Genomic DNA, 57,671 nt, shown 5'->3' with positions numbered 1-57,671 from the left:
GCGCACGTGCGGTGTAGTTTTGATATTGCGGAATTGCGATAGAAGCCAACACGCCAATAATGGCCACCACAATCATTAATTCAATTAAAGTAAAACCGCGTTGAGTTCCTTTCATACCATTTCCCTCCCAAAGATAGGGGCTTTCAAAACAGCCCCTTTTACAATTTCTTTATTCGTCAGTATTAGTCTTTACAGCCGGCTGGTAGATGATTTTCTTCTATTGGATTATTGTCACCAACCGCACATACCCAACCTGACTGCGGATTACTAGTTGAAATTTTCATGGTATTCCCATTACCAAGAGCGCTATCATCGTTGAAAGTAACAGTAATTACTCCTTCATTACTCCCACCTCCACTATATGCAACATTTCCTACATAACGACCGGTAATGCCGAGATCAGCAGCATTGGCAAAATCACTTGCTTGAGGCATTGCGCCAGTTAAGGAATACTGCTCTGCGACGTCCGCGCGAACGCCCGCCGTCACCGAAAGCCCTTCGCTCGCTTGGGCACGAGCAGTGTAGTTCTGATACTGCGGCACGGCGATAGATGCCAATACGCCGATGATCGCGACGACGATCATCAGCTCAATCAGCGTGAAACCGCCCTGCTTGAGATTGCGAAACACATTTTTTGCAGTTGTTTGCATCTAAAAATCTCCAAGGAGATTTTGCTTGGCAAGTATTGCCAAGCAAAATTAATGTACATTAGTTACACTAGCTTACGCACAGTGTTTTTTCAACTACATTTGGCCCACTACTTCGTTCATTTGTACGAACGCGTGAGCTTAGAAAAGCGTGGTGCCGCCAGTAGCCTTAGTATGGTACAAGTATGCGCATTCTGACCACTTTGCTACCACAGGTCGTGCATGTCTAATCCCTCTTTTGAATCGACACTTAGCCACGCGGCAGCTCACGGCGGCCTGCGCGGCATTGCCCAGCGGTTGGTTAAACACGGTGTGTTAAGCGATGCACAAGCGGCCACCGCACAGTCGACGGCCTCTGATCTCGAAATTTCGCTGCTTCAACACGTTATTGAAAGCGGGCTGGCCGACCCTGTTGCAGCTACCGTAGCAGCGGGATGGGAGTATGGTCTTCCGGTTATCGACCTTGAGGCGCTGCGCCTTACTACGTTGCCACCCGCCGCCGACTACCCCGTTAAAGTATTGCAAAACCTTAATGTGCTGCCCCTGGCCCGTCATGGCCACCGCCTAACCGTCGCGGTGCCTTATCCAGCAACGCTTACCCAGCTAGATGAGCTCCAGTTTGCCACAGGATTAAGCATAGAAGGTGTGCTTGCTCCGGTGGATCAAATCACCGTTGCACTTAATAACTATCTCGCTCAGAACGAACGCGGCATGCTGGATGAGCTGGATGGCATTGACGACGCGGTGAGTTCGTTAAACATTGTACAAAACAGTGACGGCAACGAAGTTCCTCTTGAGGAAGCGTCGCAGAGTAGCGAAGATGCGCCCATCGTCAAGTTTGTTAATAAGATTTTATTAGACGCCATTCGCCAAAGGGCCTCTGATATTCATTTCGAGCCTTATGAAACGCTCTACCGCGTCCGTTTTCGCGTTGATGGCATGCTGATTGAAGTTGCTAGACCGCCCTTTGCCATGCGCCACCGTATTGCAGCTCGCCTTAAAATTATGGCTCGGCTGGATATTTCGGAGCGCCGTCTACCCCAGGATGGCGCGATAAAACTCAAGCTCTCGCGAACGCGCTCTCTCGATTTTCGGGTTAACTCGCTACCTACGGTATACGGTGAAAAGCTGGTGCTGCGGATTTTAGACCCTACGGCGGCTCAGCTAGGCATTGAGCAGTTAGGTTTCACCGATGAGCAGCGCGCTCTGTATGAACATACGCTTAAACAGCCCCAGGGCATGATTTTGGTGACGGGGCCGACCGGCAGCGGTAAAACCGTTTCGCTTTATACGGGGATTAATATCCTTAATAAAGTAGAGCGCAATATTTGTACGGCCGAAGACCCCGTAGAAATCAAAGTAGATGGCATTAACCAGGTAAACATTCTACCCAAGATCGGCCTCGACTTTGCCAGCGCCCTGCGCGCCTTCCTTCGCCAGGACCCGGACGTTGTGATGGTGGGAGAAATACGCGACCTGGAAACAGCGGACATTGCGGTAAAAGCTGCCCAAACCGGCCACTTGGTGCTCTCTACGGTGCATACTAACTCGGCAGCCGAAACACTCACACGATTAGCCAATATGGGCGTTTCGTCCTTCAACATTGCAAGCGCCGTTAGTTTAATTATTGCACAGCGCTTAGCGCGTAAACTTTGCCACCATTGCAAAGAGCCCATTGAAATACCGCGTAAGGCGCTTCAAAAAGAGGGGCTAAACAATGAGGAGATTAACCAAGCCACCCTATATAAAGCCGTGGGTTGTAAACACTGCACCCAAGGTTACAAAGGGCGGATTGGTATCTATGAAGTTGTTCCCATTACAGAATCGATGCGTCAGCTCATCATGCGCGATGCTAATTCGCTAGAAATTGACCAGCAGGCCCGCAGGGAGGGCTATCCCAGTCTCCATCGCAGCGGCCTATTAAAAGTCATGCAAGGTATCACCAGCCTTGAAGAGATTAACCGCGTAAGTAAGGAGTAAGGCATGGCTAAACGTGCTCGTAGGCGCCAAACTCCCGCCATCAAGTTATCGCGCTGGAAGTGGATAGGCAAAGGCCCCCAAAACAGAACGTTAAGCGGCGAAATGATCGGCCGCAGCAAAGCGGAAGTCACCGCCGAACTCGCCAAACAAAATATTGATATTCGGCGTATCAGCAAAAAAGGCAGCATTGGCGGCAACGGCCGCATCAACCCTAACGACATCATGGTGTTTGCGCGTCAAATGGCCACCATGATTCGAGCAGGCATCCCACTTTTACAAGCGCTTCAAGTAGTCGCTGAAAGCCTAAAAAAACCCGCCATGGTGGCCCTGATACAGCAAATGATGAGCGATGTGTCTTCTGGCGCTAGCTTCTCGGATGCGCTTCGCCAACACCCAAAACATTTTGACCGCCTGTTTGTTAACTTGGTAGATGCTGGTGAACAAGCAGGCGCCCTAGATCAAATGCTGGATCGCGTTGCAACCTATAAAGAGAAAGTAGAATCCCTGAAAGCACGTGTTAAAAAGGCACTGTGGTATCCCACTGCGGTCATGGCGATTGGTATTGCGGTTACCATGCTGCTTCTGGTGAAAGTGGTACCTGAATTTGAAAGTATGTTTCAAAGCTTCGGGGCGGAACTACCTGCGCTTACGCAAATGACGGTAAATCTATCGAAGCTTGCCCAACAGTACTGGCTAACAGCATTTGGCGCGCTGGTAGCGGCCATATTCTTGCTTAAGCAAGGCATCCAGCGTTCACCAAATATCGCTTACCGCATGCATGCATTACTACTTCGATTACCGATTATCGGCGACATCATGCATAAATCTGCGGTTGCGCGTTTTTCTCGCACATTGGCCACCACATTTTCTTCCGGTGTCCCACTGGTAGAAGGGTTAGACACAGCCGCCGGAGCAACCGGCAATAAGGTTTACGAACACGCCGTGGTGCAAACTCGCCAAGACGTGGCGACGGGGCAGCAATTACATTTTGCGATGCGCATGACAAATCGTTTCCCAGCCCTGGCGGTTCAAATGGTCAGTATCGGTGAGGAGGCAGGCTCTTTAGATGCCATGCTGAATCGAGTGGCAGATTATTACGAAGAGGAAGTTGATAACAAAGTGGATGCACTCACATCGTTAATGGAACCCGTTATTATCGTTGTGTTGGGCTTATTAGTCGGCGGTGTTGTCGTGTCCATGTACTTGCCAATTTTCAATTTAGGCTCTGCGTTATAGCCGTTTTCTACATGCGCTGCCCACGGTGGCCTCTCCTATTTTCAGGCAGTTAAAAAGGACATTTATGTATCTCCCTTCACCGCTCGAGTGGGCGCCTGCTCTTCTACTCGGGCTTTGTTTTGGCAGCTTTTTAAATGTGGTGATTACTCGCCTACCGGTCATGCTGATGAGGCGCTGGCGCAATGAAGCCCTAGCTTCGCTGGAGTTTCCGGCAGAAACAGCGCCCCGCTTTAATCTCGCAACCCCTGGCTCGATGTGCCCGCGCTGCGAGCATCCGATTGCGTGGCATGATAACTTACCGCTGCTTGGCTGGTTAAAACGGCGCGGTAAGTGCGCAAACTGCCAATCTCCCATTAGTGCACAGTACCCACTGGTTGAACTGATGGGCGGGCTATTAGCAGTGGCCGTTGTGGCGCTTTATGGCACAACAGCAAGCGCCCTGTTTATTTATGCGGCCTGCTTAACACTTTTGGCGCTGGCGGTTATCGATTTTCGTACGTATTTGCTGCCGGATATGTTAACCCTGCCCTTGCTCTGGGCGGGCTTGCTCTATCAGCTGATCTTTCAGCCCATTATGTTGCCCAGCGCGGTAATCGGCGCCATGGCTGGCTACTTAATCCTCTGGAGCTTTTACTGGCTGTTTAAGCTATTAACGGGCAAAGAGGGTATGGGGTTTGGCGATTTTAAGCTGCTAGCGGCGTTAGGCGCCTGGGTCGGTTGGCCCATGCTGCCATTACTGTTGATCGTATCGGCAGGCATTGGTGCCCTTGTGGGCTTGGCGGCGCAAGCCAGCTCCCCTCATTTGCGCGGCCAGCCGCTGCCTTTTGGCCCTTTTCTAGCCCTGGCGGGTTGGGTTTGCTTATTAGCGGGCGATGAGCTGATGGCGCTCTATACGTCACTGCTATATTAGCATTGGTCATTTCGTCCATCTTACTGTGGCCAGCTATTATCTATGCCCATGACGATAGCAGCGCCACTATTTAGGGAACAGCCATGATTGTTGGGTTAACAGGCGGTATCGGTTCCGGTAAGTCTACCGTTGCTCGGGCGTTTGGTTCGCTGGGAATCGGCTGGGTAGACGCCGACGATGTGGCCAGGGAAGTCGTCATGCCTGGCGAACCAGCGCTAGCGGCTATCAGAGAACACTTCGGAAATGATGTACTACACGCTGACGGCACGTTAAACCGTGCAGCTTTGCGCAGCATTGTGTTTGACAACCCTACCGAGCGCAAATGGCTGGAGTCGGTGACCCATCCTCGCGTGCGCGAACGCATTCTCGTACATCTAGAGCGCTTACAGCGCCAATCACCTTATGTGCTGCTGGTATCGCCGTTGTTATTTGAGTCAGGCCAAGACAAGCTGGTGGATCGCACCGTTGTAGTCGATGTGCCCGTTGAGCTGCAGCTTTCGCGGACACGTGCGCGAGACGACGTGAGCGAGGCTCAAGTGCATGCTATTCTCGCCGCCCAGCTTCCCCGTGAAGAGCGCCTTACTAAGGCCAATGATGTTATTGATAACAGCGGAGACCATGCTTCGATGATGCAACAGGTAACGCAGCTTGATCAGCACTACCGAAATAAATACCTCTAGCTCAAGGAGAGTTCTATGCCAACACCCGCTAACGATGCACCGCTAGAGGTCGCTTGCCCTCAATGCAGCAAGCCAGTCGTCTGGAGCCCAGAGAGCGCCTACCGCCCTTTTTGCAGCAAACGATGCCAGCTGCTTGACCTAGGCGCTTGGGCGGAAGAGTCTCACCGCATTTCGGGCGAATCCGCGATGGATGAAGCCGATTTGGACGCGCTGCTTGCCCAAGCGGATAGAGACGCCCCGCTCTCTTAGCCCATGAGTGTTCTGCCATGAACGATAATGCCCTGCCCGTTTACCACTTGCTGCATGAGCTGGATGCCCGTTTCGATGACTTGATGGCAGCTATAGATCATGCAGCCACTTATTATGAGCAGCAGCAATCAGCCACATGGCACTTTCAGCCCTACCCTGGGGGTAGGTCTTGGCTACGCCAAGCCCTGCTCGATATGTGGCATCAGCAGGGCCAAGATGGGCGCGAGACGCGTAACTACATTGCGCTTATCGCAGCAGATGATGAATTACTTGAAAAATTTACGGCGGTTAACCGCGCTAAAGCACACATTAGCGACCTGCTTCAGCATATTAAACAGGCACAGCCAAATACACTCAGCCAAGCCAAACACCGCTTGCCTCAACGCCACCCAGACGTGGATAACGTGCTGCGTCAGGGTGGCTTGGCGCGCTTGCACCTTAAGCAGTGTTGGCGGCACCTTCCTATTGCCCCGGCACCGGTATCGCGCGTTCGCTTTGCTTGGTATAGCAGTGGCCGCTCAATAAAAAAAATTACCGTACAAGAAGCAGAGCAAAAACTCTTGCAGTTAGATACCGACTCGCCACATATCCGCATTCAGCTACGTAGACTAGCGGGAATACCAAGCAGCGAACCGCTAGCACAGGTACAAAACCAAGCCCCGCTCATGCGCGGCAACCTGTTTTTTACAGAACCACTAGAAGACGGCCATACCCGGCGCGCATTAAATATTGCCATGCCGCTTATTGTTCCCGCCCCTGAAAATCGCTTGCCACATATTAAAATGCCGCCCCTAGAGCCGCCCGCGCAGCGTACGCGGGCAAAGCGTCGGGATGAAAAGCTGGAGAGTGACGTATTTCTACCTAGCTTGCGGGTATATCGCTACCGTTAGTGCCCACTGCCACTTTGGGCGGGCATGCGATCCACCTCCCATAGTCCGTAGGCCAATAGCGTCTGTATCAGTTCGCTTACTCCACCCTCTGATAAATCATACTCCTTCAGCAAGGCCTTGAAGCGCTGGCTGAACAGCAGATCCTGTTCCTTCTGCCGCTCAGCCTGATCATCAGCCTCAAGCGCCGCTAAAGAGCGTACAGGGGGCCCTGTTGGAATATCAAAGTCACTATCAGGATCTTCCAACTGACGCAATGCTTGCGCAAAGGCGTCATCCAGCTCACGAAACTTACGCAGCTTTTCACGCTCATCCAGTTGTTTTTGAACCTTTTGATATTTCATCGATGTTTCATTTACACCTTACTTGGGATGGTCGATATGTCTGCAAAACAGACTTTATTTACAAAAAAACTATGCACAAACGCGTAAACTCCCATAGCAAACTTTCCTTTGCTTCAGCTTAGCAGCATAAAGACACCATCGTGATGAAGCCACTAATCGGTAATAATGATTATCCGGCTATCTATCGAACGTCAAACGCATCACGTTCCATCACGAGCCATGGATGGCCGCTCTGTAGATAACACTCAAACACTGGTGGCAACGATAAAAGTCATGGACCACCAGGTTACCAGCAACAACAAGCACCGGGAGGGTGCATTACAGGCAAGCTATCAACTGACCTGTATGACTCACGCATGGGAGGCCAGATAATGTTCAATGCAATGTCGCGAGCTGAGATCTGGCTACAGGACACGCTTGACCAATCGCTAAGTATAGAAGACCTTGCTAATCACTTGGGATATTCAGCGTCACAGATACGGCGGCAATTTCGTCACTGCTTCAACACCTCTCCTAGCGCTTATCGTGAGCAGAGGCGCTTAGAGCGAGCAGCGGTCTTGCTATCGCTTACCCCACAAAATATAGCGCATATTGCCATTCGCTGCGGGTATGCAAACCATTCATCGTTTTCGCGCGCATTTCAGCGGCGCTATCAGCTGACGCCTAGGCATTATCGCCAGTCTTTTAGCAGCGTGCGACACCTACAGTAGCGCTACCTGACCTGCTCGCAGACAAAGTTGACGCCCTTGAGTCAGGCGCCAAGGTACGCAAGTCAAGAACTGACATTGGCCTCTATTTAGCCCACACAGCAAATACAGAAAATTTAGCCCTACCAGTTGCTTACCGGCGCATTGAAATTCCTGCACAACACTATGCAAAAACCTGCTTTGATGATTTTGATGAGCTATCAGATGCATTGACATCAACGCTACTGCCGCTGCTCAATCAACAACATCGCTTTCACATTAGTGGAGAATCTCCACGGATTTTATGGCATCCCGATCACTTAGAGCTGCGGGTGCCACTACTGAGAGAAGCAACGCACATTTATTGAACTGGTTAATGCTGAACTAGTGGTTGGCTAGTCCGTAGTGCCAAACCCTGCTGACTTCCCAGCCAGTCTTCTAGGTCGCTGCTTGAAACTAACCCTCTAAAAACAAAACCGGCATTTCTATTAGAAATGCCGGTTAAACTACTTAGTCTTCCATGCGCACGAACCAGGACTCGACAGCTTCATCACCATGCTCATCTTTCCAGCTACGCAGACCTTTATGGTTCCCACCACGGGTTTCGATCACTTCACCAGTATGCGGGTTCTTATAGATTTTTAAACGACGCTTACGGCGAGCAGAGGCGGCCGGCGCTGCTTTGGCACTGCGCTGATCAGTAGTCGGATCCAAAAGCGCAATTACATCTGCAGGACGCTTACCAAACTCGTTCATCAGTGCTTCAAGTTTAGCTTTAAACTCAAGCTCGCTTTTCAGGCGCTGGTCGCCTTCAAGACGCTGCAGCTCTTCTTGAAGCTGTTTAAGCTGCTGCTCTTTTTGAATGTAGTCGTTTAACAGTGACATAGGAAATCCTTTTAGCTTGGTTTTAACTGCGATGGCATTCAGCTGGGCAACTCAATACCGATTAGTTCAGGATGCGGACACATTATTGCCTTAAACTCTGTAATTGACAACAGTCTAGTTCATTTTGGTCCATTTACTAAACAATTTTACAATTCACAATAGCGCTTTAAAGCCTTTGCTTATTAACCCAATCATCCACTTACTTCTGACTAAGCCAACAAAGAAAAGTGTGTAAAATTTTTGCAAAAAAACGCCGCCCTTTTGGGCGGCGTTTTAGTAGGAAAAACTAATAATTTAGTCTTGACCCATCTGCTGCTTGATCAGATCACCGATAGTGGTCGGGCCACCTGCTGCTTCCGGCTCTTGGTCACGCAGTTTCTTCAGGTTCTGACGAGTGTCGTCTTGCTCTTTCGCTTTCACCGACAGATTGATCTGACGGCTCTTACGATCGACGCTGACAATACGCGCTTCAACGCTGTCGCCTTCGTTCAGCACATTGCGTGCATCTTCAACGCGGTCTGCGCTAATTTCAGACGCTTTAAGAATGGCAATAACGTCAGTTGCCAGCTCAACGTGTGCTTCTTTAGCGTCAACTTCTACAACGCGACCGGTAACAATGCTGCCCTTGTCATTCACTGACAGGTACTCAGCAACCGGATCGGAATCCATTTGCTTGATACCCAGGGAGATGCGCTCACGCTCCGGGTCGATAGACAGAATAACGGCTTCTGCTTCGTCGCCTTTCTTGAAGTTGCGAACGGCTTCTTCGCCAGTCTCTGTCCAAGAGATGTCGGACAGGTGAACCAAACCGTCGATACCGCCTTCAAGGCCGATAAAGATACCGAAGTCAGTGATTGACTTGATGGTACCGGAAACACGGTCGCCCTTGTTGTATTCAGCGTTGAACGTTTCCCACGGATTAGCAGTGCACTGCTTGATACCCAGAGAAATGCGACGACGCTCTTCATCGATATCAAGAACCATCACGTCAACATCATCGCCCACTTGAACGACTTTAGACGGATGAATGTTCTTGTTGGTCCAGTCCATTTCAGACACGTGAACCAGACCTTCAACGCCTTCTTCCAGCTCAGCAAAGCAGCCGTAGTCCGTCAGATTAGTGACGACCGCGTGCACTTTGGTGCCTTCCGGGTAACGCTCTTTGATGTTGACCCACGGATCTTCGCCCAGCTGCTTCAGACCCAGTGAAACGCGGTTGCGCTCACGGTCGAACTTCAGCACTTTGACGTTGATTTCGTCGCCAACGGCAACGATTTCAGACGGATGCTTGATACGCTTCCAAGCCATGTCGGTGATGTGCAGCAGGCCATCAACGCCGCCCAGATCTACGAAAGCACCGTAGTCGGTCAGGTTCTTAACGATACCCTTGATTTGCTGACCTTCTTGCAGAGTGGCCAGCAGCGCTTCACGCTCGGCACTGTTTTCTGCTTCCAGCACGGCACGACGCGATACAACGACGTTGTTGCGCTTCGGATCAAGCTTGATGACTTTAAAGTCCAGCTCTTTGTTTTCCAGATGTGCCGTGTCGCGAACCGGACGAACGTCAACCAGAGAGCCCGGCAAGAAGGCACGGATAGAGTCGACATCGACAGTGAAGCCGCCTTTGACTTTACCGTTGATCACGCCCTTGACGATTTCGTCTTTCTCGAAGGCTGCTTCCAGAATTTTCCAAGCTTCTGCGCGCTTGGCTTTTTCACGGGACAGACGCGTTTCACCGAAGCCATCTTCAACGGCTTCCAGTGCAACGTGAACGTCGTCACCGATAGCGATGGTCAGTTCACCATTCTCATCGCGGAATTGTGCCGCAGGGATCTGACCTTCGGATTTCAGACCAGCGTTAACGGTAACCCAGTCACCGTCAATGTCGACAACCTGAGCCGCGACGATAGCGCCTGGCTCCATGTTGATGTCGTTAAGAGACTGTTCAAACAGTTCAGCAAAGCTTTCGCTCATGGTTTTCCTACGTGATCAACGTTGTTGAGGCATAACTGCCTTCTCCGTACCACCAGCGAGTACGGGCCTAATGTCACTCTGCTTTTGGAGGCGTTAGCGCTGGTTAGACCTGACCGGGCTCACTGATATGGAGTTATCGCCCTGCCACGTCGTGACACCTTTCCAAAAACGCCGCAAGGGAGAATCAAATGCCGTTAGACATGCCGCGTTGGGCAAGCAGTTCGGTCAGCCGATCAACCACTTCCGGTATGCTCAGGCGCGTGGTATCAAGCGTAATGGCATCATCTGCCGGCTTGAGAGGAGCCACACTGCGTTGCGTATCGCGTGCATCGCGTGCCTGAATCTCCTTTAAAAGACTCGACAGACTAGCATCCACCCCTGCTTCCTGCAACTGTAGATGCCTTCTGCGAGCCCGTTCTTCGGCGCTGGCGGTGAGAAAAACCTTCAACGGCGCCTCGGGAAATACGACAGTTCCCATATCGCGGCCGTCTGCCACCAGTCCAGGTAATTGGCAAAAATCTCGCTGGCGCTGAAGTAGTGCTGCGCGCACACTAGGCAGTGCTGCGACCTGAGAAGCAAGTTCACCTGCTTGCTCGGTACGAATCACCTGCCCAACGTCTTCGCCCTCTAACAAGGTGCAAGGCTGACCATCTACCACAGGAAAGGCAACATCTAGCTTAGTGGCAATCGCTGCCAGTGCCGCCTCATCATCTAGGGCGACATGATGCTTGACGGCCGCCCGGGCCGTTAGACGATAAAGTGCCCCACTGTCTAATAGGTGCCAACCTAAACGCTCGGCCACAAGGCTGCTAATCGTGCCTTTGCCAGCACCGCCGGGGCCATCGATTGTCAGCACAGGTACCTTAGCGGTCATTAGCACCCTCCACGCTAACACTCATACCAATGCGCTGCGCCAGCGCAACAAAATCCGGGAACGAGGTAGCGACATTCGCACAGTCGTCAATAATGATTTCATCACCTGCGCGTAGCGACGCAATGGCAAACGCCATAGCAATACGGTGGTCGCCCAAGCTATCGATACGGCCGCCGCCATAGCTCGGCACGCTGTCGTTGCCGTTACCAATAATATCGATACCGTCTTCCACCACCGTATGCTCAACGCCAAGCACAGCAAGGCCATCGGCCATGGCCTGGATACGGTCGGACTCTTTCACCCGCAGCTCTTCCGCGCCGCGCAGGCGCGTCGTGCCATGAGCATTGGCCGCCGCGATGAATAGCGCCGGGAACTCATCTATAGCCAGCGGCACTTGATCGACGGGAATATCAATACTTTTTAGGGGCGCGTAACGAATACGAATATCCGCCACTGGCTCGCCACCCACTTCACGTTCGTTTTCAAGCGTTAAGTCGGCGCCCATCAATTTCAAAATATTGATCACACCAATGCGGGTTGGATTGATACCTACATGCTCTAACGTGATATCCGAGCCCGGCGTAATGGCAGCTGCGACAAGGAAGAACGTCGCTGACGAAATATCGGAGGGCACATCAATCGACCCAGCCGTTAATTGTCCGCCACCTTGTAGCCAACAGGTATCCCCTTCGCGTGAAACGGCGTATCCAAAGCCGTTAAGCATACGCTCGGTATGGTCACGGGTAGGAGCTGGCTCGCGCACGCGGGTTTCACCTTCGGCATAGAGCCCAGCAAGCAGCAGGCATGACTTTACCTGCGCGCTGGCCATCGGCATGTCGTAGTAAATACCTTTCAGCGGCGCACCGCCGTGGATCTTTAACGGCGGACGGCCGCCTTCGGCGGTATCGATGGTAGCACCCATCAGACGCAGCGGATCTGCCACACGCCCCATCGGCCGCTTAGAGAGCGACTCATCGCCGGTCAGCTCGCTATCGAAAGATTGGCCCGCCAGCAAACCGGCAAAGAGCCGCATAGCCGTACCGGAGTTGCCTACATAGAGTGGCCCTGCGGGCGCTTTCAAACCCTGCATGCCCACACCGTGGATAGTGACTCGCCCCTGGTGAGGCCCCTCAATGGCCACGCCCATCTCGCGAAAAGCTTGTAGAGTCGCTAGGCTATCCTCACCTTCCAGGAAGCCTTTTACTTCCGTCACACCTTCCGCCAGAGCACCCAGCATAATAGAGCGATGGGAGATGGATTTATCGCCTGGCACGCGAAGACGACCCTGCGCCTCTCCGCCTGGCTGCACGCGATAAGTCACTTTACCGTGTGGTTGCATATGATATTCCGCCTGATAGCTGGTTTTATTCAATAACGTATCAAAATAGTGTCGCGCGTGGCTGGCACGATCAAACGTTGCAATTAGCGCATCGCTATCACCGCTTTCAACGGCGCAACGAAGACGCTTTAACCCTGCTTCAAAGTCGTCTAGTGACGACAGCACTGCTTCTCGGTTGGCGATAAAAATATCCCGCCACATGACCGGGTCGCTACCTGCAATACGGGTAAAATCACGAAATCCGCCCGCAGCGTAACGAAAAATATCCAGCCGCTCATCCTGACGCGCCAGCGTATCCACTAGAGAGAACGCCAAAAGGTGCGGCAGGTGACTCGTGCGTGCCAGCACCTGATCGTGGCGCTCGACGCTCATTTGCAAGACTTCTGCACCACACGTCTGCCAGAGCTTTTCCACGCGTGCTAGTGCATCAGCATCGACGTTAGGTTCGGGCGTCAGAATCACTTTGTGATTAACATAAAGCGTCGGGTTGGCCGCTGCCACACCACTCTTTTCTGAGCCCGCGATAGGATGCCCTAAGACGATATTAGGTAATACGTAACCAAACACGCGTTCGGCACATTCACGAATGGTGGCTTTGGTACTACCCACATCGGTGATCACTACATCATCAGCCGCGTTAGGAAGCGCCTGGGCCAGTGCGGTCATCACGCTTTCCATTGCCAGTACGGGCACTGCCAGGACCACCATGGAAACATCATCCAGCAGCTCAGCTAGCTGCGTGCCGCCAGCGTTAACAAGCCCCAGCTCAATACCTAGAGCAATCTCGTCTTTATTAGGGTCGCAGGCAATAATTTCCCCGGAAAAACCAGAAGCGCGCAGCGCCGCTGCTAGCGAACCACCAATTAAGCCCAGCCCGACGATTAAAATTCGCGGTTCATGACACACTTCACGCCCAGCACCTTGTGCTAACACCGTCACAGCACGCCCTGAGGGTAAGAACCCAATACGCGCAACTCAGCAGCGCGCAGACGCACCTCTTCCAGCACAGCCGCTACACTCGGCTCATCACGGTGGCCTTTGAAATCAATGAAGAACACGTAATTCCATACGCCTGTGCGCGAAGGGCGCGTCTCGATGCGGGTTAAATCGATCTTGTGGCGATGGAATGGCTCCAACAGGTCGTGAAGCGCGCCTGGCTGGTTACGCATGGCTACCACAATGGAAGTTTTGTCTTCACCTGACATAGGCACATCTTGATTACCAATAATCAAAAAGCGCGTCGAGTTATCCGGACGGTCTTCGATTTTATCGGCAATGCGCTCTAAGCCGTAGAGCTTGGCAGCCATGTCGCCGGCAATCGCCGCGCTGTGCCATTCGGTTTTCACCAATTTAGCCGCTTCAGCGTTGGAGGAAACCGGCACACGCTCAGCATGTGGGTAATGCGCATCCAGCCATTTACGACACTGGCCAAACGACTGGGGGTGCGAGTAGATACGCGAGACTTTGTCTTTGCGCGTTGTTTCGCTAATTAAGAGATGGTGGTGAATGCGTAGTACTACCTCGCCACAAATCTTGATGGAAGAGTCCATAAAGGTATCGAGCGTGTGGTTCACCACCCCTTCAGTGGAGTTTTCCACCGGCACCACGCCATAGTTCACCGCGCCTGCTTCCACTTCGCGGAACACTTCATCGATAGCGGCCATAGGCAGGCTTACCGCACTTTCGCCAAAATGCTTGAGCGCCGCTTGCTGGGTGAAAGTGCCTTCCGGCCCTAGGTAGGCCACTTTTACCGGCTGCTCCAGCGCGAGGCAGGCCGACATAATCTCGCGGAACAGGCGGGCCATCTCTTCAGCGTCCAGCGGGCCTTTATTCAGCGCCATAATGCGCCGTAACACCTGCGCTTCGCGCTCTGGGCGGTAAAACACGGCATCTTGATCTTGGGCGAGCTTAACGTGCGCCACCTGCTGGGCGCAGCTGGCACGCTCACTGATCAAGCGCAGAATATCGCCATCCAACTGGTCGATACGTTGACGTAAGTCATCTAAATTGATCGGCGTATCGGACATGATGGTTAGCCTCTTCGTAGTTCAAAATCCGCCATAAAGGCGATTAAGGAATCGACCGCCTCTTCTGGTACGGCGTTATATAAACTAGCGCGCATACCACCTACGCTGCGGTGGCCTTTAAGGTTTAGCAGGCCTGCCTCATCGGCTTCTTGTAAAAACGCTTTATCCAAACGCGCATCCGCCAACACGAACGGTACGTTCATACGCGAACGGTTAGGTACGGCGATAGGGTTACTGTAGAAGGCGCTGGCATCAATGGCAGCGTAAAGCTTTTGCGCTTTGCGCTGATTCAGCGCATCCATTGCATCTAAGCCGCCGATGTCATTTTTAAGCCATTGGAAAACCAAGCCCGATAGATACCAGGCATAAGTCGGCGGGGTGTTCACCATAGAGCCCGCTTCTGCCAGCATTTGATAATCAAAAAGTGATGGAATCGTGCTAGGGGCTTTACCTAGCAGATCGTCACGTACGACCACGATGGTTAACCCCGCCGGGCCGATATTTTTCTGCGCGCCAGCGTACACCACGCCAAAATCGCTGATATCAATCGGGCCAGAGAGAATATTCGACGACATATCGCACACCAGCGGCACGGCTGCACCGTCAGCGCGGGTTATCTGGGGCGTGTAATCAAACTCTAAACCGCCAATGGTTTCATTCGAGGTGTAGTGCAGATAGGCCGCGTCATTGGTGATTGATAATGACGCCTCATCAGGCACGGCAGTGTGACCATTAGCCTCGCTGCTGGCAGCCACATGGCAGCTGAAGCCAAGCCGCTTGGCTTCACTTAACGCTTTCTTTCCCCAAATGCCTGTTTGGATAAAGTTAGCGCTACCGCCCTGGCCCAGTAAATTCATCGGCAGCATCGAGAACTGCATGCTTGCGCCGCCCTGCAAGAAGAGCACTTGGTAATTGCTGGGAATTGCTAGCAGTTCACGAAGATCTGCCTCGGCACGTTCTGCAATGGCAATAAACTCATCACTACGATGGCTCATCTCCATCACAGACAAACCACGCCCCTGATAGTCAAGCAATTCGTTACGCGCTCGCTCTAAAACGGCGGTTGGCAGGGCCGCAGGCCCTGCACAAAAGTTATAATGACGTGTCATCGCTTCCCGGTTCCTGTGCGCCATTGTCTACGTCTGCTGGCTCGCCTGCCTCTAAAACATCGGACTCTTCGGGCTCATCAACGCGTACGGTTTTCACCAGCTTCTCTTCTTTACCCAAGCGAATCAGCATCACACCCTGAGTATTACGCGAAGTCGTTGACACCTCTTCCACGCGAGTACGCACCAGCGTGCCGCGATCGGTAATCAGCATCATTTCGTCGCTGTCATACACCTGCATAGCGGCAACCAATGAGCCGTTACGCTCGCTGGTCTGCATCGCAATGACGCCCTGGCCGCCACGGCCGCGCAGCGGAAACTCCTCCAGTCGGGTGCGCTTGCCGTAGCCATTCTCACTGGCCGTCAGAATATAAATCTGGCCTTCGCCCTGGGCTTGCTCCACCGCCTCTGCCTGCGCAGCTACCTCGGCATCGGCTTCGGCATCAATCTGCTGGCTCTTCGGAATAATCAGACTGATAACTTCCGCATCGCCTGCCAAGCGCATACCACGTACGCCGCGAGCGGTACGGCCCATAGCGCGCACATTGCCCTCTTCAAAGCGAATCGCTTTGCCATTCGAGGAGAGCAGCATGACGTGGTCGCTGCCCGATGTAATCGCAGCACCGACCAAGCGGTCACCCTCTTCCAGGTCAATCGCAATCAGGCCAACGCTACGCGGGCGAGAGAACTGCTCAAGGCTGGTACGTTTGACCGTACCATTTGCGGTGGCGAAGAAAATGTAGTGCTCGGGGTCATAATCCCGGACCGGGAGAATGGCATTCACCGATTCGCCCTCTTCCAGCGGCAGCATGTTCACCAAAGGCTTGCCACGAGAGCCGCGGCTTGCATTGGGCATTTCGTACACTTTCAGCCAATACACCTTGCCACGGTTAGAGAAGAGCAGCACGGTGTCGTGGGTCGAGGCAACCAGCAGATGCTCGATGACGTCCTCGTCCTTCATGGCCGTGGCGGACTTGCCGCGACCACCCCGACGCTGAGCCTGATAATCAGACAGCGGCTGAGTCTTCGCGTAACCAGAGCGGGACACGGTAACCACCATATCCTCTTCCGCGATTAGGTCTTCAATGGAAAGATCCAGGTGGCTGGCTTGGATTTCCGTGCGGCGGTCATCGCCGAACTGGTCGCGCACCGCGTGCAGCTCTTCACGGATGACTTCCATCAGGCGGTCAGCGGAAGCCAAAATTTCGGTAAACTCGGCGATCTTCTCAAGAATCGAGAGGTACTCATCCAGCAGCTTCTCGGTTTCAAGCCCAGTAAGGCGGTGCAGGCGCAATTCAAGAATGGCCTGAGCCTGAGCGGGGGAAAGCCGATATTCGGTGGCAGAGGGGTTCAGTCCAAATCCTTCATCCAGATCCTCCGGCTTGCAAGAGGTCGCCCCAGCACGTTCCAACATCGCGGTTACCTGACCAGGCTTCCACACTTTCGCCAGCAGCTTTTCACGCGCTTCAGCGGCGTTAGGCGAGGCTTTAATCAGTTCAATGACTTCATCTATGTTCGAAATCGCGACGGCCAAACCTTCAAGCAGATGGCCACGCTCACGCGCTTTCTTGAGTTCATATAGCGTGCGCCGCGTCACCACTTCACGGCGGTGACGAATAAACGCTTCGAGCATCTCTTTGAGGTTCAACGTGCGGGGCTGGCCGTTCTCCAGCGCCACCATGTTGATGCCGAACACGTTCTGCAGCTGCGTCTGGGCGAACAGGTTATTGACAACCACTTCGCCGGACTCACCGCGCTTGATCTCAATCACCACGCGCAGGCCATCTTTATCCGACTCATCGCGCAGCTCAGCAATGCCTTCGATTTTCTTCTCTTTAACCAGCTCGGCAATCTTCTCGATCAACCGCGCCTTGTTCACCTGATAAGGCAGCTCAGTGATGATAATGTGATCGCGGCCGGTTTTATCGTCGTGCTCGATGGTGTGGCACGCGCGCACGTAAATACGTCCACGGCCAGTGCGGTAAGCATCGAGAATGCCCGCACGCCCGTTGATGATCCCCCCGGTGGGAAAATCAGGACCGGGGATGTATTGCATCAGATCATCCACCGAGAGCGTGTAGTCGTCGATGAGCGCCAAGCAACCGTCGATCACTTCCCGCATGTTGTGCGGCGGGATGTTCGTCGCCATGCCCACCGCGATGCCCGACGACCCGTTGACCAACAGGTTGGGAACTTTCGTAGGCAGCACGTCTGGGATTCGTTCGGTGCCGTCGTAGTTATCGACCCAATCGACCGTGTCTTTTTCGAGATCCGCCAGCAGCTCGTGGGCCAAGCGCGCCATGCGCACCTCGGTGTAACGCATGGCCGCCGCGTTGTCACCGTCGATGGAGCCAAAGTTACCTTGACCATCGACCAGCACATGACGCATAGAGAAGTGCTGCGCCATGCGTACGATGGTGTCATACACCGCACTATCTCCGTGCGGGTGGTATTTACCGATGACATCGCCGACGACACGCGCCGACTTCTTGTACGGTTTATTCCAGTCATTACCCAGTTCATGCATGGCAAACAGCACACGCCGGTGAACGGGCTTCAGGCCGTCGCGCACATCAGGTAGCGCGCGGCCGATAATGACACTCATCGCATAGTCGAGGTACGACTGTTTGAGCTCGTCTTCAATATTGACGGGCAAGATTTCTCTGGCGATGTCACCCATGAAAGTCAGATCCTTTGCACTGCATTGGCACTGCGAGAGTTGAAAGCGCTTGAAAATGCCGCCTTTCATCGTACGAGACTGAGTACATGAAGGCGGCGCGCAGATACCGTGACATCATACCACTGCATGCGCATCAAGGGCAGTCGGTGACACCGCCATTGCCATTTAGGCCGTAAACGCCTCTTTGGGCACGATCAGTCCCCGCAGCACGTCGCGCACCTCACCTTCGATGGCGGCGGCTTTATTGGCCTTCACATCCAGCAGCACGAAGGTGAGGTCGGCCTGGGCGATCAAAGTGCCGTCAGATCGAATGATGCGGTGATGGCAGAGCGCACTTCGCTCACCAACGTCGACGATGCCCGTTAATACCTGCAAATCGTCCCCCTGGACGGCCGCCGCGCGATAGTCGATGTTTAAATTAACCACCACGAATGCCCGCCCAGCGCTGTGAAGCTGCTGGATAAGCCGAGGGTGCTCATCGAAGAATGCCCAACGCCCCTCCTCCATAAACTCCAGATAACGCGCGTTGTTGACATGACCATAGCCATCTAGGTGGTAACCACGGACCCGCATACTGACGTGGGAAATTGACTCAGACATAGCATCCTCTTGTTCACTGCTTATGGAAATGGGGCAAGGAATCATTAATACCCTGCAAATCAAACACAAGTTTTAAACTCGTGCAACAGCAGGTCGCTGCACCAAGGTGCTGGTAGGAAAGGCCGCGTTTCGACATAATGTGCCACCTTTTTCATAGGATCGGTGACATGTGGTTTAAGCACCTGCATTTATATCGCCTACACGGCGCTCCCGAGCTAGATAGCCAAACTCTGGCCAACGCATTGGATGAGCATGCGGCCAAGCCGCTAGGCAATGCGGATGCTCGCCGCTTAGGCTGGACAGCGCCTGCGGGGCGGCTAGGTGGCGACCAGCGTCTGCATGAAATTCAGGGGCACCGCTTACTCTCTGCCCTACGCCAAGAGCGCCTGCTTCCCGCGTCGGTTGTCAAAGAAGAAGTCGACGAAAAAGTCGCCGATATCGAGGCCAGTGAGGGACGCAAAGTCACGCGCAAGGAAAAGAGCGCGCTGAAAGAGCAGGTCACCGAAGAACTCATGCCCCGCGCCTTTGTCCGCAGCCAGAAAATTGACTTATGGTGGGACACTAAGCGCCAGCTCATTGGCGTTAATGCTAGTTCGCGCACCCGAGCAGAAGATGTATTGGACCTGCTGCGTGAGACACTCGGCAGCTTAAAAGCTACGCCATTGAGCAGCCAAACACTGCCGATACGCGCCATGACTACTTGGTTAGGCGACCCATCTAGCCGCCCAAGCGACCTACAGCTCGGCGACCAAGTGGAACTCAAGGCAAAAGGCGACGATGGCGTGCTACGCGCACGGCAAGTTGACCTAGACAGCGATGAAATTCAGCAGCTACTTGAGAGCGGACGCCAGGCCAGCAAACTGGCGATCAGCTTGGAAGGCCGCCTAAGCTTTGTGCTGCATGACGATTTAGCGCTGAAGTCGCTGCGCTTTGGCGACGCACTGATTGAAGAAGCCGACCATGCCGACGACGGCGATGATGCGCTAGCCCGCCTGGAAACCGACTTTATTCTGATGGCCCAAGCGCTTTCTGACGATGTTACCCGCCTGCTGGAATGGCTTGGTGGCGAAACTCAGCGGGAACCGACGGCTCAGCAAGATACCTAACGCTCTATATTTTAAGCCGCAGCCACCCGATTATTTTTGCTTATATCCAACGGATCGCATGACTCATCACAATAACGCACCCAACACTGACACCACCAACGACCCATGGGCAGACATTCGCCCCTATATGGATCATGAGGTGGCCGATGTTCTTGAACGGCTCTCTCACGATAGTGAACTGCTTGACGCGCTTACCCGCTTTAGGCTGCCGCGCATGGCCAAATGGGCGCGGCCCGTAGCGCGCGCGCTGGCAGGCCACGCCATTCGCCGTGAAGTAAAGGGTGTTACCAGCGTTCGCGAATTTCAAATGCGCATTGCCAGCTATATGGAGCGCATGATCCGCACCACCACGGATGCCTTTGAGGTCTCGGGATTAGACAAACTCGACGACAACAGCGCTTATCTATTTATCGGCAATCATCGCGACATCTCGCTGGACCCCGCCTTTGTTAATTACGCGCTTTACCAGGCAGGCCGAGATACGGTACGTATTGCGATTGGCGACAACTTGCTGAAAAAGCCCTATGTAACCGACCTGATGCGGCTAAACAAAAGCTTTATTGTGCCGCGGAGCGCACGCGGAAAGCGGGCCATGTTGGCCGCTTATCAGCAGCTGTCGTCTTACATTCGCCACTCGATTACCGAAGACAATCACTCTATCTGGATGGCCCAGCGCGAAGGTCGTGCTAAAAACGGCATTGACCGTACCGACCCCGCTATTATCAAAATGCTCACGATGGCAAAACGCCATGCAGAGCGAGATATGGTCTTCGGCGATGCCATTGCCGAGCTGAAGCTCGTTCCTGTATCGATTAGCTACGAGTACGATCCCTGCGACTTGCAAAAAGCCCAGGAACTGCATGATATCGCCACCCAGGGTAGCTACGCCAAGAGTGAGTTTGAAGACATCCGCTCAATTGTTTCTGGCATTACCGGCTCTAAAGGCCGCGTTCAGCTAAAATTTGGTACGCCAGTGGGTGCCGACATGGCGACACCTGATGAAGTAGCTGCTGAAATTGACCGCCAGGTGATTGGTGGTTATCGCCTATTTCCCAGCCACTATCTGGCGCTGGAAGCATTGGGCGAATCGCCGGAGCTAGTCGCGCGTAAATCCATTACCCGTCAAGATCGGGAGCGGTTTAAAGCACGGCTAGCAAGCGTTCCAGAAGCACTGCAACCCTATTGGTTAGGGCAGTATGCCAACCCGGTGAAACATAAGGCGGGACGACTCAGCATATAAATGCTTACATGCAGCGGCTTACTTAGTTAAGCGTAATGATCAACGCATGCTCGCAGCTCGAAAAAGTGCTATGGTCAAGGCATTCATTGGTCTCGCTTGGTAGCTTCATCAGGCGCGGTCTTAAGGAGATTCTCTATGTCCGCATCAGAAATTCAAAAAACACGTATTATCAACGAGCTACGCGGCTTTATTCGCAAGCTTCTACAAGACCCTAAAATTCTAGAGCAGTCGCTGGCTATTGCACGCCAGCAACTGATTGAAGGCAGTAGCCCCGCCGTGATGGCACGTATTGCCAATGAGATTTCAGACACCACCAGCGTGCATATTCCTGAAGACCCGGCAGAGCACTCGGAAGCAGACAAGCTATTTTTAGAACTGCTGCGTGAAGTAGTTCAAGAAGAGCAAGCGCTCTACTAGTCTGTCAGGCTGAGCCTCTGGCTATTTGTACGCATTACCATGACATTACCGGCGAAGCACCTCCCCTTCGCCGTCTTTATTTGTACTGCCTAACCGGAATTATCACTCACCATGTCCAATACTGCCCCGCGCAACATTCTGGTGACGAGCGCCCTTCCCTATGCCAATGGCGCTATTCACTTAGGCCACCTGCTTGAGTACATCCAAACGGATATCTGGGTACGCTTCCAAAAGAGCCGTGGCCAGCAGTGTTACTACGTTTGTGCTGACGATGCTCACGGCACCGCGATTATGCTGCGTGCCGAGCAGGAAGGCATTTCTCCTGAAGCACTGATTGAACGCGTTTCCCAAGACCACCAGGAAGATTTCGCCCGCTTTGGCGTGGGGTTCGATAACTACCACTCCACCCACTCGGATGAGAACCGCTACCTCAGCGAGCTGATCTACACCCGCCTACGCGATAAAGGCCATATTGCCACTCGCGATATCGAGCAGATGTTCGACCCGCAGAAAGGTCTGTTTCTAGCCGATCGCTTCATCAAAGGCACCTGCCCGAAGTGCCACGCGGTCGATCAGTACGGCGATAACTGCGAAAAGTGCGGCGCAACCTACACACCTGCGGACCTGATCAATCCAGTTTCCGCCATCTCCGGTGCCACGCCCGAAGTACGCAGCTCCACGCACTACTTCTTCAAACTGCCAGACTTCGCCGACTTCCTGCAGCAGTGGATCAATGATGGCCACGTACAGCCACAAATCCGCAATAAGCTAATGGAGTGGTTTGAGTCTGGCTTTAACGAGTGGGATATTTCCCGCGATGCGCCCTACTTTGGTTTTGAGATTCCCGATGCGCCCGGCAAATACTTCTATGTATGGCTAGACGCCCCCATCGGCTATCTGGCCAGCTTTAAAAACCTCTGCGAGCGCAAAGGTATTGATTTCGATCGCTTCTGGGAAAAAGACTCAGACGCGGAGGTCTACCACTTCATTGGTAAAGACATCGTCTATTTCCACGCGCTGTTCTGGCCTGCCATGCTCCACGGTGCTGATTTGCGCACCCCCACGGCGGTAAACTGCCACGGCTTTTTGACCGTCGATGGTGCGAAGATGTCAAAATCGCGCGGCACCTTCATCAAGGCTGCCACTTACGCTGAACATCTCAACCCCGAGTACCTGCGTTACTACTTTGCCGCCAAGCTCACCTCCAAGGTGGATGATCTTGACCTAAACCTTGAAGACTTCGCTGCCCGAGTGAATTCAGATCTCGTCGGTAAGGTCGTGAACATTGCCAGCCGCTGTGCCGGCTTTGTCAAAAAACTTGGGGGCGGCACCCTCTCTGAGCACTGTGCCGAACCGCAGATGGTTGCCCGCTTTATCGCTGCCGGTGACGATATTGCCGCCGACTTTGAAGCGCGTGAGTTTAGCCGCGCCATTCGCAAGATTATGGAATTGGCCGATGAAGCCAATGCCTATATCGCTGAAAAAGAGCCCTGGGCACTCGCCAAGCAGGGTGGTCGCGATCAAGAAGTACTGGAAATCTGCTCGGTGGGTATCAACCTATTCCGCCAGCTCATGGTGTATCTGGCACCGGTGGTGCCCACCATGGCAGAGCAAGCCCGTGAGTTTATAAATATTGACACTCTTGATTGGGAAAGCCGTGGTAATGTGCTGGTCAACCACCCGATCAATAAATTCAAACCGCTGATGACCCGAGTTGAGCGGGACAAAATTGATGCCATGATCGACGCATCAAAAGAGGATCTGGTAGAAGAGCAGAAGCTAAAAAACACCCCGAAAGGCCCGCTAGCAGACGAGCCCATCGCGGATGAAATTAGCTTTGATGAATTTGCCAAGGTTGACCTGCGCATTGCTCGGATTGCCAAAGCACAATATGTCGAAGGTGCTGACAAACTATTACAGCTTACCCTGGATTTGGGTGGCGAAACCCGCAACGTCTTCTCTGGCATTCGTTCTGCGTACTCTCCAGAGGCCCTGGAAGGCCGCCTGACGGTGATGGTCGCCAACTTGGCGCCCCGCAAGATGCGCTTTGGTGTATCCGAAGGCATGGTGCTTGCTTCAGCGAATAAAGAGGGTATTTATCTGCTCTCGCCGGATGCTGGCGCCGAGCCGGGTCAGCGTGTAACGTAACGCCGCCATTCACGGATGAAAGGGGCAAGGCAAACAGCCTGCCCCTTTTGTTTTTAGGCTACTTCCATTTAGACCCATGACTCACTGACGGAGCTTCCCAACCGGCGGTTATTCGATCAGCGCTTAACCTTAGCGGTGAGCCAAGCCAGTGCAGACAGTAAACTACTGGCCGTCATGATGCTGGATATCGATCACTTCAAACTCTACAACGACTATTATGACCATCAGAAAGGAGACGAGTGCTTACAGCAAGTGGCGACGGCGTTGCATGTCTCTCTACAAGTCCCCTCTAGCCAGCCACCCTATTTCTAAGCAAAATACGCCGTCATGAATGAACTCTTCGTTATTTTGGTCAGCACCGCGCTGGTCAACAATTTTGTATTGGTCCAATTTCTTGGGCTATGCCCGTTTATGGGTGTCTCGAACAAGCTTGAATCAGCGATGGGCATGTCGCTGGCTACCACGTTCGTGTTGACGCTAGCCTCTGCCGCTAGCTACGTGGTTTATCACGGCTTACTGGTGCCCTTTGATATTACCTATCTGCGTACCATTAGCTTTATCGTCGTGATTGCTGCCGTTGTGCAGTTCACTGAAATCATGGTGCGCCAGCTCAGTCCGTTACTGCATCAGGTGCTGGGTATTTTTCTGCCACTAATCACTACCAACTGTGCCGTCCTCGGCGTGGCGCTGCTGTCGCTAAACCGAGAGCTGAGCTTTTTCCATACCACGCTGTATGGCCTGGGCGCTGCGTTAGGCTTTTCGCTGGTGCTCGTACTGTTTGCCGCCATGCGCGAGCGCTTGGCCAGCGCAGATGTACCCAAGCCCTTTCGTGGGGCCGCTATCGCCATGATTACCGCCAGCCTCATGTCGTTGGCATTTCTTGGATTTTCCGGACTGGTACAGGGGTAACGGCCATGAGCGATTCCTTTTCATGGTGGGGCGTGCTTAGCGCCGTCGGCGTACTCACCGGCCTGGGCATCACCTTTGGCGCGCTACTCGGCATGGCGAGCGCGCGCTTTAAAGGTGAAGAGAACCCGCTGGTTGAGAAAATTGATGCGCTGCTGCCACAAACCCAATGTGGCCAGTGCGGCTATCCCGGCTGTCGTCCCTACGCTGAAGCGATCAATCAGGGCGACGCCATCAATAAGTGCCCTCCCGGCGGTGAGGCAACTATTCTCGCCCTAGCGGATATGCTCGGCCGTGATCCTGCCCCGCTAGATGGGGAAGCAGCCAGTGAAGATACCGTGGCGTATATCCGTGAAGCCGAGTGTATCGGCTGCACCAAGTGCATTCAGGCGTGCCCGGTAGATGCCATTATTGGCGCGGCCAAACAGATGCATACCGTGATCGAAGACGAGTGCACCGGCTGCGACCTCTGCGTGGCCCCCTGCCCGGTGGACTGCATCGACATGCTGCCCAGACGCAAACCGCTGACACAGTGGGAGCCCATCGTGAGCGACCGCCAGCCATTAAGGAGCGCGCATGCCGGCCTATGAATTCCCCGGTGGCATCTACCCACCCGAACGTAAAGAGCGCTCTAATCAAGCGCCGCTGCGCACCGTGCCGCTGCCAAAGGTGGTCATGCTACCGCTGTCGCAACATACCGGTAAAGCGGCACTGCCCTGCGTCAACGTGGGCGATGCGGTCAAAACAGGCACACTAGTCGCCCGCCGAGATGGCATGGTCTCAGCTAATGTGCACGCCAGTATCAGCGGCACCGTGATCGAGATAACTAACAGCGTGATCATCATTCAAGGCGATGGCGAAGATCGCTGGGCCACGCTACCGCCGCTGGATTGGCGAACCGCAGAGCGCGACACGCTGCTGGAACGGCTAGATGATAGCGGGCTTATTGGGCTAGGGGGGGCGGGCTTTCCGACCTATATCAAAGCTCAAGTCAACGAGCACCATGCCATTGATACGCTGGTGGTCAATGCCGCCGAGTGCGAGCCTTATATTACCGCCGATGACCTCACGCTTCGCCACTATGCGGCGGATGTGCTCGAGGGTGCTCAATTGCTGGCTCGCCTATGCGGAGCCGCACACATCATCGTCGGTGTCGAAGATAACAAGCCTGAGGCTATTCAGACCCTACAAGCCCTTCTTACGGTCATTGCTGACAGCGAACCGCTCGCGAGCGTGACGCTGAAGATAATCGAAACCCGCTACCCCAGCGGCGGAGAGCGCCAGTTGATTAAAAAGCTGCTGAACCGCGAGGTGCCTAGCGGTGGGCTACCGGCGGATATTGGCGTGCTATGCCACAACCCCGGCACGCTGCTCGCGGCGCTGCAAGCGGTACGCGACGGACTACCGCTGGTCGCAAGGGTCGTTACCCTAACGGGTGATGCCATTACCCAGCCCGGCAACTACTGGGTTCGTGTAGGCACCTCGGTAGACGCGCTGCTGGCGCAGGTTGGCGTGGACGACGAGCAGTTGCATCAAGTGGTGGTCGGCGGGCCGATGATGGGCACGCCGCTTACGTCATTAGACACTCCCGTCACCAAAACGACCAACTGCCTGATTGCCGCGACAAAAGAAGAGCTGCCGCCAGCACCCGCAGAAGCCCCCTGCATTCGCTGCGGCGCTTGTGAAAGTGTCTGCCCTGCTCAACTGCTTCCCCAGCAGTTGCACTGGTACGCCCGTGCCGAAAACGATGCCGCCCTTGAAGCCCATCATCTGTTCGACTGTATTGAGTGCGGTGCCTGCAGCTACGTTTGCCCCAGCGCGATCCCTTTGGTACAGGACTACCGCTCCTCCAAACAGCGCATCCGGTATAAACGCATCGAAACCGCCAAAGCGGAACACGCCAAGCACCGCTTTGAGTTCCGCCAAGCGCGGCTGGCCAGGGAAGAAGCGGAGAAGAAGGCGCGCCGTCAGGCACGGCTCGCCCAGCAGCAGTCCGCTTCCAGCGACGCTAAGGGCGCTCAAGCTGTTCCCGTGGCAGACCTTCGTAGCCTACGCATCGCTCAAACGGCCGCTAAAGCCGCCGTGCGAAAAGCGGAGAAAGTGTTGGCACGGGCCGCCGCTCAAGACCCGCAGCAGCGCCACGACGATTTGGAGACCCAGCTCGCCACTGCCCAAGAAAATCTAAAAGCGGCAGAGGCACGATTGGCCGAAGCCCGTGCCGCCAGTGAACAGAAGGAAGCGCCATGAGCATGATGCACGCCCCCCAGCTGGGAAAAGCACCATCAACAGCCCATGTGATGCGCTGGGTCATCGTCGCCACGCTTCCGGGCCTTGCGGTGATGACGCTCTATTTTGGGCTAGGGATACTCAGCAACGTACTGATCGCGGCGCTTTGGGCCGTCGCCGCTGAGGCGCTCGTTCTACGCCTGCGCCACCGCCCCATTTGGCCGACGCTCAACGACTCCAGCGCCCTGCTCACTGGCGTGTTGCTAGGCGCCTCGTTGCCGCCTGCGAGCCCCTGGTGGCTGATTGGCGTTGGGGTGATCGCCGCCGTCGTCGTCGCGAAGCAGCTCTATGGCGGCTTGGGCCACAATCCTTTCAACCCTGCGATGGTGGGCTATGCACTGCTGCTGGTGTCGTTTCCCACCCATATGACGCTCTGGGCATCGCCCCAATCGCTTTGGCCCGACTCCCTCTGGCCACAAATAATGGGAACACTAACCACGTCAGCGCTCGATGGCCTGAGCGGAGCCACTCCTTTAGATGCTTTCAAACACAAAGGTGAAGCGGTCATGGCCAGTGAGTTTTGGGCATCGTCGCCGCTCCCTGAAGGAACGTTGTCGGCTTGGCGTAATATCGCGCTGGCATGGCTGGCAGGGGGCATGGTGTTGATCGTCAAGCGACTGATAAGTTGGCATATTCCGGTCGCGATGCTGGGCAGTATAATGCTGCTCTCAGCGCTGTTTTATGCCAGCGACACCAGCCACTTTGGCTCACCGCTGTTTCATCTTGTCACTGGGGCAACGCTGTTTGGTGCCTTCTTTATTGCCACCGACCCGGTCTCAGCGGCCACCAGCCGTCGGGGGAAGCTGTTATACGGTGCGGGGATTGGCGTGCTGGTCATCCTGATTCGCAATTTAGGCGGCTACCCGGATGCCGTCGCCTTTGCCGTGCTGCTGATGAATCTCTGCGTGCCGCTGCTGGACATGGTCAGCGTGCCGCGCCCCGTCGGTCAAACTACCGCTCGGGCTGATGAAAGGAAGAGCGCGCCATGACCACTCAACACGCTATGCTGCGCGGTGCACTGGCCCTTGGCCTGTTTGCCCTGGTCACTGCCGGCAGCGTCGCCCTCACCCGCGCCGTGACCGCGGAGCGTATTGCCGAGCACCAGCTTGCTTATCAGCATCGTCAGTTGCAGGAGGTGCTGCCCGCTTCACTGGCCTCGGTGCCGCTTCAGGCCGTGCTGGAGAGCGCGTTTTCGCTACCCAACCCATTGCCGTTGGGGCACCGCACGCCTCAAGAGGGTTGGCGGGTACAGCAAGGTAGCGAAGCCGCCACCATTCTGCCGGTCGTAACACGCCAAGGGTATAACGGTGACATTCACTTGCTTGTCGCCATCAACCAAAGCGGGCAACTCACCGGGGTGCGTGTGACTCACCATCAAGAGACACCGGGGCTTGGCGATGATATCGAGAGGTCACGCAGCGCCTGGATCACGTCATTCAATGGCCTAAGCCTTGAGAGCCTGCCCCCAAGCGGCTGGGCCGTGAGCAAAGAGGGCGGCGAATTCGACAGCTTCACCGGTGCGACGATTACCCCACGGGCCGTCATTAACGCCGTTCATGAGGCGCTGCGCTACTATCAGCGCGAACTCGTTCAGCAGGAGCCCGCACCATGAGCCAGTGGACACAGCTTTCCCGAGAAGGGCTTTGGACCAATAACCCGGCGCTGGTGCAGCTACTGGGGCTTTGCCCGCTGCTGGCGGTCAGCGCCACGGTGGTGAATGCGCTAGGCTTAGCGTTGGCCACTCTGCTGGTCTTGGTAGGGGCCAGCACAACAATCTCGCTCATTCGCCACCAGGTGCCTAGCGCCGTGCGGCTCCCCGCGTTTGTGATGGTGATTGCCGCCTTTGTAACCTGCGCTGAGCTGCTCATGGCCGCGTTCGCTTACTCGCTCTATCAAATATTGGGGATTTTCATCCCGCTTATCGTGACTAACTGCGCCATTTTGGGCCGGGCGGATGCGTTTGCCTCCCGCCAGCCCGTGCTGCCCGCGGCAATCGATGGGCTGATGATGGGGCTGGGCTTTGGTGCGGTATTAGTGCTGATGGGCGCGATCCGCGAGCTGGTGGGCCAAGGGACGCTGTTTAGCGACATGGCGCTGCTGTTTGGGCCAGTTGCCGCTCACTGGCAGATCACCCTGGTGGCGGATTACCAGTTTCTCTTTTTCATCCTGCCCCCCGGCGCGTTCTTCGTTGCAGGGCTTTTGATCGCGCTGAAAAACGTGCTGGATCAACGGCGCGCCGCCCGCGCTCAGCCCGTCAACATCGCACCGCGAGCCGAGCGCCGTGTGCGGGTCACCGGCACTATTAAATAAGCACCATTCAATAACCAAGAGAACACGCTATGAATGCTCAAAAGCGTCATGAGATATTTGCGCGCTTCCAGGCGGAAAACCCACACCCCACCACCGAGCTCAACTGGAGCACGCCGTTTGAGCTGTTGGCAGCGGTCCTGCTCTCCGCCCAAGCAACGGATGTAGGCGTGAATAAAGCCACGGCCAAGCTTTATCCGGTCGCGAATACCCCTGAGGCGATCATTGAGCTGGGTATTGATGGCCTAAAGCAGCACATCAAAACCATTGGGCTCTTCAACACCAAGGCAGAGAATCTGATGAAAACCTGCCACCTGCTGGTCAACCAACATGGTGGCGAAGTGCCCAACACTCGCAAAGCGCTGGAAGCGCTGCCCGGCGTGGGGCGTAAAACGGCTAACGTGATTCTGAATACCGCCTTCGGCCAACCCACCATTGCGGTAGATACGCATATTTTTCGCGTGTCGAACCGCACCGGTATCGCCAAGGGTAAAGACGTCATCGAGGTCGAGCAGAAGCTGTTGCGCCACGTGCCCAGCGTGTTCAAACAAGATGCCCACCACTGGCTGATTTTACACGGGCGCTACACCTGCATTGCGCGAAAACCTCGTTGCGGCAGCTGCATCATTGAAGATCTGTGCGACTATAAAGAAAAGACCGAGCTTGCCTAACGGTACGCCCACGCCAGGATCACTCTATGCCGAGCAGGTCATTAGTTGCCCCTCCACCAGCAGCTGACGATACGTTTCTCGCCAGCGCGGCCACTGCCATGGCTGAGTATCCAACTGCGCGGGCTGGCTACCGGGGTCTAACAGCCACGCTTTCAAGCGCTGATAGAGCCCCTCTTGCGTACCATCGTAGCGATATTGGGCGGGATAAAGTTCAGGAAAGCAGAGCCTATCCGGTACCAGCGGCGTGGCGCCTCGCTGGGCAGCCTCCATGATCGCCAGCCCCTGAAACTCATGCCAAGTGGTTGATACCACAATACCTCCACCGTTGAGCAGCGCACGGTATTCCGCCTCCGGCTGCGGCCCCCAGCAGATAACATGCTCAGCCAGGCGCACCTGCGCCTCGGCAAATATCGGTGGCACGTCGCGAAACTGCTGGCCAAGCACCGCCAACTCAAAGGGCACCTGCTGCTCGCTTAGCTTGAACAGCACCGCGAAGAAGTCCTCCGGGTTTTTGTCATACTCCCAACGGTGATTCCAAATCAGCCGCTGCGGGTTTGAGTTACCAGCGGCGGCACAGTTAGCAGGCGCGATGGGCACGGGCACCACGCGAGCGCTTTGGCGTAGCCGTTCTAGCGGTTTAGCAGCGGGCAAGTTTTCCGGCATTTTCTTTAAAAAACGCCGCGCACCATCAAAAAAAGAGTCCCGGTTATAGGCCGTGTTGAACACCAGCACATCTGCCGCCAGTGCCGCATACAAGTTGACCATTTTGGCTTCTACCTGGGGCATCTGCTCGCTGGATTCGGGGTAGGCAAACTGATTTTCGTGAAAATAGACGATCTTTCTTGCTCGCCCCAGATGGGGAAACAGCCCCACTAAGGTGGCGATATCTACCATAGACGTTGCCAGCACTACATCGTAGGGCTGATTTAGCCGCTCGTACTCTTTTAACCACCAGCTCAACGGGTTGCCACGAATGCGCCAGGAGAAGTAGCGAGGAGGCAAGCTTAGCAGCGTCCAGGCTACCTCGTTCACTTCAGCCATTAAGCTGTTAGCCCAATAACGGTGGCTAACCGCTTCATAAGCCGATAACAATAAAACGCGCATCATCCTGCCTACCGGTGAAAGGTTCTCTTCATACACAGCATTCGGCCAAGGTCGTCTTGGCCGAATGCTGTACGCTACATACACTTAAACCATCGCAGCAGTCTCACTGCTCATCTAACGCCGCTGAGGAGACCGTAATGGCCAACGTATTAGTGGTCGATGATGAACTCAATATCCTACTCTCCCTTGAGTTCCTCATGTCCCATGCCGGGCTGACGGTAACGACAGCGCCCGACGGCGAAACCGCGCTGCAGAGAATTGCCGACTCATCCCCTGACCTACTGCTGCTAGACATCAGCTTGCCGGGCATCAGTGGCTTTGAAGTGCTGGAGCAGCTGCGCCGCTCTGAATCCGAACGGCATTTACCGGTGATTATGTTAACGGCTCATGGCCGTGAAGTAGAGCGGGAAAAAGGCTTTGCGCTGGGCGCAGATGACTACGTTACCAAGCCTTTCTCTACCCAGCAGCTTGTAGAGAAGGTCAAAGCCCTGTTAGCTGAGCGTGCACCATGACACGCCAGGGCCTTCCTAAGCGCCAACGCTTGGTCGGCGTGTGGCTGCTGCTAAGCGGCGTTAGCCTAGTAGGGGGAGCGCTCTTTGCCGCTTGGTTAGATAGCCAGCTGGCACTTTCCGGCGTGGCGCGTGCGGCTCTATGGCTAGGCAGTTTTTCAGGCGGCATCACGCTTTTTTTAATGGGCCTGCTGCTGGAGCGCATGCTTTTTACGCCCCTTCGCCATCTTCAAGCGCAGCTGGCGCGTTGGGTAGCCAATCCAGATGCCCCAGACGAACACACTGTAGAGGGCTGGTTAAAAGGGCTTGGCCCAGACCTTCGCCGCGTCAGTCACAGCTGGCGCGCCGACCGCTCACGACTCGCCACCGCCCATGCAGAAGGAGCGCGTAGCGCATCGCGTATACGCCAAGAGCTTGAAACGCTGCTACAGGTGCTTGAAACACCGCTGTTACTTTGCGACCGGCACCGGCGGGTAATGCTGTTTAATCAGGCTGCCGAAAACTTCTTTGCGGGTAATACCGGTCTGGGGCTTGGTAAACGCCTGGATGCCCTGCTGCCAACAGCTACCCTCGCCAACGCCATGGCACAACTGCCCGACGATGGCTCGCCTCGGGAAATGCTCGCTCCCAGTGACCAGCGCTGGCTAAAGGTTGTCATTCGCCGGGTCCCCGGCAGTGAACGCGAAACGCTGGTAACCTGTAGCGATGCGACCACCACCTGGAATAATGAAATGGGCGTGCGGGCCGAACTTAATCATCTATTGCCGCCACTTCGCCAGCACTCCGCCAGCTTAAGCAGCGCCGCTGATGCGCTACGTCAAATCCCCCCCTCAGAAACGTCGCTTGAGCTACGAGCACGTTTAGAGCAAGTAGTGCACGATGAGAGCCAAGCATTAAACAAGCACGTCGCGGAGATTGGCTCGCTGCTGGACGATCTTCAGTACCACGGCGAACGCTTAAGACCCATTTGGTCCAACGATTTTTGGCAATCGCTGGATGAGCGCCTTGACCCGGCCCACCGCTTAATCACCCCTATCGGCGTGCCCGCTTGGTTTAAAGGCGATGCGCCAGCACTCATTGAACTGTTTGACTCGTTGGTAGACCACCTACGCTGCCACTTGCCCAGCAGCGGTTTTGAAGGTGAGGTAACGCTCAACCCAAAACGCGCTTACGTTGACTTGATTTGGCAAGGCTCACCCGTTCCCGAAGGCGAGCTCACCATTTGGCGCGAGCACCCGCTGACCACGCTACCGCTTAGCCCCTCAGTCGCGGATATTCTGCGCCAGCACGCCACCGATATCTGGAGTGTTGCCGATGCGGATAAACGCCACGCACGACTGAGACTGCCGCTACCAACGATTGCACAAGCCCAAGCGCCTCGGGAGCTCGCCCCTCCGCGGCCGGAATTCCATGACTTTGGCATCGCACAGCTGCCTGCGCCTGACGAGGCTCTGGCTAGCAGAGCTCTACGCTGCCTGGATATCGTGGCGTTTGATACGGAGACTACTGGCCTTGAGCTGCGCCGAGGAGACACGGTGATTAGCCTGGGCGCCTGCCGGATCGTCAATGGTCGTTTACTGGCGAATGATGCGTTTGATCATTTCGTGGACCCGAAGCGCGCCATTCCTGCTGCCAGTACGGTGATTCACGGCATTACCGATGCGGATGTCGCAGGCGCTGCCCCTCTTGAAACGGTGCTTGGCCTGTTTCGAGACTACATTGGCGAGGCCGTACTGCTCGCCCATAATGCGGCTTTCGATATGCTGGCCATTAGCAACCGTGGCGTTGACTTTACGATGCCTGTTTTAGACACACTGCTGATTTCAAAAGCGCTCGATGAAGCATTGGATGGTCACGATTTAGACACCCTTGCCAAGCGCTATGACCTCCACTTTCCACCGGGCACTCGCCACACGGCGTTAGGTGATGCCCGCGTTACCGCAGAGCTATGGCTAGCACTGCTGCCACGGCTCGAGGCCCGGGGCATTGATACGCTGGAAGAGCTGCTTGTCCTGCAGGCAAATGCCTTTGATAAAGAGGATGCCAGCGCACCATGAACCCCTTCAGCGCTCCTTCCCGCAGGCGTGAACGGCTCATCGCGCTGGCCCTGCTAGCACTATTTATGTTTTGCCCGCCGATGCTGCTTATTGTTGATCGTTTACCGGGCCTGCTAGGTTGGCTACCGCTCTACCTATTTGTCGTTTGGGGAGCGCTCATTGGATTCACCGCTTGGCTGGTTGAGCCCCCCAAGGAACCATGACCATGCGCGGCGATTGGGTAGTGATTGGTACCGCCTTTTGCTATTTGGCCCTGCTCTTTATGGTCGCCGCCTGGGGAGACCGGCGCGCCGAACAGGGCCGCTCGCTGATTGGCTCGCCGACGGTCTATGCCCTCTCTATCGCGGTTTACTGTACTGCCTGGACGTTTTACGGCAGCGTTGGCCGCGCAGCACAGTATGGCCCTAGCTTCCTACTGATTTACCTGGGGCCGACACTGGCGATGCTGTTAGCCCCTTTTACACTACGCAAAATGGTGCGCATTGCCGCACAGCAGCGCATTACCTCGATTGCCGACTTTATCAGCGCCCGCTACGGCAAAAGCTCCCGTTTAGGGGCACTCGTGGCCATCATGGCGCTCATCACCATCACCCCTTATATCGCGCTTCAGCTAAAAGCTATCACGGTGAGTCATGCGGTGCTGATGAACTACCCACTGGGTGCCGATATCACGCTAGAGAACGAACGCTTCTGGATGGACCGCTCTTTTTGGATAGCGATGGTGCTGGCGGTGTTTATTATTCTTTTTGGCACCCGTCACTTAGATGCCAGCGAGCGCCACGAAGGGATGGTGGCTGCCATTGCCGTAGAGTCCCTGGTGAAACTGATCGCCTTTCTGGCAGTAGGCGTATTTGTCACGTTCATCATGTTTGCAGGGCCAGGCGCCCTCTTGGCCGAAGTCGCTGCTACACCAGCATTAATCAATAGCATGCGCCTAGAAAACGTACCTGGCGGCGCAACGGGCTGGGTGGGTATGCTGCTACTGGCATTTCTGGCCTTCTTTACACTACCCCGGCAGTTCCAGGTTCTCGTGGTGGAGAATGTTGACGAGCAGCACCTCCATCGCGCCAGCTGGCTATTCCCGCTCTATTTGCTGTTGATTAACCTGTTTGTCATCCCGATTGCCTTAGCCGGGCTGCTACTTGGCGAGGGCGATCCCGATAGCTTCGTGCTCACGCTGCCCCTCTCTGCGGGGCTAGAAGGTTTGCCGCTGTTAGTCTTTATCGGTGGTCTTTCAGCCGCCACCGGCATGGTTATTGTTGAGACGATTGCCCTCTCTACCATGGTCAGCAATCAGCTCATTATGCCTCTGCTGTTGAAAGTAAAGCACCTTTATATTGAGCGCCATGGCCGGCTTGCCGACTGGCTACTCAACATTCGGCGCATCGCCATTTTACTGATTCTACTCATGGGCTATCTCTACCATGCGCTGATCGGCGATAGCTACAGCCTGGTAACCATCGGGCTGGTCTCTTTTGCGGGAGTGGCCCAGTTTGCCCCTGCACTGCTCATCGGGCTTTACTGGCGCGGGGCAACGCGCCAGGGGGCAACGTTAGGGCTGCTCGCTGGATTTTTTATCTGGTTCTATACGCTGCTGCTGCCGGGGTTTGCACAGTCGGGCTGGCTGAAAGAGACGTTAATTACCCAGGGCCCTTGGGAAATCAGTTGGCTATCACCTTACGCGCTGCTGGGGCTAAGCGGATGGGATATTTATACGCATTCACTGTTTTGGAGCATGCTAGTTAATGTTAGTTTGCTGATTGGCGTATCATTATTCACTCGTCCTACACCACTAGAGCAGACTCAGGCCGCACTATTTACCGAGGCAATGCACCCCAATCTGCAAACCACTTCACTCTGGCAAGGTGAAACCACCGAAGGCGCACTCCATGCACTGTTAATTCGGTATTTGGGAAGTATGGCAACTCAGCGTGTCTTTGCATCCCAAACGGCACAACCTGATACCGAGACCGATGCTTATCAGCGGCCAGCGTCTAAGGCACTAATCACTCGTGCTGAACAGGCATTGGCTGGCTCCCTGGGTAGCGCATCCGCCAGCGTATTAATCAACTCGGTCTTACGTGGTGAAGCAGTAGATGTAGAGTCAGTGCTCACTATTTTAGACACCACCTCCCAGGCCTTAGAGTACAACCGCCAATTAGAGCAAAAGTCCCAGGAACTAGCTCGTGTCGGTGAAGAGCTACGCAGCGCTAACGAACGGCTACGTGAGCTTGATCGCATGAAAGATGAGTTTGTCGCTATGATCAGTCATGAACTTCGCACGCCACTAACATCTATACGATCATTTGCAGAAATTTTACGCGATACACCCGATATCGCGGCCGATAAACGACAACAATTTCTCAGCATTATGGTACTGGAAAGCCAGCGCCTTTCCCGACTTATTGAGGAGATCTTGGATTTAGCGCGACTTGAAAGCGGCCGATTAACCATGAAACCAGTGGCGGTTGACTTAACCAAGCTAGCCAAACAGAGCAGCGATGCCATTTTCCGCTTACATGACGAACAGAGTGTCGAATTTGAGTTCTTTGCGGAAGCGTCACCTGCCATAGTCACTGCCGACCCGGACCGTCTTGAACAGGTGATTATTAATTTACTGGAGAATGCACGGAAATTTGCTGCTCCCCGGCACCCAAACATTAAGTTATCGGTTTATCCGGTTGATAATACCTTTCAACTAAGCGTCGAGGATAACGGCCCAGGCATTCCCCCGTCAGAGCGTGAAAACGTCTTTGAAAAGTTTTATCAACTCCAGCTGAGAGAGCACACTACGGAAAAAGGCCGACCCAAAGGCAGCGGTTTAGGCTTGCCCATTAGCCGCGCTATAATTCACCACCTGGGTGGCAAACTATGGGCTACCGAATCCCCATTAGGTGGCACCAAAATGGTATTGGAACTTCCGAAAGCCTCTTTTATGTAAACAATGAGGCGCGCGCCCTAATGGACGCCCATAATTAGCTAGCCGTGCTGCTATCGCGGCGGGGGTCGGGCTCGAACATGGCATCCCCCACTTCATCGATATAGCGCTGCGCTTTAGACACCATTAGCGCATCACAAGCCTCACGACCCGGCACCATATCAGAACGCTCAAACCGGTGCTCTTGCGCGCCACCTTGGCTATCGGGTTTGCGTATCCAGCCGCTCACGCGGTACTGGCCGCTTTGGTTATCAGGCTGGGAGATAATTAAATACTCTTTATACTCCACCGATTCAGCCGCTTTGGTGCCAACACTCGCGTCACTACTGCCTTGCGATCCAAATAAGCCTGAAAGCAACTTCTTAAACATAACGGCTCCTGTTACGCAGTGGCCAGCCCTGAGGCTGGCCACGAACGTTAGCTTTGCTGGCGACCTTTGCCAGCCGCAATGCGCAGGCGCAGCGCGTTCAGCTTGATGAAGCCTTCGGCATCTTTCTGATTGTAGGCACCGGCATCGTCTTCGAACGTGGCAATGGACTCGTCGAACAGCGACTGCTCGGATTTGCGGCCCACCACCGTGGCATTGCCCTTGTAGAGCTTCATGCGCACGACGCCTGAAACGTTTTTCTGCGTTTCGTCAATAGCAGCTTGCAGCATGCGGCGCTCAGGGCTCCACCAATAGCCGTTGTAGATCACTTCGGCATACTTGGGCATCAGCTGATCTTTCAGGTGAGCCTCTTCACGGTCTAACGTCAGTGACTCGATCGCGCGGTGAGCGCGCAGCATGATCGTGCCTCCTGGCGTTTCATAGCAGCCACGCGACTTCATGCCCACATAGCGGTTCTCAACGATATCCAGGCGGCCAATGCCGTTATCGCCACCCAGCTTGTTGAGCTTCTCCAGCACTTCATGTGCCTTCAGCGCTTCGCCGTCAATCGCAACGATGTCGCCTTTCTCGTACGTCAGCTCAACGTAAGTCGGCTGCTCTGGCGCGGCTTCAGGAGAAACGCTCCAACGCCACATGTCTTCTTCGGCTTCGGCCCAAGGATCTTCCAGAATGCCGCCTTCGTAGGAGATGTGCAGCAGGTTAGCATCCATGGAGTAGGGAGATTTCTTCTTCTTGTTAGAGAAATCCACCGGAATATTGTGCTCTTCACAGTAAGCCATCAGCTTTTCGCGTGAAGTGAGATCCCACTCGCGCCATGGCGCGATGACTTTAACGCCTGGCTTCAGCGCGTAGCCGCCCAGCTCAAAACGCACCTGGTCGTTACCTTTACCCGTCGCACCGTGAGAAATAGCGTCTGCACCGGTTTCGTTAGCAATTTCGATCAAGCGCTTGGCAATCAGCGGACGAGCAATAGAGGTGCCCAGCAGGTACTCACCTTCATAAATAGTGTTCGCACGGAACATCGGGAAGACGTAGTCACGCACGAACTCTTCGCGCAGGTCTTCGATGTAAATCTCTTTTACGCCTAGCGCTTGCGCTTTGGCACGAGCAGGCTCGACTTCTTCACCTTGACCGATGTCGGCAGTAAAGGTCACTACCTCGCAGTTGTAGGTCTCTTGCAACCACTTAACGATTACGGATGTGTCCAGGCCGCCTGAATATGCCAGCACAACCTTTTTGACATCGGACATTCTTTGCTCCTTGTAAAAAGCAGTTCACTAGAAAGGGTAGCGCCCTTAAGCCAGCGCTACCTGTTTATTCAAACCGTCAGTATAGCGTTCTCAATGCTCAGCGAATACCGTCAACGACGCCTTAGGGGTAAAGCTGCTAGAATCACCCAACCATAGCGGCAAACACTCGCCGCTGATTCTGACCGACTACTCGCTTTACTAAGGAGAGCTGCATGAGCGAGGCAATTGCCCGCGAATTGATGGCCCAGCGTTTTCGCAGTTATTTACCGGTTGTCATTGATTTGGAGACGGGTGGGTTTAATGCCCAAACGGACGCCGTATTGGAAATTGCAGCTGTCACCCTCACCATGGACCCGGACGGTAATTTACTGCCTGACGCGACCTATGCGTACCACATCCACCCCTTTGAGGGGGCCAACGTGGAGCAGTCGGCATTAGACTTCACAGGGATCAATCTGGATGACCCGCTGCGTCGCCAAGTGGCACTCAGTGAGTCTGAGGCACTGGGTGAGATCTTTCGGCCCATTCGCAAATCGTTGAAAGCCCACGGCTGCTCACGAGCGATTCTCGTCGGCCACAATGCCGCCTTCGACCACGGCTTTCTGAATGCCGCGGCCAACCGCTGCAACATCAAACGCAATCCGTTTCACCCCTTCTCAAGCTTTGATACGGCGACGCTCGCAGGGTTTGTGTATGGTCAAACTGTGCTGGCCAGAGCGTGCCGTGCGGCAGGCATTGAGTTTGATAACAAAGCAGCCCACTCCGCGCGTTACGATACCGAGCGCACGGCTGAGCTGTTTTGCGCAATGGTTAACCGCTATAAAGATTTGGGCGGCTGGCGACTAGCCCAGCGTGAACAAGCGCTGGACGGTAGCGATGAGTAATCCGCACAGGCAGCTAAAAATCCCCGCAGCGGCGGGTTTGAAACAGCATGTAATGCAGCAGAAATAGCTTTACGCTAAACTTTGCGTCAATTAAGAGCGCTTGGTTCACAGGGCGACTTTCAGTGCGCCTGTGAAGCATCGGCAAGCAAGGGAGCGAACGCTTGCCGTCAATGACGATGAAACCACCCGTTTTCAGGAGATGAGACGTTTCCATGGCCCAGCATAATGCCTTTTACGCCCAGTCCGGTGGCGTTACCGCCGTCATAAATGCCAGCGCCTGCGGCGTTATCGAAGCTTGCCGGCAAGCCCCCGACCAAATCGGCAAGGTGTATGCCGGCCATAACGGCATTATTGGTGCGCTGACGGAAGACCTTATCGATGTCACCCAAGAGAGTGATGATGCCATTGCGGCACTTCGTCATACGCCTGGCGGTGCGTTCGGTTCGTGCCGCTACAAGTTGAAGGATATTGATACCCACCGCGCCCAGTACGAGCGCCTGATCGAAGTCTTCAAAGCGCACGATATCCGCTATTTTTTCTACAACGGTGGCGGTGACAGCGCCGACACCTGCCTAAAGGTCTCACAGCTTTCAGAAAAGCTTGGTTACCCGCTGACCGCGATTCATGTTCCTAAAACCGTCGACAATGACCTGCCCATTACCGACAACAGCCCCGGTTTTGGCAGCGTCGCAAAGTACATTGCTACCTCAACCCGTGAAGCATCGCTGGATATCGCCTCCATGTGCGCCACCTCTACCAAGGTGTTTGTGCTTGAGGTGATGGGCCGCCATGCGGGCTGGATTGCCGCCGCAGGCGGACTGGCAGGCGAAGGTGAAGGCGAGCCGCCACACCTGATTATCTTTCCGGAAGTGTCCTTTAACCGTAAAGCGGTCATGGCACGAGTGGATGAGAGCGTTAAGAAGTACGGCTACTGCGTGATCGTCGTATCCGAAGGCGCGCGCTACGAAGACGGCACCTTCCTGGCAGATGCGGGTAACACCGATGCTTTCGGTCACCGCCAGCTAGGCGGCGTTGCGCCCACTCTGGCCGGTATGATCAAGCAAGACTTAGGCTACAAATACCACTGGGCCGTGGCCGACTACCTACAGCGTGCGGCTCGCCACTTAGCATCAAAAACCGACGTTGAGCAAGCATACGCAGTAGGCCGTGAAGCGGTGACGCTGGCACTGGCAGGCAAGAACTCCATGATGCCGGCGATCCGCCGTATTTCACAAACCCCCTACCAGTGGGATGTGATTTCTGCGCCGCTGTCGCAAATTGCCAACCAAGAGAAATTCATGCCTCGCGATTTCATCAGCGAGAACGGCTTTGGCATTACTCAAGCATGCCGAGACTACCTCTCGCCGCTGATCCAAGGCGAAGACTTCCCGCCGTTCGAGAATGGCCTGCCTAAAGTCGCCAAGCTCAAGCTGGCGAAAGTAGAGCAGAAGCTGCCTAAATTCACACTGTAACTTCTCGGCTGGCTGAAACGCTGGTTTAGAAAAAGGGGCGATGACCAGTCATCGCCCCTTCTTAATTGATTGTCCCGTCCTGAATAGAGTGGACTACTGGACGCATTCCTAACGCAGCAGCCAGGAAAGCACCAATAGCAAAAGCAAAATGCCCGCCACGCCTTGCCAAAAGCGCCGAGACTCCGTACGCGGCTCTTCTCGCTGAGGCATCCGTCCTAACGGGATACGTAGCGCGTGAAGAAACTCCGACATGCGCCTAAAGCGCAGCGGCCGCTGCGGGTCCAGCGCTCGGCGCAGTGCCTCATCCAACGCGGGGGTAATCTCCGGGTTGATGGTACGAGCGCTACGGTAGCTGAGCTCTTCTAAATCGGTATGACAGCGCAGCTTATTCGGCGTCAAGGTATAGGGCAGTTCTCCGGTTAACAGCCAATAAACCGTGGATGCCAGCGAGTACTGATCGCTGCGTCGCCCCACACTGTCGCCCAGGGCGTACTCTGGAGCCGTGTGTTCATTAAAGCCGATTTGGCGAAGCAGTTCGCCTGAGTGACGATGTCCATCCACTTCACGCATGTGGCAGGCGCTAAAATCCGCCAGCACTACCTTTCCATGCTGATCAATCAGCACGTTATCTGGCGTAACCTGCTGATGGATAATATCGCGGTGATGTAGTGCTTGAACCGCTTTGCCCAACTGATTGGCAATGTCCAAGCGCTGAACAAGGCTTGCTTGCGGGTGGCGCTCCGCCCACTGGCGCAAGGTCTCACCTTCCACGTTCTGCATGAGGTAGTAGAGATAGCGACGTGGGCGCGAGGGCTCCATGACTTTCACTACAAAGGGTGAATTCACCCGCTCTACCACCCACTGCTGCAGCAAAAAATGCTCTAAATAGGCGTTACGCAGCGAAAGTTCCGGGCTGGGCGCTTTCATCACCATCACGCGATCGCTATGCACATCACGGACTCGGTAAACGCGAGATTGGGCGTTTCGTGACAGCACGGCCTGAACCTCTAACCCATCAAGGCGCTCGCCAGGAGCTAATTCAGGGGGGATTGGCAGATCACCGTAGAGCATGCCAGGATGGTCGGTTTCTTCTTCGGGTAGCTCATCAATGCGCAATAGTTGGAAGCAGAACTGATCACCGCCGTAACCGCGCTCCTGAGCGCGCTGTTTTGCCTCACTGGCCAAACGCTCGCAGGCGGCATCCAAATCGCTGGCGTCTTGGCGAATAAGCCGCACGTAGTCCGACGGCATCAGCGTGCCGCGCACCGCCTGGGTAGTGAATACGAACAGGTCGCCCTGTTTAAGCGCTAGATGGGTGTAGTCGATGTCGACGCTGCCATCCATCCCCAAAGCGCGGGAGGGATAACGATAGCCGCCTACGTCGGTCACATGGTCACGAGTGAGCTGCTCAAACTCGGCACCACGTAAGCGAAATACCAGCGTATCGCCCATATGGAACAGATGCCCTTCGCGGCCCAAAAACACCATCGCGGAGAGTGAGGAAACAAAGCCACCCTCTTTAACATGCTGGCTCTGGCTGTAGCACCAACTATTAAGAGCACGCAGCACACGGGTAGCCGAGGTTTTGGTATCCCAGTGTTCAGGCGTCGAGTAGTAATCCGCAAGAAACCCGCGCACGCTCAAATCTCCCGCCTGCTTGGCCATGGTATTGCGGGAAATCGAGTCACTAATCACCGCACAGCCGCCCTTCACTTTTAACAGCGGTGCTTCCGGCAGGCGCACCGACATTGAGCTGCGGTGCTGCCGCCGCTCCGGGGCAACAAACGCTTGACCATAACTAATTAGCAACTGGGCGTGCGCCAACTCATCCTCCTAGGCTTACGGCTCACCATCGCAACTACCATTTCACTAACATCACAACCACACAGGGCTATCATACACGCTGGCACAGTGAAACGATGCCCACCAAACGTCGCGAACGGTACAAAAACCCTACTCATGGCGCGTGACTGCCTGGAAGTGCATCAAGCCGACTAATATGAGACATCCCCTTAAATCGCAATGAACTTCAACATCCACGCCGCTAAACACCTATGTCGCATTGGTAATCTATCGACCATGTTCGTATAATTCTTCACCATTAATGCAATGCATCAACTGCTTAGCTACTGCGCTCTGCAATAGGTAAGAAAAGCCAAGCCAAGGAACCAACGATGAACTTTGATAACATCCCCGCTGGAAAGGATCTGCCCAACGATATCTACGTGGCGATCGAAATTCCTGCTAACCACGCGCCGATTAAGTATGAAATCGACAAAGATATGGGTGCCCTCCTCGTTGACCGTTTCATGGCCACGCCCATGTTCTACCCGGCCAACTACGGCTTTATCCCGCATACGCTGGCCGACGATGGTGACCCGCTAGACGCGCTGGTAGTGACCCCTCATCCAGTAGCGCCTGGCAGCATCATTCGCGCGCGTCCGGTGGGCATTCTGAACATGACCGACGAAGCCGGCGAAGACGCCAAGCTGGTATGCGTGCCGCACCCGAAACTCTCAGCGCTGTATGATGACGTGCAGGAAGTGACTGACCTCCCCGAACTGCTGCGCCAGCAAATTGCTCACTTCTTCGAGAACTACAAAGACCTCGAAAAAGGCAAGTGGGTCAAAGTTGAGTCTTGGGAAGGCGTTGAAGCCGCTCGCAAGGCCATTGAAAAGTCGGCCGCAGCTTACAAAAAAGCGTAATTAGCGTCACGACACTGATTGCAAAGGCCGCCTTTAGAGAGGCGGCCTTTTGCGTTTACATTAACGGAGCATGAAGCACCGCGTCACGTCACCGCAGTAAATGCGCTAATCTCAACAGGTGCGCTATCCTGCCCCTTTGCACCCAACCTGTTACCAAAGCGTAAGGATACTCCGTGTTACTCATGCAACGTTTTAGCCTATTTTTTTTGTTGTGCTGGCTACCTTTATTGGCCCACGGGCAGTGGTTCTCTTCTAGCAATCAGAGCGACTTCCTGCCGGTAATGGAAGCCTTCCAGCCCAGCGCTTGGCACGATGGTGATACGCTCAGCATCGGGGTCGATATTGCCGATGAGTACTATTTGTACCGCCACCAGCTTGACGTCACGAGCCAGCAGGCATCGGTCGACTTAGAAGACCCCGTCATTCCACAGGGCTCATTCACCACCGATCAATTTATGGGGGATGTGTACGTTTTTCGCGATCAGCTCGTTTTTGATGTTCCGCTGAGCGCCCCTTATAGCGGGCCAATCAGTATCGAGCTGACCTTTCAGGGATGCGCCGATGCGGGGTTATGCTACCCACCTGAGCGCATCACCCTTGAAGCCGCAGAAACGTCACCGCCCAGCACGTTTGCCAACTGGCAGGATGAAAGCGAACAAAGCTCTCCAAATCAAACAAGCACGGGTGAACCTGCCCCAAGCAGCGCAGCGACTCAATCGGGCGAGAACGCTGGCTTCTCCGCCCCGCAAAGTGAAGATAGCAAATTCAGCGCGCTGATTAGTGATACCAGCCTACCGCTCGCCTTAGGGCTCTTTTTCCTCGCGGGTATTGGGCTCACCTTTACGCCCTGTGTGCTGCCGATGATTCCCATTCTGTCGTCCATCGTGGTTGGCCAGAACCCCACCAAGCCCCGCGCTTTTGTCCTGTCAGCCAGCTATGTACTCGGCATGGCCATTACCTATGCCTTGGTGGGCGTGCTAATGGGGCTATTTGGTGCGGGGCTCAACCTCCAGGCACATTTACAGTCCGCCCCCGTTTTAATTACTTTTGCCATTCTGTTTACCCTGTTCGCTTTGGCAATGTTTGGCGCCTTTGACCTTCGCATGTCACCGCGAATCGCCAGCAAAGTAGACTCTTGGCAAGCCCGCGCCCAGCGCAGTGGCCCACTGGGCTTGGCGGTGGCGGGTGCGCTGTCAGTGCTAGTGGTGTCTCCCTGCGTAACGGCTCCGCTAGCGGGCGCCTTAGTATTTATCTCTTCCACTGGGGACGCCATTATGGGTGGCGCAGTGCTGTTTGCGCTTGGACTTGGCATGGGGCTCCCTTTATTGCTCGTGGGCACCTTCGGCGCAACGCTGCTACCCCGCTCTGGCGGCTGGATGAATGGCGTTAAAATTGCTTTCGGGCTATTGTTATTAGGTATAGCGATTTGGATGATTGAGCGTTTAATTGCGCCATCAATCTCTCTTCTGCTGTGGGCGGCCCTAGCAATCGGCAGTGCCCTTACCCTTGGCGCACTGAATACATCGCCCTCTCACGGCTGGGCAAAAGCCCGGCAAACGGCGGGGTTAATGCTATTGGCCTGGGGGGTAGCACTCGTGTTGGGCGCCGCCCAAGGAGGCAGCAATCCATTACGACCGCTATCGGTGATCACTTCTAGTACAGGGGAAGCCGCTACCACTCCAATCTTTGAAGAAGTCGACAGTCTCAGCGCACTACAGTCTGAGCTGGAGCAAGCCTCTCAAGCGGGGCAGCCCGTGTTTGCCCACTTCACGGCAGAGTGGTGTATCTCCTGCAAACTGATGGAGCGAGAGGTCTATCCTGATCCTCAAGTCGCCGCTGCATTGAACGATTTTCAACTAATCGCGGTCGATGTGACAGAGACCAATGCACAAAGTCGCGAACTGCTCAATCATTTCAACCTTTTTGGCCCGCCCAGCCTGCTACTCTTTAGCCAGGGCAAGGAAGTGCGCGAAGCTCGCATTCAGGGCGAAGTGACTGCTCAAGACCTCGTTCAGCATCTCGACTCGTTCAAGCGCTGGCAGCAGGGATAAAAGATGAACTCATGGTCGGTTGCGACAGTGCAACCGGCTTTGAACACATTTTTAAGCTGCCGTGTCGCGATCGTCGTCAAACAGTTGTTTAAGTCGCAAATATCACACACATTACCGCGGCTACTGGACAGTGGGTGACTTTTTCGGCAAACTCCACAGCCATATTTGCTAAAAAACCCATCTTTTAGCACTGAGTCTGGGTTAACGTTCGCCATCGTGCTGCGTTCTCTTCATTTTTAAATTTGGTTTACTGCACTTAAAAGCGCCGCGCCTAGCAGGCATATCTCTCCTGTGACGACGTGTTACTTTGATCAACTTTTGGGGCTACACGAATGGATATTCGCAAAGTTAAAAAACTGATTGAGCTGCTGGAAGAGTCCAACATCAGTGAAATCGAAATTCAGGAAGGTGAAGAATCGGTTCGTATCAGCCGTCACCCCAACGGCACTGCGTGGCAGCCGCAACCGATGCCTCAGTACGCGCAGCCCGCGCCTGCTGCTCCTCAAGCGCCGGTGGCCACTACCCCCGCCGATGCCGAACCTCAAGGCGCTAGCTATCGCGGTGAAGCAGTTAACTCGCCGATGGTAGGCACCTTCTATCGCAGCCCGGCACCAGGTGCGAAAGCATTCGTTGAAGTAGGCGACACAGTGAAGCAAGGCGACACTGTGTGTATCGTTGAAGCGATGAAAATGATGAACCAGATTGAAGCCGACCGCGACGGCGTGGTTGAGGCCATCCTAGTGGAAGATGGCGAGCCGGTGGAATTTGATCAACCGATGATCGTCCTCGCTTAATCTTTCATATCAACACGGGTGGATTCTCCCATGCTGGACAAGGTACTTATCGCGAACCGCGGCGAGATAGCCCTTCGTATCTTACGCGCATGTAAAGAGCTAGGGATTAAAACTGTTGCGGTTCACTCCAAAGCAGACCGCGAACTGATGCACGTTCGTCTTGCCGATGAAGCCGTCTGCATTGGCCCTGCCTCTTCGGCGCAATCGTACTTAAACATCCCTGCGCTGATCAGCGCGGCTGAAGTGACTGACTCAAGCGCCATTCATCCCGGCTATGGCTTCCTATCTGAGAACGCCAACTTTGCCGAGCAGGTGGAGCGTTCGGGCTTCACCTTTATTGGCCCACGCGCTGAAACCATTCGCCTGATGGGCGATAAAGTCAGCGCGATTGAAGCCATGAAGGTCGCTGGCGTACCGACAGTACCCGGTTCCGACGGCCCACTAGGTGATGATGACGCCACTAACCTGGCCACTGCACGTCGCATTGGCTACCCAGTCATCATTAAGGCGGCTGCCGGTGGTGGTGGACGCGGCATGCGTGTTGTGCATACCGAAGGCCACCTACTCTCCGCCATTACCGTTACCCGCACCGAAGCCCATTCCGCTTTTGGCGATGGTACGGTTTATATGGAGAAGTTTCTCGAGAAGCCTCGCCATGTAGAAGTTCAGGTGCTGGCTGATGGCCAGGGCAATGCTATTCACCTGTATGACCGCGACTGCTCGCTACAGCGCCGCCACCAGAAAGTACTCGAAGAAGCACCGGCCCCCGGCATTGATCCGGAAGCCCGCGCGAAAGTGCTGGAAGCCTGCCGCCAAGCGTGTATCGAGATTAACTACCGCGGTGCGGGTACGTTCGAGTTCCTATACGAAGACGGTGAGTTCTTCTTCATCGAAATGAACACCCGCGTACAGGTAGAGCACCCGGTGACAGAAATGGTCACGGGCGTGGATATCGTTAAAGAGCAGCTGCGTATTGCTTCAGGCATGCCGCTCTCAATTCGCCAGGAAGATGTAAAGCTAAACGGTCACTCCTTTGAGTGCCGTATTAATGCCGAAGATTCGCGTACCTTTATGCCCTCTCCTGGCAAAGTCACACTGTACCACGCACCTGGTGGCTTAGGCGTTCGGATGGACTCTCACCTTTACACCGGCTATACCGTTCCGCCGCACTACGACTCTCTGATTGGTAAGCTAATCACCTGGGGTGCTGACCGCGAGATCGCTTTAACGCGCATGCGCAACGCGCTCGATGAGCTGCTGGTCGAAGGCATCAAGACCAATATCGACCTTCAGAAAGACCTGGTGCGGGATAGCTACTTCCGCCAGGGTGGTGTCAATATTCACTACCTGGAAAAGAAGCTAAGCAGCTAAGCCATAGGTTGCTACTACGCCTGCCGCTTGGCGGGTGTTTCTGCGGGGTGGCCATCGCCACCCCGCTGCTGTTTTGTCCTAGTTATATCGCAATTTCGCTTGTTCCTTTATCCTCTAAAACGCCGTGGAGACCCCCGATGCCCTGGCTGCAATTAAAAGCACACGTCGCCCCCGAACAAGCCGACCTCCTCGAAGAGCTGCTGCTCGAGGAGGGCGCGACGGCCATTGGCCTACAGGACGCCCACGACGATCCCGTCTTTGAGCCCGAGCGCGGCACAACCCCACTATGGCAAGACACCATTTTGACGGGCCTCTATGATGATCTCGACGGCATCAACGACATGATAAGCCGTATTGAAGCCGCCTGGGCTGAGCAAGTGCCCGGTGAGCCGTGCCCGACCATTGAATACGAGCTGCTGGCGGACCGTGACTGGGAGCGAGAGTGGATGGATGATTTCACCCCTCTTCGCATGGGTGAACGGTTATGGATTGTGCCTAGTTGGCATGAGCCGCCCGAAGCTGGCGCGGTCAATTTAATCCTTGATCCGGGCCTCGCGTTTGGTACAGGCACACATCCGACCACCGCGCTATGCCTTGAGTGGCTGGATAGTTTAGCCGTGCGTAATGAACTGCAGGGCAAAGCCGTACTGGATGTAGGCTGTGGGTCAGGCATCCTCGCCATTGCGGCGCTGAAGTTAGGCGCGACCCATGCAGACGGCACGGATATTGACCCACAAGCGCTACAAGCCAGCCGCGAAAACGCGGAGCGTAATGCTATTGGCGCGGCGCAGCTCGCGCTCTACTACCCAGAACAACTCAAAGGCGGCTCCTACCCCATCGTCACGGCCAATATTCTAGCGGGACCGCTGGTCGAGCTTTCTAGCATGATTGCTAGCCACGTAGCGCCCGGTGGTCACATTGCACTATCCGGCATACTGGCCAATCAAGCCTCAGACGTGCTGGAAGCCTACGAAGCCCAAGGGCTTTATATGGATGAACCCACCGTGCGCGAAGGCTGGGTGCGGTTGACAGGCCGCCGCCCCGCATAAAATCGGAATTGGCCTTCAATCCCTTGCCGAGTAGGCGTATCATACGCCCCCTTGAAACGTCCTACTCGTCGATTTCATGCCTACCAAAGTGCACCGCAATGACCTTGATGATTACTTCGCCACCTGCGATTGGGCCTTACCAACTGCCTAACCCGGTAATGCTGGCCCCCATGGCGGGCGTCACCGACCGCCCGTTTCGCCAGCTCTGCCGTCGGCTAGGGGCTGGCTGGGTGGTGGGTGAAATGGTCACCGCTGACCCTTCACTATGGCATACCCGTAAATCTCAGCTACGCATGGATCATCAAGGCGAGCCCGCCCCCCGGGTAGTGCAAATTGCCGGTGGCGATGCCGAGATGCTGGCCCAGGCCGCCCGACTTAATGCTGAGCTTGGCGCGCAAATCATCGACATCAACATGGGCTGCCCAGCGAAAAAGGTCTGCAACAAGGCGGCGGGCTCTGCCCTAATGCGCGATGAAGCGCTAGTTGCTGAGATTTTAGATGCCGTAGTGAGCTCAGTGGATATTCCCGTCACGCTCAAGATACGCACCGGCTGGTGCGCTGCGTCGAACAATGCACTGCGCATTGCCAAACTGGCAGAGTCTGCAGGCATTCAGGCTTTGGCTGTCCATGGCCGTCACCGGGAACAGCGCTATACTGGTGAGGCTGAATACGACACGATTGCTGAGATTAAGTCACACCTTGCTATCCCGGTGATTGCCAACGGCGATATCACGTCGCCCGAAAAGGCTGCCTATGTGTTGCGCTATACCGGCGCAGATGCCGTAATGATAGGCCGAGGCGCTCAGGGAAATCCGTGGATTTTTCAACAGATCACCCACTACTTAACTCATGGTGAACGGTTAGCACCACCCAGTTTGACAGAGCGCTGCCAGATACTACTTGAGCATCTGCAGGCACTGCATGCGTTCTATGGCGACACCATGGGCGTACGCATCGCACGCAAACATGTCGGCTGGTATCTCAATGACGACCAGCGCTTTTCAGACGCTGAACAGCGAGCACTCAAGCAGCAGTTTAATGCCCTTGCCTCGACTGAAGCGCAGTTTGACTGGATTAATAACGCCATGACCCACGACGCCGCTCAGCGTCTGCTAGCCAAAGGAAGCCATGCGGCATGACTGAACGCAACCTGCTCTCCAGCGAACGCTCCTCCCATCTCTCTGGCACGCTAGCAGACCCTTCCGACAGTGCCCAGCCACAGCCGCTAAGAGAAGCGGTTGAGATGGCAATGCGCCGCTACTTCGAACATCTCGATGGCAGCCAAACTACCGATTTGTATGCCATGGTGATGGCAGAGGTGGAAGCTCCTCTGTTGGCATGCGTGATGGAGCACACCGATGGCAACCAAACGCGCGCGGCGGATGTGCTTGGTTTAAACCGTGGCACGCTGCGCAAAAAGCTTAAGCTGTATGGATTAATTGAAAGTGACGCCCCTTAAAGGGGCGTTGTTGTTTTAAACTCCGACCTGCACACGACGAGCACCCTTATGGCCGATAGTACCGCTACCCCCGTTCGCCGCGCCCTGCTGAGCGTATCCGATAAAACTGGCATCGTAGAGTTTGCCCGCGGCCTCGCCGAACATGGCGTCGAGCTGCTATCCACTGGCGGCACCTTCCGCTTACTGCAAGAGAACAGTATTGCGGTTAAGGAAGTATCTGAGCACACCGGTTTTCCAGAGATTATGGATGGACGCGTTAAAACACTGCATCCAAAAATTCACGGCGGCATTTTGGCACGCCGCGGCCAGGACGACGCTGTCATGGCGGAGAATGACATCTCACCAATCGACATGGTGGTGGTGAATCTTTACCCCTTTGCCGCCACGGTCGCCAAGCCAGACTGCACGCTAGAAGACGCCATCGAGAATATCGATATCGGTGGCCCCACCATGGTACGTGCCTGCGCCAAAAACCACGCGTATACTACGATTGTGGTTAACGCCAGCGACTACGACCGGGTACTGGGCGAACTTAATGACCACTCTGGCCAAGTGAGCGCCGCCACCCGTTTTGATCTAGCCGTTAAAGCGTTTGAGCATACCGCTGGTTACGACGGCGCCATCGCCGACTATCTTGGCCGTCAGGTAGCCAGCGAAGACGCCACCTTTGCCCGCACCTTCAACCTGCAGCTGCATAAAAAGCAGGACATGCGTTACGGTGAAAACCCGCATCAGAAAGCGGCTTTCTATGTGGACCCCGCCGCCAGCGAGCCAAGCGTTGCTACGGCCAAAACGCTTCAAGGCAAACCGCTCTCTTTCAATAACGTGGCTGACACTGACGCGGCGTTTGAGTGCGTAAAAGCCTTTGAGAATACCGCCTGTGTCATCGTCAAGCACGCCAACCCTTGCGGCGTTGCCGTGGGCGCAACGGCTCTGGAAGCTTACGAGAAAGCTTTCGCGACCGACCCGACCAGCGCCTTTGGCGGCATTATCGCCTTCAATGTACCGCTGGATGCCAAGACTGCACGCGCGATTATTGACCGCCAGTTTGTCGAAGTCATTATCGCTCCAGGGGTCAGCGACGACGCAGCCGCCATTGTGGCCGAGAAGCAGAACGTGCGCCTACTGGACGTAAGCGCTCATTGGCCCGGTACGGCGCAGCCTGCATTTGACTTCAAACGCGTGAATGGCGGCCTGCTGGTGCAGGATCGTGATCAAGGCATGGTCACTGAAGATGAGCTTACCGTGGTAAGCGAACGCGCTCCGTCTGAAGAAGAAATCCGCGACCTTGCCTTTGCATGGCGAGTAGCAAAGTTCGTGAAATCCAATGCGATTGTTTACGCCAAAGCAGGCCAAACGATTGGCGTAGGCGCAGGCCAAATGAGCCGGGTTTACTCGGCTAAAATTGCCGGCATTAAAGCGGCAGATGAAGGGCTTTCCGTTCCTGGTTCAGTGATGGCTTCTGACGCCTTCTTCCCCTTCCGAGACGGCATCGATGCCGCCGCAGCAGCGGGCATTACGGCGGTTATCCAGCCTGGCGGCTCCATGCGCGACCAGGAAGTGATTGATGCCGCTAACGAAGCAGGCATTGCCATGGTATTTACCGGCATGCGCCACTTCCGCCACTAATCAGAGGATAGCCTCCTGCATTAACAAAAGCCCTCACTTGCTCCAAGTGAGGGCTTTTTCGGTCTAGGACGTATTACTTGCCAAGATCAATGCACAGGTATTTCGTTTCCAGATACTCTTCTAAGCCTTGATGGCCACCTTCACGGCCAAGACCCGACGCTTTCACCCCGCCAAAGGGTGCCGCCGCATTGGAAATAAGCCCGGTGTTAATGCCCACCATGCCATACTCCAACGCCTCCGCTACGCGCCACACGCGAGCCAAATCGCGAGAGTAGAAGTAAGAAGCCAAGCCATACTGGGTGTCGTTGGCCATCACAATGGCGGTCTCTTCGTCATCAAAGGGGAAAACGGCTGCCAGCGGGCCAAACGTCTCTTCGTGGGCCACTTTCATTGCATCGGTAGCAAAGCTGATCAGCGTTGGTGTGAAATAGTTGCCACCCAAGGGGTGCGGGTGTCCACCCAGAAGCAGCTCCGCACCGTTATCAATGGCATCTTGAACGTGCTCACTGACTTTCTTAACAGCATTCTCGTCAATGAGCGGGCCAATATTAATATTTGGCTCTGTTCCATTCCCCACCTTTAGCTCACTGTTCATTGCAACGGCAAGTTTTTCACAAAACGCGTTAATGACGCTGGATTGCACCAGAAAGCGGTTAGTACATACACAGGTTTGCCCGGCGTTACGGAATTTAGCCGCCATGGCACCTTCAACAGCCGCGTCTAAGTCCGCATCTTCAAAAACGATAAACGGCGCATTGCCCCCCAGTTCCAAAGAAATTTTCTGGATATGCTCAGCGGCCTGAGCCATCAGAGTGCGCCCCACCTCAGTCGAGCCCGTGAAGGTGATCTTACGGACTTTGGGAGATTCTGTAAGCGCTTTCGCGATGTCAGACGCACTGCCTGGCACCACATTGAAAACCCCACGGGGAATGCCAGCACGTTCGGCGAGTAACGCCAGCGCAGTGGCGGAAAAAGGCGTTTGACTGGCGGGCTTCACCACAATGGTACAGCCAGCAGCCAGTGCCGCCCCTGCTTTACGAGTAATCATCGCAGCGGGAAAATTCCACGGCGTAATCGCGCCAACAACGCCTACCGGCTGTTTCGTCACCACAATACGCTGATTAGCATTGGCGGCAGGAATGGTTTCACCATAAACACGGCGAGCTTCTTCAGCAAACCAGCGTAAGAAGCTCGCGGCGTAGGCAATTTCACCTTCTGCTTCTCTTACTGGCTTGCCCTGCTCATAGGTCATCAGCAGAGCAAGGTCATGCTTGTGTTCAAGCATTAGGTCATGCCACTTGAGCAATAAGTCTGCCCGTTCCTGAGCGGTTAACGCCCGCCATGACGGCAGCGCCGCATCGGCAGCACCAATGGCACGTTCGGTTTCCGCCTTACCTAGGCGTGGCATCTCACCAACCGACTCACCAGTGGCTGGGTTCAAAACGTTGATTTGCTCACCGCTGTCGGCGGCTACCCAACTGCCGTCAATATAGGCAAACGGGCAATACAGCTGTGTTTCTTTCAGCGCTTCCATGACAGACTCCTGACCAAATGACGGCCTTGCAGGCTCATTTACTTGTTCATGCTAAGACGAAACGAGGCATTTAACCAAGCCTTTGACATGAAACCTGCTGAGTTTCACTCAGGTCAGTTGATCAGCGTTAAAAATTCTTGGCGCGTTGCCTGGCTACTGCGAAAACCTCCCAACATAACCGATGAGGTCATACTGGAATTTTGCTTTTCCACACCGCGCATCATCATGCAGAGGTGGCGGGCCTCAATCACAACAGCCACCCCTCTTGCCTGAGTAACCTGCTGAACCGCCTCGGCGATTTCACGCGTTAAATTCTCTTGGATTTGCATTCGACGTGCATACATATCGACGATACGAGCAAATTTGGAAAGGCCCAGCACCCTGCCACTCGGCAGATAGGCGATATGGCATTTGCCGATAAAAGGCAGTAAATGGTGCTCACACATGGAGTAGAGCTCGATATCTTTGACCAGCACCATCTCATCGGTCTGTGACTCAAAAACGGCCCCATTCACTATTTCTTCTAATGATTGATGATAACCAGCATTTAAAAACTGCATGGCTTTAGCTGCGCGCTTTGGTGTATCTCGCAGCCCTTCACGGTCAGGGTTTTCACCGAGCGCGGAAATAATTTGACGGTAGTGTTGGGCGAGATCGTCGGTCATTGTAGGCCTCATCAAAACTGTGCTTATTCGCTATCACTTAATCGCCTTGCAGCAATGTTATCGCGCCAGCGAGCTTCCATTATCGGCAAGCCACTGAGTAGCTTACGGTCTCTTCCGTTTAGCTGCCTTACCTTGCGAGTGCTAGCTGAACCCTTTATCCTGTACAAAAAATATATATCAATCAATTTATGCACAATACTAACAGTAGATTAATCTATTTTAACGCACCTATGCAGGCTGTGGCAGAGTGACACGCACCCCCCTTCGGCACTAATTGAGCTGTGCTATGATAAAAGCACAATTTTCCTGCTAATAGTGCAGGGGCCACTGTTGAGAGTATGCTATGTCATTTAAATCATCGCCCTTTTGGCTAACTGCCCTGCTGGGTACTTTCTTTGTATCACCTTTGCACGCAGAAGAGTCGGCGCTGGAACTTTCCAGCGGCGCGAAAGTAGGCGTTGAAGTCGTTGAAGCTTTGAAGTTTGATAGCAGCGAAAAACGTTACAGCGATATTCTGCTGCATCCAAAACAAGCAAGCGGCACCACCCATTCACTGCCTGAATACTGCTTGTTAGTAGCCAATGCGCAATTAAACGGTGATCGCGTCCGTATTACTACCCAAGATGCAACCTGCATTGAAACCCACGATTCAGAAAGCGCCATCTACTCAGGCACTTTTTCAGCCAGCGCCTATGCAGAAGATGGCCAGTATGGTCTTGCCTGCGACGACGGCTCCTGTTCATTAACTCCTGGACAACCCTTCGTCTTGGCATTAGATCAAAGCGTCCGTATTGATGCTCAAGACAATCCCTCGGCTGACATTAATGCCATCCGTCGCCAAGCTAATGGGGAAGGTGTCGGCAACCCTATTCCTGGTGAGCGTCCAGACCCTGACCAAAGCGTAGAAAACCCAGCCCCGATAGAACAGCCTGAGTAGTCAACCTGCAAGACCCAGGCGGCCCTTCGCGAGCATCTCACTAAGGGTCACCTTTAAAGGTACAAGATAAAACTAATCCAGCCGATGCATTAGGCCAACCATAATGGCTTATCCAGGTGCAGTAGTTGCTGCTCAAGCTGGCGAATATGCTGATCCCAATAGCCACTTTCTGCCAGCCAGGGAAATGCCCGAGGAAAGGCAGGATCATCCCACCGAGTTACCAGCCACGCCGCGTGACGTATTAAGCGGTAAGCACGCAATGGCTCAATAAGCGACATTTGCTGATGGGGAAACGGACTTGTCTCTTCATAGCCTTCTATCATCTCACTGAGTTGCGCCCGCCATAGCTGCGGATTTTCCATGGGCAGCAGCATCCATATATCTTGGATGGCGGGCGCCATCAGGCAATCATCAAAATCGACAAGCGTAAATGTCTCATCGCGACCAAGTATATTGCCTAAATGGCAGTCTCCATGGGTACGTATCATGCTTGCAGAAGGGATATGTACTGTCTCAAGTTGGCGGCGAATCTTATCGACTGCGTTTTGATAGGCGCGGGTTTGATGATTATTAAGCCAAGGGCTTGTCACTACGCGCTGCTCGGCCTCGGTCACCCCTTCACTGAGCAATAGCGTTCCGCGATGCTGAAACGGCTTTTTAGCAGCCACTTCATGAAGTTGACCCAGCACCTCACCTAAGGCAAATAGATGGGCAGGGTTATCTAACTCGGGCGCTTGTCCTATGCACTGTGGGAATAAGGCAAAGCGAAACTGCTGATACTCATGCAACGATACATCTTGGCCATTGCGCCACGGTGCCACCACCGAAACGCCCGCCTGCGTTAACTCGGTTAAAAAATCATGCTCTTCCTGAATAGCCTCATTTGACCAGCGGTTTGGCCGATAGAATTTCACGACCCAGCGGCCACCGTCGTCATCACGAAACATCAGCACACGATTCTCATAGCTATTGAGAGCAAACGGTTCGCCAGCAGGCCAAATACCTATCGACTCAACGGCTGACATAACCAGATCAGGCGAAAGCGCGCTAAACGGATGCGACATAGATGACTCCTTGGATGGGCTGCCTAGTTTATCAACTCTTCTGCAGCGGTGTACGGGCAGCGGCCCAAATATCAACGCGCTTGGCACCCTGTTCCAGCAGTACGGTCGCTAACGCATGGCCAGTGGCACCGGTTGTTACTACATCATCGATAATAGTCACATGCGCGGGCATCTCAGTGTCCACCATAAATGCACCTGCTAAGTTTTGCTGTCGCTCCCGGCGGTTTAAAGAGCGCTGAGAAGGCAAACGCTTAATACAATGCGCCTGCATCACCGGTAGATCCAACCGGTCGCCTAGCCGTTCAGCCAGCCACTGTGCCTGATTGAATCCGCGCTCTTTGGCACGCCCAGGATACATAGGTACAGGGAGCAATGCGCTGGCCATCTGGCTGGGGCACCGGGATAACATCAACTCAACTAGCAGCATTCCCGCACGCGGGGAGCCATGAAACTTAAAGTCGTGCACCAAGGAAGTTATCGTATCTTGGTAGCAAAGCGGCACTGTCGTGGTGGTAAAGCTAGGCGGCTCCGTCAGACAGTGACTACACCGTTTACCAGCCACCCCCGCCAGCGGCTCGGCACACTGCTCGCAGCTATGAAGATTCCAGGGGAGCAATGCAAAGCATTCATCGCACCACCCTGCACTTGATGAGCGCCCAGCAAGGCAAAATGCACAGTAGCCGGGCAGCCCCTGCTTGAGCCACTGGTTAATGGTCGCGATCCATTTCTTCACCGCTTCACGTCCCCCTTTACCCTCATGTTAAAAAATAGCGCTGCAAGATTTGACATTAGCGCAAATATTGATAAAATACGCCTCGTCTTCTGCGGATGTGGTGGAATTGGTAGACACGCTAGATTTAGGTTCTAGTGCCGCAAGGTGTGGGAGTTCGAGTCTCCCCATCCGCACCAATTTAAAGCGTATCATTTCAAATAATTCGGTAGCTTCATGCTAACCGAATTTTTTTGTTTCCAAACTCCCTCAAACTGCTCTAACTAGCTGACGAGCGCCTATTTTTACGCTACGTTAGCGACGACGCGCTGTGCTGCCATTAAAAGTCGATACAGAGCGCATGAATAGCCGAAGAGATCGCAAACGCGTTTTGAAATGGACCAAAGATATCGAAATGCATAAAGCACAATAATGCAGTGCGCATAATTAAAATTTTGGGGACAGACCTATGAAACCCGTCATTGCGTTTATTTGCCTTGGCACACTTACCGTCCTCTCGTTTCAAAGTCATGCTGCTGAGGAAGATAGCGATTTACCTGACTGGGCAGAGGAGCGCGTTGAGCCATTTCGAGCCAGCGTTGGCAACTGGGTCGACAATACCTCTCGCAACATTGATGCATTTTTTGGGGGCGGCGAGTCCGCAACCGTCAATAATGAATCCTATCTGCGCCTTGGCCAGGAAATTGATTGGATGGAAGGTGATGGCACTAGCGGCGATATTAGTGTCCGCTACCGGATCGACTTGCCTACGACAGAAGAGCGTCTACGCCTAGCAGTCTGTCGGACTTGAGGTTAATGGATGAGCTGAGGCGTGGGTTCTTCACCCCCCCCTGTGTTGGTGTTGGTGTTGGTGTTGGTGTTGGTGCTGTTGTGTGGCTCTTAACCTGCCCCTCAGC

General features: G+C 54.5%; 53 protein-coding genes, 1 tRNA gene and 1 pseudogene (1 of these 55 running past the window's edge). 36 read left to right on the top strand and 19 right to left on the bottom strand.

The genetic code is table 11. The features are described from left to right. Together L1249_RS10860 and L1249_RS10850 are read right to left on the bottom strand one after the other, a co-directional pair. Positions 1-115 carry the 5' portion of a pilin gene (locus L1249_RS10860; RefSeq protein ID WP_137092935.1) on the bottom strand. The gene continues 380 nt to the left of window position 1, outside the view, so only the first 115 of its 495 coding nucleotides appear in the window; the start codon lies at positions 113-115; its stop codon lies off the left edge, out of view. Between the two features lie 67 nt (positions 116-182). Then, on the bottom strand, positions 183-650 hold the full coding sequence (locus tag L1249_RS10850) for a pilin (RefSeq protein WP_286701340.1): 468 nt from the start codon (positions 648-650) through the stop codon (positions 183-185). A gap of 219 nt (positions 651-869) precedes the next feature. Here L1249_RS10850 and pilB point away from each other — a divergent pair, with 219 nt between their 5' ends. The 6 genes from pilB (at position 870) to L1249_RS10815 (ending at position 6,592) form a co-directional block, all read left to right on the top strand. Beyond that, complete coding sequence (gene pilB, locus L1249_RS10840; RefSeq protein WP_228168604.1) at positions 870-2,627, top strand: type IV-A pilus assembly ATPase PilB; 1,758 nt, start codon at positions 870-872, stop codon at positions 2,625-2,627. Positions 2,628-2,630: 3 nt separating this feature from the next. Beyond that, positions 2,631-3,863 carry a type II secretion system F family protein gene (locus L1249_RS10835; protein WP_062374433.1) on the top strand — a complete coding sequence of 411 codons (1,233 nt, stop codon included), beginning with the start codon at positions 2,631-2,633 and terminating at the stop codon, positions 3,861-3,863. A 64-nt stretch (positions 3,864-3,927) separates the two neighbouring features. After that, positions 3,928-4,773 carry a prepilin peptidase gene (locus L1249_RS10830; protein ID WP_137092929.1) on the top strand — a complete coding sequence of 282 codons (846 nt, stop codon included), beginning with the start codon at positions 3,928-3,930 and terminating at the stop codon, positions 4,771-4,773. Between the two features lie 83 nt (positions 4,774-4,856). Next, a complete protein-coding gene (coaE, locus tag L1249_RS10825; RefSeq protein ID WP_062374429.1) occupies positions 4,857-5,453 on the top strand; it encodes a dephospho-CoA kinase in 597 nt (198 codons plus the stop codon). A gap of 15 nt (positions 5,454-5,468) precedes the next feature. Beyond that, on the top strand, positions 5,469-5,702 hold the full coding sequence (gene yacG, locus L1249_RS10820; protein WP_044627963.1) for a DNA gyrase inhibitor YacG: 234 nt from the start codon (positions 5,469-5,471) through the stop codon (positions 5,700-5,702). Positions 5,703-5,719: 17 nt separating this feature from the next. Then, positions 5,720-6,592, top strand: coding sequence for a DNA replication terminus site-binding protein (locus tag L1249_RS10815; protein WP_044627964.1), 873 nt, complete (start codon positions 5,720-5,722; stop codon positions 6,590-6,592). On the opposite strand, the gene L1249_RS10810 is transcribed toward L1249_RS10815, so the two are convergent. Beyond that, positions 6,589-6,933, bottom strand: coding sequence for a hypothetical protein (locus L1249_RS10810; RefSeq protein WP_062360729.1), 345 nt, complete (start codon positions 6,931-6,933; stop codon positions 6,589-6,591). The genes L1249_RS10815 and L1249_RS10810 overlap by 4 nt on opposite strands. A 356-nt stretch (positions 6,934-7,289) precedes the next feature. Between L1249_RS10810 and L1249_RS10805 the strand changes: the two genes are divergently transcribed. Continuing rightward, on the top strand, positions 7,290-7,643 hold the full coding sequence (locus tag L1249_RS10805) for a helix-turn-helix domain-containing protein (RefSeq protein ID WP_307725468.1): 354 nt from the start codon (positions 7,290-7,292) through the stop codon (positions 7,641-7,643). Positions 7,644-8,129: 486 nt separating this feature from the next. Here L1249_RS10805 and L1249_RS10800 read toward each other — a convergent pair whose 3' ends face one another. From L1249_RS10800 to L1249_RS10765, 8 genes are all read right to left on the bottom strand, one after another. Further along, positions 8,130-8,504, bottom strand: a complete 375-nt coding sequence (locus L1249_RS10800; protein ID WP_054641181.1) for a histone-like nucleoid-structuring protein, MvaT/MvaU family — start codon at positions 8,502-8,504, stop codon at positions 8,130-8,132. A gap of 294 nt (positions 8,505-8,798) precedes the next feature. After that, complete coding sequence (gene rpsA / locus L1249_RS10795; RefSeq protein WP_044627967.1) at positions 8,799-10,478, bottom strand: 30S ribosomal protein S1; 1,680 nt, start codon at positions 10,476-10,478, stop codon at positions 8,799-8,801. A 184-nt stretch (positions 10,479-10,662) separates the two neighbouring features. After that, positions 10,663-11,352 carry a (d)CMP kinase gene (gene cmk / locus L1249_RS10790; RefSeq protein WP_044627968.1) on the bottom strand — a complete coding sequence of 230 codons (690 nt, stop codon included), beginning with the start codon at positions 11,350-11,352 and terminating at the stop codon, positions 10,663-10,665. Further along, positions 11,342-13,597, bottom strand: a complete 2,256-nt coding sequence (locus L1249_RS10785) for a bifunctional prephenate dehydrogenase/3-phosphoshikimate 1-carboxyvinyltransferase (RefSeq protein WP_062360759.1) — start codon at positions 13,595-13,597, stop codon at positions 11,342-11,344. Before L1249_RS10785 ends, cmk begins: the two co-directional genes overlap by 11 nt. A gap of 29 nt (positions 13,598-13,626) precedes the next feature. Further along, entirely contained in the window at positions 13,627-14,718 is a 1,092-nt protein-coding gene (pheA, locus tag L1249_RS10780) for a prephenate dehydratase (protein WP_044627969.1), read from the bottom strand. 5 nt (positions 14,719-14,723) lie between these two features. Then, a complete protein-coding gene (gene serC / locus L1249_RS10775) occupies positions 14,724-15,827 on the bottom strand; it encodes a 3-phosphoserine/phosphohydroxythreonine transaminase (protein ID WP_137092923.1) in 1,104 nt (367 codons plus the stop codon). Beyond that, entirely contained in the window at positions 15,811-18,504 is a 2,694-nt protein-coding gene (gyrA, locus tag L1249_RS10770) for a DNA gyrase subunit A (protein WP_074210626.1), read from the bottom strand. The genes serC and gyrA overlap by 17 nt, the downstream gene beginning before the upstream one ends. A 165-nt stretch (positions 18,505-18,669) precedes the next feature. Beyond that, positions 18,670-19,104 carry an acyl-CoA thioesterase gene (locus tag L1249_RS10765; RefSeq protein ID WP_044627972.1) on the bottom strand — a complete coding sequence of 145 codons (435 nt, stop codon included), beginning with the start codon at positions 19,102-19,104 and terminating at the stop codon, positions 18,670-18,672. 167 nt (positions 19,105-19,271) lie between these two features. Here L1249_RS10765 and L1249_RS10760 point away from each other — a divergent pair, with 167 nt between their 5' ends. The 12 genes from L1249_RS10760 (at position 19,272) to nth (ending at position 30,185) form a co-directional block, all read left to right on the top strand. Beyond that, a complete protein-coding gene (locus tag L1249_RS10760; RefSeq protein WP_044627973.1) occupies positions 19,272-20,210 on the top strand; it encodes a recombination-associated protein RdgC in 939 nt (312 codons plus the stop codon). 58 nt (positions 20,211-20,268) lie between these two features. Then, complete coding sequence (locus tag L1249_RS10755; RefSeq protein WP_044627974.1) at positions 20,269-21,450, top strand: 1-acyl-sn-glycerol-3-phosphate acyltransferase; 1,182 nt, start codon at positions 20,269-20,271, stop codon at positions 21,448-21,450. 135 nt (positions 21,451-21,585) lie between these two features. Further along, positions 21,586-21,867: a hypothetical protein gene (locus tag L1249_RS10750; protein ID WP_044627975.1), complete on the top strand. Its 282-nt coding sequence runs from the start codon at positions 21,586-21,588 to the stop codon at positions 21,865-21,867. 111 nt (positions 21,868-21,978) lie between these two features. Continuing rightward, positions 21,979-24,015, top strand: a complete 2,037-nt coding sequence (metG, locus tag L1249_RS10745) for a methionine--tRNA ligase (protein WP_228168602.1) — start codon at positions 21,979-21,981, stop codon at positions 24,013-24,015. 84 nt (positions 24,016-24,099) lie between these two features. Beyond that, positions 24,100-24,327, top strand: a complete 228-nt coding sequence (locus tag L1249_RS10740; RefSeq protein WP_323133904.1) for a diguanylate cyclase domain-containing protein — start codon at positions 24,100-24,102, stop codon at positions 24,325-24,327. A 15-nt stretch (positions 24,328-24,342) separates the two neighbouring features. After that, positions 24,343-24,924: an electron transport complex subunit RsxA gene (rsxA, locus tag L1249_RS10735; RefSeq protein WP_044627977.1), complete on the top strand. Its 582-nt coding sequence runs from the start codon at positions 24,343-24,345 to the stop codon at positions 24,922-24,924. Between the two features lie 5 nt (positions 24,925-24,929). Then, the gene (gene rsxB / locus L1249_RS10730) at positions 24,930-25,511 is read left to right on the top strand and encodes an electron transport complex subunit RsxB (protein WP_044627978.1); all 582 of its coding nucleotides are present in this window, start codon (positions 24,930-24,932) and stop codon (positions 25,509-25,511) included. Continuing rightward, positions 25,498-27,168: an electron transport complex subunit RsxC gene (gene rsxC, locus L1249_RS10725; RefSeq protein ID WP_228168601.1), complete on the top strand. Its 1,671-nt coding sequence runs from the start codon at positions 25,498-25,500 to the stop codon at positions 27,166-27,168. Before rsxB ends, rsxC begins: the two co-directional genes overlap by 14 nt. Beyond that, positions 27,165-28,196, top strand: coding sequence for an RnfABCDGE type electron transport complex subunit D (locus L1249_RS10720; RefSeq protein WP_228168600.1), 1,032 nt, complete (start codon positions 27,165-27,167; stop codon positions 28,194-28,196). The genes rsxC and L1249_RS10720 overlap by 4 nt, the downstream gene beginning before the upstream one ends. Next, positions 28,193-28,819, top strand: a complete 627-nt coding sequence (locus L1249_RS10715) for an RnfABCDGE type electron transport complex subunit G (RefSeq protein WP_074210632.1) — start codon at positions 28,193-28,195, stop codon at positions 28,817-28,819. The genes L1249_RS10720 and L1249_RS10715 overlap by 4 nt, the downstream gene beginning before the upstream one ends. After that, complete coding sequence (locus L1249_RS10710) at positions 28,816-29,517, top strand: electron transport complex subunit E (RefSeq protein ID WP_228168599.1); 702 nt, start codon at positions 28,816-28,818, stop codon at positions 29,515-29,517. Before L1249_RS10715 ends, L1249_RS10710 begins: the two co-directional genes overlap by 4 nt. 29 nt (positions 29,518-29,546) lie before the next feature. Continuing rightward, entirely contained in the window at positions 29,547-30,185 is a 639-nt protein-coding gene (nth, locus tag L1249_RS10705) for an endonuclease III (protein ID WP_228168598.1), read from the top strand. Positions 30,186-30,209: 24 nt separating this feature from the next. On the opposite strand, the gene L1249_RS10700 is transcribed toward nth, so the two are convergent. Beyond that, entirely contained in the window at positions 30,210-31,289 is a 1,080-nt protein-coding gene (locus tag L1249_RS10700) for a tRNA-queuosine alpha-mannosyltransferase domain-containing protein (RefSeq protein WP_058577741.1), read from the bottom strand. A 137-nt stretch (positions 31,290-31,426) separates the two neighbouring features. Between L1249_RS10700 and L1249_RS10695 the strand changes: the two genes are divergently transcribed. From L1249_RS10695 to L1249_RS10680, 4 genes are read left to right on the top strand one after another with little or no spacing between them, the layout of a single operon-like run. Further along, the gene (locus tag L1249_RS10695; protein ID WP_058577742.1) at positions 31,427-31,801 is read left to right on the top strand and encodes a response regulator transcription factor; all 375 of its coding nucleotides are present in this window, start codon (positions 31,427-31,429) and stop codon (positions 31,799-31,801) included. Continuing rightward, positions 31,798-33,855 carry a 3'-5' exonuclease gene (locus L1249_RS10690; RefSeq protein ID WP_058577743.1) on the top strand — a complete coding sequence of 686 codons (2,058 nt, stop codon included), beginning with the start codon at positions 31,798-31,800 and terminating at the stop codon, positions 33,853-33,855. The genes L1249_RS10695 and L1249_RS10690 overlap by 4 nt, the downstream gene beginning before the upstream one ends. After that, positions 33,852-34,058, top strand: coding sequence for a hypothetical protein (locus L1249_RS10685; protein ID WP_044627986.1), 207 nt, complete (start codon positions 33,852-33,854; stop codon positions 34,056-34,058). Before L1249_RS10690 ends, L1249_RS10685 begins: the two co-directional genes overlap by 4 nt. Before the next feature lie 2 nt (positions 34,059-34,060). Then, the gene (locus L1249_RS10680) at positions 34,061-36,796 is read left to right on the top strand and encodes an ATP-binding protein (protein WP_228168597.1); all 2,736 of its coding nucleotides are present in this window, start codon (positions 34,061-34,063) and stop codon (positions 36,794-36,796) included. Positions 36,797-36,830: 34 nt separating this feature from the next. Here the strand turns inward: L1249_RS10680 and L1249_RS10675 are convergent, their stop codons facing one another. Together L1249_RS10675 and L1249_RS10670 are read right to left on the bottom strand one after the other, a co-directional pair. Further along, positions 36,831-37,163, bottom strand: coding sequence for an HlyU family transcriptional regulator (locus L1249_RS10675; protein WP_062374404.1), 333 nt, complete (start codon positions 37,161-37,163; stop codon positions 36,831-36,833). 47 nt (positions 37,164-37,210) lie between these two features. Next, entirely contained in the window at positions 37,211-38,431 is a 1,221-nt protein-coding gene (locus L1249_RS10670; RefSeq protein ID WP_044627989.1) for an argininosuccinate synthase, read from the bottom strand. Between the two features lie 212 nt (positions 38,432-38,643). On the opposite strand from L1249_RS10670, the gene rnt reads away from it, so the two are divergent. Together rnt and L1249_RS10660 are read left to right on the top strand one after the other, a co-directional pair. Then, positions 38,644-39,315 (top strand): ribonuclease T, encoded by a 672-nt coding sequence (gene rnt / locus L1249_RS10665; protein WP_044627990.1) that lies wholly within the window; start codon positions 38,644-38,646, stop codon positions 39,313-39,315. Positions 39,316-39,527: 212 nt separating this feature from the next. Then, entirely contained in the window at positions 39,528-40,787 is a 1,260-nt protein-coding gene (locus L1249_RS10660; protein WP_044627992.1) for a 6-phosphofructokinase, read from the top strand. A gap of 108 nt (positions 40,788-40,895) precedes the next feature. Here L1249_RS10660 and L1249_RS10655 read toward each other — a convergent pair whose 3' ends face one another. Further along, positions 40,896-42,611: a bifunctional protein-serine/threonine kinase/phosphatase gene (locus L1249_RS10655; protein WP_058577747.1), complete on the bottom strand. Its 1,716-nt coding sequence runs from the start codon at positions 42,609-42,611 to the stop codon at positions 40,896-40,898. A gap of 350 nt (positions 42,612-42,961) precedes the next feature. On the opposite strand from L1249_RS10655, the gene ppa reads away from it, so the two are divergent. The 8 genes from ppa to purH all read left to right on the top strand — a co-directional run bounded on the left by ppa (position 42,962) and on the right by purH (position 51,845). Beyond that, the gene (ppa, locus tag L1249_RS10650; RefSeq protein ID WP_228168596.1) at positions 42,962-43,492 is read left to right on the top strand and encodes an inorganic diphosphatase; all 531 of its coding nucleotides are present in this window, start codon (positions 42,962-42,964) and stop codon (positions 43,490-43,492) included. 173 nt (positions 43,493-43,665) lie between these two features. Further along, positions 43,666-45,543: a protein-disulfide reductase DsbD gene (dsbD, locus tag L1249_RS10645; RefSeq protein WP_390903877.1), complete on the top strand. Its 1,878-nt coding sequence runs from the start codon at positions 43,666-43,668 to the stop codon at positions 45,541-45,543. A gap of 332 nt (positions 45,544-45,875) precedes the next feature. Then, positions 45,876-46,337: an acetyl-CoA carboxylase biotin carboxyl carrier protein gene (accB, locus tag L1249_RS10640; protein ID WP_062360695.1), complete on the top strand. Its 462-nt coding sequence runs from the start codon at positions 45,876-45,878 to the stop codon at positions 46,335-46,337. 30 nt (positions 46,338-46,367) lie between these two features. After that, a complete protein-coding gene (gene accC / locus L1249_RS10635; RefSeq protein WP_054641188.1) occupies positions 46,368-47,708 on the top strand; it encodes an acetyl-CoA carboxylase biotin carboxylase subunit in 1,341 nt (446 codons plus the stop codon). A 137-nt stretch (positions 47,709-47,845) separates the two neighbouring features. After that, positions 47,846-48,757 carry a 50S ribosomal protein L11 methyltransferase gene (gene prmA, locus L1249_RS10630; protein WP_089675702.1) on the top strand — a complete coding sequence of 304 codons (912 nt, stop codon included), beginning with the start codon at positions 47,846-47,848 and terminating at the stop codon, positions 48,755-48,757. A 98-nt stretch (positions 48,758-48,855) separates the two neighbouring features. Further along, positions 48,856-49,896, top strand: a complete 1,041-nt coding sequence (dusB, locus tag L1249_RS10625; protein ID WP_089675701.1) for a tRNA dihydrouridine synthase DusB — start codon at positions 48,856-48,858, stop codon at positions 49,894-49,896. Beyond that, complete coding sequence (gene fis / locus L1249_RS10620; RefSeq protein ID WP_044627999.1) at positions 49,893-50,216, top strand: DNA-binding transcriptional regulator Fis; 324 nt, start codon at positions 49,893-49,895, stop codon at positions 50,214-50,216. Before dusB ends, fis begins: the two co-directional genes overlap by 4 nt. A 48-nt stretch (positions 50,217-50,264) precedes the next feature. Further along, positions 50,265-51,845, top strand: coding sequence for a bifunctional phosphoribosylaminoimidazolecarboxamide formyltransferase/IMP cyclohydrolase (gene purH / locus L1249_RS10615; RefSeq protein ID WP_089675700.1), 1,581 nt, complete (start codon positions 50,265-50,267; stop codon positions 51,843-51,845). A gap of 73 nt (positions 51,846-51,918) precedes the next feature. Here purH and L1249_RS10610 read toward each other — a convergent pair whose 3' ends face one another. Together L1249_RS10610 and folE are read right to left on the bottom strand one after the other, a co-directional pair. Next, positions 51,919-53,379 carry an NAD-dependent succinate-semialdehyde dehydrogenase gene (locus tag L1249_RS10610; protein WP_089675699.1) on the bottom strand — a complete coding sequence of 487 codons (1,461 nt, stop codon included), beginning with the start codon at positions 53,377-53,379 and terminating at the stop codon, positions 51,919-51,921. Positions 53,380-53,492: 113 nt separating this feature from the next. Beyond that, entirely contained in the window at positions 53,493-54,044 is a 552-nt protein-coding gene (gene folE / locus L1249_RS10605) for a GTP cyclohydrolase I FolE (RefSeq protein WP_044628002.1), read from the bottom strand. A gap of 343 nt (positions 54,045-54,387) precedes the next feature. Between folE and L1249_RS10600 the strand changes: the two genes are divergently transcribed. After that, on the top strand, positions 54,388-54,981 hold the full coding sequence (locus L1249_RS10600; protein WP_172416113.1) for a hypothetical protein: 594 nt from the start codon (positions 54,388-54,390) through the stop codon (positions 54,979-54,981). Positions 54,982-55,070: 89 nt separating this feature from the next. Here L1249_RS10600 and L1249_RS10595 read toward each other — a convergent pair whose 3' ends face one another. Both L1249_RS10595 and L1249_RS10590 read right to left on the bottom strand, forming a co-directional pair. After that, entirely contained in the window at positions 55,071-56,045 is a 975-nt protein-coding gene (locus L1249_RS10595; RefSeq protein ID WP_054641505.1) for a serine/threonine protein kinase, read from the bottom strand. A 31-nt stretch (positions 56,046-56,076) separates the two neighbouring features. Continuing rightward, positions 56,077-56,778: a ComF family protein gene (locus L1249_RS10590; RefSeq protein WP_228168595.1), complete on the bottom strand. Its 702-nt coding sequence runs from the start codon at positions 56,776-56,778 to the stop codon at positions 56,077-56,079. A gap of 91 nt (positions 56,779-56,869) precedes the next feature. Here L1249_RS10590 and L1249_RS10585 point away from each other — a divergent pair. Together L1249_RS10585 and L1249_RS10580 are read left to right on the top strand one after the other, a co-directional pair. Then, positions 56,870-56,954 (top strand) — tRNA-Leu (locus tag L1249_RS10585). Between the two features lie 269 nt (positions 56,955-57,223). Further along, a pseudogene (locus L1249_RS10580) lies at positions 57,224-57,553 on the top strand (hypothetical protein); the annotation flags it as partial. Positions 57,554-57,671: the final 118 nt, after the last annotated feature.

Source organism: Halomonas sp. Cn5-12 (genome assembly GCF_021532545.1).
In the GTDB taxonomy this organism is placed as follows: domain Bacteria; phylum Pseudomonadota; class Gammaproteobacteria; order Pseudomonadales; family Halomonadaceae; genus Vreelandella; species Vreelandella aquamarina.
This window is presented reverse-complemented; position numbering and strand designations above follow the sequence as displayed.

What these genes read in the sequence shown, in the direction of transcription:
- metG (WP_228168602.1), top strand. Translation starts at nt 21,979, where the DNA reads ATGTCCAATACTGCCCCGCGCAACATTCTGGTGACGAGCGCCCTTCCC.
- L1249_RS10610 (WP_089675699.1), bottom strand. Translation starts at nt 53,379, where the DNA reads ATGGAAGCGCTGAAAGAAACACAGCTGTATTGCCCGTTTGCCTATATT.
- L1249_RS10760 (WP_044627973.1), top strand. Translation starts at nt 19,272, where the DNA reads ATGTGGTTTAAGCACCTGCATTTATATCGCCTACACGGCGCTCCCGAG.
- L1249_RS10675 (WP_062374404.1), bottom strand. Translation starts at nt 37,163, where the DNA reads ATGTTTAAGAAGTTGCTTTCAGGCTTATTTGGATCGCAAGGCAGTAGT.
- L1249_RS10755 (WP_044627974.1), top strand. Translation starts at nt 20,269, where the DNA reads ATGACTCATCACAATAACGCACCCAACACTGACACCACCAACGACCCA.
- cmk (WP_044627968.1), bottom strand. Translation starts at nt 11,352, where the DNA reads ATGACCGCTAAGGTACCTGTGCTGACAATCGATGGCCCCGGCGGTGCT.
- L1249_RS10700 (WP_058577741.1), bottom strand. Translation starts at nt 31,289, where the DNA reads ATGCGCGTTTTATTGTTATCGGCTTATGAAGCGGTTAGCCACCGTTAT.
- L1249_RS10850 (WP_286701340.1), bottom strand. Translation starts at nt 650, where the DNA reads ATGCAAACAACTGCAAAAAATGTGTTTCGCAATCTCAAGCAGGGCGGT.
- folE (WP_044628002.1), bottom strand. Translation starts at nt 54,044, where the DNA reads ATGACCGACGATCTCGCCCAACACTACCGTCAAATTATTTCCGCGCTC.
- L1249_RS10600 (WP_172416113.1), top strand. Translation starts at nt 54,388, where the DNA reads ATGTCATTTAAATCATCGCCCTTTTGGCTAACTGCCCTGCTGGGTACT.
- rnt (WP_044627990.1), top strand. Translation starts at nt 38,644, where the DNA reads ATGAGCGAGGCAATTGCCCGCGAATTGATGGCCCAGCGTTTTCGCAGT.
- L1249_RS10810 (WP_062360729.1), bottom strand. Translation starts at nt 6,933, where the DNA reads ATGAAATATCAAAAGGTTCAAAAACAACTGGATGAGCGTGAAAAGCTG.
- dusB (WP_089675701.1), top strand. Translation starts at nt 48,856, where the DNA reads ATGACCTTGATGATTACTTCGCCACCTGCGATTGGGCCTTACCAACTG.
- L1249_RS10680 (WP_228168597.1), top strand. Translation starts at nt 34,061, where the DNA reads ATGCGCGGCGATTGGGTAGTGATTGGTACCGCCTTTTGCTATTTGGCC.
- rsxC (WP_228168601.1), top strand. Translation starts at nt 25,498, where the DNA reads ATGCCGGCCTATGAATTCCCCGGTGGCATCTACCCACCCGAACGTAAA.
- rpsA (WP_044627967.1), bottom strand. Translation starts at nt 10,478, where the DNA reads ATGAGCGAAAGCTTTGCTGAACTGTTTGAACAGTCTCTTAACGACATC.
- L1249_RS10660 (WP_044627992.1), top strand. Translation starts at nt 39,528, where the DNA reads ATGGCCCAGCATAATGCCTTTTACGCCCAGTCCGGTGGCGTTACCGCC.
- accC (WP_054641188.1), top strand. Translation starts at nt 46,368, where the DNA reads ATGCTGGACAAGGTACTTATCGCGAACCGCGGCGAGATAGCCCTTCGT.
- fis (WP_044627999.1), top strand. Translation starts at nt 49,893, where the DNA reads ATGACTGAACGCAACCTGCTCTCCAGCGAACGCTCCTCCCATCTCTCT.
- L1249_RS10710 (WP_228168599.1), top strand. Translation starts at nt 28,816, where the DNA reads ATGAGCCAGTGGACACAGCTTTCCCGAGAAGGGCTTTGGACCAATAAC.
- prmA (WP_089675702.1), top strand. Translation starts at nt 47,846, where the DNA reads ATGCCCTGGCTGCAATTAAAAGCACACGTCGCCCCCGAACAAGCCGAC.
- gyrA (WP_074210626.1), bottom strand. Translation starts at nt 18,504, where the DNA reads ATGGGTGACATCGCCAGAGAAATCTTGCCCGTCAATATTGAAGACGAG.
- L1249_RS10835 (WP_062374433.1), top strand. Translation starts at nt 2,631, where the DNA reads ATGGCTAAACGTGCTCGTAGGCGCCAAACTCCCGCCATCAAGTTATCG.
- pilB (WP_228168604.1), top strand. Translation starts at nt 870, where the DNA reads ATGTCTAATCCCTCTTTTGAATCGACACTTAGCCACGCGGCAGCTCAC.
- accB (WP_062360695.1), top strand. Translation starts at nt 45,876, where the DNA reads ATGGATATTCGCAAAGTTAAAAAACTGATTGAGCTGCTGGAAGAGTCC.
- rsxB (WP_044627978.1), top strand. Translation starts at nt 24,930, where the DNA reads ATGAGCGATTCCTTTTCATGGTGGGGCGTGCTTAGCGCCGTCGGCGTA.
- L1249_RS10815 (WP_044627964.1), top strand. Translation starts at nt 5,720, where the DNA reads ATGAACGATAATGCCCTGCCCGTTTACCACTTGCTGCATGAGCTGGAT.
- ppa (WP_228168596.1), top strand. Translation starts at nt 42,962, where the DNA reads ATGAACTTTGATAACATCCCCGCTGGAAAGGATCTGCCCAACGATATC.
- L1249_RS10695 (WP_058577742.1), top strand. Translation starts at nt 31,427, where the DNA reads ATGGCCAACGTATTAGTGGTCGATGATGAACTCAATATCCTACTCTCC.
- L1249_RS10765 (WP_044627972.1), bottom strand. Translation starts at nt 19,104, where the DNA reads ATGTCTGAGTCAATTTCCCACGTCAGTATGCGGGTCCGTGGTTACCAC.
- L1249_RS10750 (WP_044627975.1), top strand. Translation starts at nt 21,586, where the DNA reads ATGTCCGCATCAGAAATTCAAAAAACACGTATTATCAACGAGCTACGC.
- L1249_RS10595 (WP_054641505.1), bottom strand. Translation starts at nt 56,045, where the DNA reads ATGTCGCATCCGTTTAGCGCGCTTTCGCCTGATCTGGTTATGTCAGCC.
- L1249_RS10805 (WP_307725468.1), top strand. Translation starts at nt 7,290, where the DNA reads ATGGGAGGCCAGATAATGTTCAATGCAATGTCGCGAGCTGAGATCTGG.
- coaE (WP_062374429.1), top strand. Translation starts at nt 4,857, where the DNA reads ATGATTGTTGGGTTAACAGGCGGTATCGGTTCCGGTAAGTCTACCGTT.
- L1249_RS10800 (WP_054641181.1), bottom strand. Translation starts at nt 8,504, where the DNA reads ATGTCACTGTTAAACGACTACATTCAAAAAGAGCAGCAGCTTAAACAG.
- L1249_RS10685 (WP_044627986.1), top strand. Translation starts at nt 33,852, where the DNA reads ATGAACCCCTTCAGCGCTCCTTCCCGCAGGCGTGAACGGCTCATCGCG.
- yacG (WP_044627963.1), top strand. Translation starts at nt 5,469, where the DNA reads ATGCCAACACCCGCTAACGATGCACCGCTAGAGGTCGCTTGCCCTCAA.
- L1249_RS10670 (WP_044627989.1), bottom strand. Translation starts at nt 38,431, where the DNA reads ATGTCCGATGTCAAAAAGGTTGTGCTGGCATATTCAGGCGGCCTGGAC.
- serC (WP_137092923.1), bottom strand. Translation starts at nt 15,827, where the DNA reads ATGACACGTCATTATAACTTTTGTGCAGGGCCTGCGGCCCTGCCAACC.
- L1249_RS10720 (WP_228168600.1), top strand. Translation starts at nt 27,165, where the DNA reads ATGAGCATGATGCACGCCCCCCAGCTGGGAAAAGCACCATCAACAGCC.
- nth (WP_228168598.1), top strand. Translation starts at nt 29,547, where the DNA reads ATGAATGCTCAAAAGCGTCATGAGATATTTGCGCGCTTCCAGGCGGAA.
- L1249_RS10690 (WP_058577743.1), top strand. Translation starts at nt 31,798, where the DNA reads ATGACACGCCAGGGCCTTCCTAAGCGCCAACGCTTGGTCGGCGTGTGG.
- L1249_RS10830 (WP_137092929.1), top strand. Translation starts at nt 3,928, where the DNA reads ATGTATCTCCCTTCACCGCTCGAGTGGGCGCCTGCTCTTCTACTCGGG.
- pheA (WP_044627969.1), bottom strand. Translation starts at nt 14,718, where the DNA reads ATGTCCGATACGCCGATCAATTTAGATGACTTACGTCAACGTATCGAC.
- purH (WP_089675700.1), top strand. Translation starts at nt 50,265, where the DNA reads ATGGCCGATAGTACCGCTACCCCCGTTCGCCGCGCCCTGCTGAGCGTA.
- L1249_RS10715 (WP_074210632.1), top strand. Translation starts at nt 28,193, where the DNA reads ATGACCACTCAACACGCTATGCTGCGCGGTGCACTGGCCCTTGGCCTG.
- rsxA (WP_044627977.1), top strand. Translation starts at nt 24,343, where the DNA reads ATGAATGAACTCTTCGTTATTTTGGTCAGCACCGCGCTGGTCAACAAT.